This window comes from Pseudomonas sp. JV241A (assembly GCF_900275665.1).
Lineage (GTDB): Bacteria > Pseudomonadota > Gammaproteobacteria > Pseudomonadales > Pseudomonadaceae > Aquipseudomonas > Aquipseudomonas wadenswilerensis.
In genome coordinates this window covers 1-56,030 of record NZ_OPYO01000003.1, presented here as the reverse complement: position 1 = coordinate 56,030, position 56,030 = coordinate 1, and the positions used below count along the sequence as shown (strand labels likewise).

At 62.8% G+C, this 56,030-nt stretch carries 54 protein-coding genes (1 of these 54 running past the window's edge); 17 read left to right on the top strand and 37 right to left on the bottom strand.

Features of this window, described 5'->3' with window-relative positions:
• Positions 1–528 carry the 3' portion of a glutathione S-transferase gene (locus JV241A_RS01425; RefSeq protein ID WP_115084954.1) on the top strand. Its footprint begins 105 nt before the window's first position, so the window shows 528 of its 633 coding nt (coding positions 106–633); its start codon lies beyond the left edge, outside the window; it ends in the stop codon at positions 526–528.
• On the opposite strand, the gene JV241A_RS01420 is transcribed toward JV241A_RS01425, so the two are convergent.
• The 5 genes from JV241A_RS01420 to JV241A_RS01400 all read right to left on the bottom strand — a co-directional run bounded on the left by JV241A_RS01420 (position 521) and on the right by JV241A_RS01400 (position 4,927).
• Positions 521–769 (bottom strand): hypothetical protein, encoded by a 249-nt coding sequence (locus JV241A_RS01420; protein WP_115084953.1) that lies wholly within the window; start codon positions 767–769, stop codon positions 521–523. The genes JV241A_RS01425 and JV241A_RS01420 overlap by 8 nt on opposite strands.
• Complete coding sequence (gene creD / locus JV241A_RS01415; protein ID WP_115084952.1) at positions 766–2,100, bottom strand: cell envelope integrity protein CreD; 1,335 nt, start codon at positions 2,098–2,100, stop codon at positions 766–768. The genes JV241A_RS01420 and creD overlap by 4 nt, the downstream gene beginning before the upstream one ends.
• A 95-nt stretch (positions 2,101–2,195) precedes the next feature.
• Entirely contained in the window at positions 2,196–3,629 is a 1,434-nt protein-coding gene (creC, locus tag JV241A_RS01410) for a two-component system sensor histidine kinase CreC (protein WP_115084951.1), read from the bottom strand.
• On the bottom strand, positions 3,629–4,312 hold the full coding sequence (gene creB, locus JV241A_RS01405; protein ID WP_115084950.1) for a two-component system response regulator CreB: 684 nt from the start codon (positions 4,310–4,312) through the stop codon (positions 3,629–3,631). Before creB ends, creC begins: the two co-directional genes overlap by 1 nt.
• Positions 4,313–4,423: 111 nt before the next feature.
• Entirely contained in the window at positions 4,424–4,927 is a 504-nt protein-coding gene (locus JV241A_RS01400; RefSeq protein WP_134061242.1) for an ATP-dependent zinc protease, read from the bottom strand.
• Positions 4,928–5,107: 180 nt separating this feature from the next.
• Between JV241A_RS01400 and JV241A_RS01395 the strand changes: the two genes are divergently transcribed.
• Entirely contained in the window at positions 5,108–5,995 is an 888-nt protein-coding gene (locus JV241A_RS01395) for an acyltransferase (RefSeq protein WP_134061241.1), read from the top strand.
• Here JV241A_RS01395 and JV241A_RS01390 read toward each other — a convergent pair whose 3' ends face one another.
• The 5 genes from JV241A_RS01390 to JV241A_RS01370 form a co-directional block, all read right to left on the bottom strand.
• Entirely contained in the window at positions 5,996–7,153 is a 1,158-nt protein-coding gene (locus JV241A_RS01390; RefSeq protein ID WP_115084947.1) for a glutathionylspermidine synthase family protein, read from the bottom strand.
• A gap of 9 nt (positions 7,154–7,162) precedes the next feature.
• The gene (locus JV241A_RS01385; protein WP_134061240.1) at positions 7,163–7,927 is read right to left on the bottom strand and encodes a DUF1190 domain-containing protein; all 765 of its coding nucleotides are present in this window, start codon (positions 7,925–7,927) and stop codon (positions 7,163–7,165) included.
• Between the two features lie 16 nt (positions 7,928–7,943).
• Positions 7,944–8,372 (bottom strand): DUF350 domain-containing protein, encoded by a 429-nt coding sequence (locus tag JV241A_RS01380; protein WP_115084945.1) that lies wholly within the window; start codon positions 8,370–8,372, stop codon positions 7,944–7,946.
• A gap of 71 nt (positions 8,373–8,443) precedes the next feature.
• The gene (locus JV241A_RS01375) at positions 8,444–9,010 is read right to left on the bottom strand and encodes a DUF2780 domain-containing protein (RefSeq protein ID WP_134061239.1); all 567 of its coding nucleotides are present in this window, start codon (positions 9,008–9,010) and stop codon (positions 8,444–8,446) included.
• 172 nt (positions 9,011–9,182) lie between these two features.
• On the bottom strand, positions 9,183–9,488 hold the full coding sequence (locus JV241A_RS01370; RefSeq protein WP_010221363.1) for a DUF3077 domain-containing protein: 306 nt from the start codon (positions 9,486–9,488) through the stop codon (positions 9,183–9,185).
• Positions 9,489–9,966: 478 nt separating this feature from the next.
• Between JV241A_RS01370 and JV241A_RS01365 the strand changes: the two genes are divergently transcribed.
• A complete protein-coding gene (locus JV241A_RS01365) occupies positions 9,967–10,422 on the top strand; it encodes a transposase (protein WP_134061238.1) in 456 nt (151 codons plus the stop codon).
• Between the two features lie 65 nt (positions 10,423–10,487).
• Here the strand turns inward: JV241A_RS01365 and fdhA are convergent, their stop codons facing one another.
• The 7 genes from fdhA to glyA all read right to left on the bottom strand — a co-directional run bounded on the left by fdhA (position 10,488) and on the right by glyA (position 19,388).
• Complete coding sequence (gene fdhA / locus JV241A_RS01360) at positions 10,488–11,687, bottom strand: formaldehyde dehydrogenase, glutathione-independent (protein WP_134061237.1); 1,200 nt, start codon at positions 11,685–11,687, stop codon at positions 10,488–10,490.
• A gap of 160 nt (positions 11,688–11,847) precedes the next feature.
• A complete protein-coding gene (gene purU, locus JV241A_RS01355; RefSeq protein ID WP_115084942.1) occupies positions 11,848–12,705 on the bottom strand; it encodes a formyltetrahydrofolate deformylase in 858 nt (285 codons plus the stop codon).
• Positions 12,706–12,716: 11 nt separating this feature from the next.
• Entirely contained in the window at positions 12,717–13,349 is a 633-nt protein-coding gene (gene soxG, locus JV241A_RS01350) for a sarcosine oxidase subunit gamma family protein (protein WP_134061236.1), read from the bottom strand.
• A 156-nt stretch (positions 13,350–13,505) separates the two neighbouring features.
• On the bottom strand, positions 13,506–16,523 hold the full coding sequence (locus JV241A_RS01345) for a sarcosine oxidase subunit alpha (protein WP_115084940.1): 3,018 nt from the start codon (positions 16,521–16,523) through the stop codon (positions 13,506–13,508).
• Positions 16,520–16,849 (bottom strand): sarcosine oxidase subunit delta, encoded by a 330-nt coding sequence (locus JV241A_RS01340; RefSeq protein WP_038998327.1) that lies wholly within the window; start codon positions 16,847–16,849, stop codon positions 16,520–16,522. The genes JV241A_RS01345 and JV241A_RS01340 overlap by 4 nt, the downstream gene beginning before the upstream one ends.
• Positions 16,850–16,863: 14 nt before the next feature.
• Positions 16,864–18,114, bottom strand: a complete 1,251-nt coding sequence (locus tag JV241A_RS01335; RefSeq protein ID WP_038998326.1) for a sarcosine oxidase subunit beta family protein — start codon at positions 18,112–18,114, stop codon at positions 16,864–16,866.
• 20 nt (positions 18,115–18,134) lie between these two features.
• Positions 18,135–19,388 (bottom strand): serine hydroxymethyltransferase, encoded by a 1,254-nt coding sequence (gene glyA, locus JV241A_RS01330; protein ID WP_115084939.1) that lies wholly within the window; start codon positions 19,386–19,388, stop codon positions 18,135–18,137.
• Positions 19,389–19,642: 254 nt separating this feature from the next.
• Here glyA and JV241A_RS01325 point away from each other — a divergent pair, with 254 nt between their 5' ends.
• On the top strand, positions 19,643–20,683 hold the full coding sequence (locus JV241A_RS01325) for a low specificity L-threonine aldolase (RefSeq protein WP_134061235.1): 1,041 nt from the start codon (positions 19,643–19,645) through the stop codon (positions 20,681–20,683).
• A 91-nt stretch (positions 20,684–20,774) separates the two neighbouring features.
• On the opposite strand, the gene JV241A_RS01320 is transcribed toward JV241A_RS01325, so the two are convergent.
• The 3 genes from JV241A_RS01320 to JV241A_RS01310 all read right to left on the bottom strand — a co-directional run bounded on the left by JV241A_RS01320 (position 20,775) and on the right by JV241A_RS01310 (position 23,389).
• Positions 20,775–22,712: a methyl-accepting chemotaxis protein gene (locus JV241A_RS01320; RefSeq protein WP_115084937.1), complete on the bottom strand. Its 1,938-nt coding sequence runs from the start codon at positions 22,710–22,712 to the stop codon at positions 20,775–20,777.
• A 147-nt stretch (positions 22,713–22,859) separates the two neighbouring features.
• Complete coding sequence (locus JV241A_RS01315; RefSeq protein ID WP_038998322.1) at positions 22,860–23,162, bottom strand: cell division protein ZapA; 303 nt, start codon at positions 23,160–23,162, stop codon at positions 22,860–22,862.
• On the bottom strand, positions 23,159–23,389 hold the full coding sequence (locus JV241A_RS01310; protein WP_010221350.1) for a hypothetical protein: 231 nt from the start codon (positions 23,387–23,389) through the stop codon (positions 23,159–23,161). Before JV241A_RS01310 ends, JV241A_RS01315 begins: the two co-directional genes overlap by 4 nt.
• 274 nt (positions 23,390–23,663) lie before the next feature.
• On the opposite strand from JV241A_RS01310, the gene JV241A_RS01305 reads away from it, so the two are divergent.
• Positions 23,664–25,289, top strand: coding sequence for a methyl-accepting chemotaxis protein (locus JV241A_RS01305; RefSeq protein ID WP_115084936.1), 1,626 nt, complete (start codon positions 23,664–23,666; stop codon positions 25,287–25,289).
• Positions 25,290–25,318: 29 nt separating this feature from the next.
• On the opposite strand, the gene gbcB is transcribed toward JV241A_RS01305, so the two are convergent.
• Positions 25,319–26,419 carry a glycine-betaine demethylase subunit GbcB gene (gene gbcB / locus JV241A_RS01300; protein WP_134061234.1) on the bottom strand — a complete coding sequence of 367 codons (1,101 nt, stop codon included), beginning with the start codon at positions 26,417–26,419 and terminating at the stop codon, positions 25,319–25,321.
• 286 nt (positions 26,420–26,705) lie between these two features.
• Here gbcB and gbcA point away from each other — a divergent pair, with 286 nt between their 5' ends.
• Positions 26,706–27,998, top strand: coding sequence for a glycine-betaine demethylase subunit GbcA (gene gbcA, locus JV241A_RS01290; protein WP_115084934.1), 1,293 nt, complete (start codon positions 26,706–26,708; stop codon positions 27,996–27,998).
• 675 nt (positions 27,999–28,673) lie between these two features.
• Here the strand turns inward: gbcA and JV241A_RS01285 are convergent.
• The 6 genes from JV241A_RS01285 to JV241A_RS01260 all read right to left on the bottom strand — a co-directional run bounded on the left by JV241A_RS01285 (position 28,674) and on the right by JV241A_RS01260 (position 36,459).
• Complete coding sequence (locus tag JV241A_RS01285; protein ID WP_115084933.1) at positions 28,674–29,444, bottom strand: electron transfer flavoprotein subunit beta; 771 nt, start codon at positions 29,442–29,444, stop codon at positions 28,674–28,676.
• A 15-nt stretch (positions 29,445–29,459) separates the two neighbouring features.
• Positions 29,460–30,683, bottom strand: a complete 1,224-nt coding sequence (locus tag JV241A_RS01280) for an electron transfer flavoprotein subunit alpha/FixB family protein (protein ID WP_095163124.1) — start codon at positions 30,681–30,683, stop codon at positions 29,460–29,462.
• On the bottom strand, positions 30,683–32,632 hold the full coding sequence (dgcB, locus tag JV241A_RS01275; protein WP_134061233.1) for a dimethylglycine demethylation protein DgcB: 1,950 nt from the start codon (positions 32,630–32,632) through the stop codon (positions 30,683–30,685). Before dgcB ends, JV241A_RS01280 begins: the two co-directional genes overlap by 1 nt.
• A gap of 167 nt (positions 32,633–32,799) precedes the next feature.
• On the bottom strand, positions 32,800–34,860 hold the full coding sequence (gene dgcA / locus JV241A_RS01270) for a dimethylglycine demethylation protein DgcA (RefSeq protein WP_134061232.1): 2,061 nt from the start codon (positions 34,858–34,860) through the stop codon (positions 32,800–32,802).
• A 15-nt stretch (positions 34,861–34,875) separates the two neighbouring features.
• Complete coding sequence (locus JV241A_RS01265) at positions 34,876–35,406, bottom strand: DUF5943 domain-containing protein (RefSeq protein ID WP_134061231.1); 531 nt, start codon at positions 35,404–35,406, stop codon at positions 34,876–34,878.
• A 75-nt stretch (positions 35,407–35,481) separates the two neighbouring features.
• On the bottom strand, positions 35,482–36,459 hold the full coding sequence (locus tag JV241A_RS01260) for a dipeptidase (RefSeq protein ID WP_134061230.1): 978 nt from the start codon (positions 36,457–36,459) through the stop codon (positions 35,482–35,484).
• A 250-nt stretch (positions 36,460–36,709) separates the two neighbouring features.
• Between JV241A_RS01260 and JV241A_RS01255 the strand changes: the two genes are divergently transcribed.
• Positions 36,710–37,921, top strand: a complete 1,212-nt coding sequence (locus tag JV241A_RS01255) for a serine hydrolase domain-containing protein (RefSeq protein ID WP_240047821.1) — start codon at positions 36,710–36,712, stop codon at positions 37,919–37,921.
• A gap of 3 nt (positions 37,922–37,924) precedes the next feature.
• Here the strand turns inward: JV241A_RS01255 and JV241A_RS01250 are convergent, their stop codons facing one another.
• Positions 37,925–39,214: an ATP-binding protein gene (locus JV241A_RS01250; protein ID WP_115084928.1), complete on the bottom strand. Its 1,290-nt coding sequence runs from the start codon at positions 39,212–39,214 to the stop codon at positions 37,925–37,927.
• Positions 39,215–39,922 (bottom strand): winged helix-turn-helix domain-containing protein, encoded by a 708-nt coding sequence (locus JV241A_RS01245; protein WP_115084927.1) that lies wholly within the window; start codon positions 39,920–39,922, stop codon positions 39,215–39,217.
• Between the two features lie 191 nt (positions 39,923–40,113).
• Between JV241A_RS01245 and JV241A_RS01240 the strand changes: the two genes are divergently transcribed.
• The gene (locus JV241A_RS01240; protein ID WP_115084926.1) at positions 40,114–40,515 is read left to right on the top strand and encodes a lysozyme inhibitor LprI family protein; all 402 of its coding nucleotides are present in this window, start codon (positions 40,114–40,116) and stop codon (positions 40,513–40,515) included.
• Between the two features lie 19 nt (positions 40,516–40,534).
• Entirely contained in the window at positions 40,535–40,954 is a 420-nt protein-coding gene (locus JV241A_RS01235) for a DUF3010 family protein (protein ID WP_115084925.1), read from the top strand.
• Here the strand turns inward: JV241A_RS01235 and JV241A_RS01230 are convergent.
• Positions 40,941–41,906, bottom strand: coding sequence for a GlxA family transcriptional regulator (locus JV241A_RS01230; RefSeq protein WP_115084924.1), 966 nt, complete (start codon positions 41,904–41,906; stop codon positions 40,941–40,943). The genes JV241A_RS01235 and JV241A_RS01230 overlap by 14 nt on opposite strands.
• Before the next feature lie 169 nt (positions 41,907–42,075).
• Between JV241A_RS01230 and choX the strand changes: the two genes are divergently transcribed.
• From choX to JV241A_RS01205, 5 genes are all read left to right on the top strand, one after another.
• Entirely contained in the window at positions 42,076–43,020 is a 945-nt protein-coding gene (choX, locus tag JV241A_RS01225; RefSeq protein ID WP_134061229.1) for a choline ABC transporter substrate-binding protein, read from the top strand.
• 102 nt (positions 43,021–43,122) lie between these two features.
• Positions 43,123–44,007, top strand: coding sequence for a 3-keto-5-aminohexanoate cleavage protein (locus tag JV241A_RS01220; RefSeq protein WP_115084922.1), 885 nt, complete (start codon positions 43,123–43,125; stop codon positions 44,005–44,007).
• A gap of 15 nt (positions 44,008–44,022) precedes the next feature.
• Positions 44,023–44,988 (top strand): L-carnitine dehydrogenase, encoded by a 966-nt coding sequence (locus JV241A_RS01215; protein ID WP_134061228.1) that lies wholly within the window; start codon positions 44,023–44,025, stop codon positions 44,986–44,988.
• A 13-nt stretch (positions 44,989–45,001) separates the two neighbouring features.
• Positions 45,002–45,472 (top strand): thioesterase family protein, encoded by a 471-nt coding sequence (locus JV241A_RS01210; protein WP_115084920.1) that lies wholly within the window; start codon positions 45,002–45,004, stop codon positions 45,470–45,472.
• Between the two features lie 343 nt (positions 45,473–45,815).
• Positions 45,816–46,076, top strand: a complete 261-nt coding sequence (locus JV241A_RS01205; RefSeq protein WP_115084919.1) for a hypothetical protein — start codon at positions 45,816–45,818, stop codon at positions 46,074–46,076.
• Positions 46,077–46,163: 87 nt separating this feature from the next.
• On the opposite strand, the gene JV241A_RS01200 is transcribed toward JV241A_RS01205, so the two are convergent.
• Both JV241A_RS01200 and JV241A_RS01195 read right to left on the bottom strand, forming a co-directional pair.
• Positions 46,164–47,267 carry a GlxA family transcriptional regulator gene (locus JV241A_RS01200; RefSeq protein ID WP_028942254.1) on the bottom strand — a complete coding sequence of 368 codons (1,104 nt, stop codon included), beginning with the start codon at positions 47,265–47,267 and terminating at the stop codon, positions 46,164–46,166.
• A 408-nt stretch (positions 47,268–47,675) separates the two neighbouring features.
• A complete protein-coding gene (locus JV241A_RS01195) occupies positions 47,676–49,052 on the bottom strand; it encodes an L-serine ammonia-lyase (protein ID WP_134061227.1) in 1,377 nt (458 codons plus the stop codon).
• Between the two features lie 462 nt (positions 49,053–49,514).
• On the opposite strand from JV241A_RS01195, the gene JV241A_RS01190 reads away from it, so the two are divergent.
• The 3 genes from JV241A_RS01190 to choV all read left to right on the top strand — a co-directional run bounded on the left by JV241A_RS01190 (position 49,515) and on the right by choV (position 52,552).
• On the top strand, positions 49,515–50,462 hold the full coding sequence (locus JV241A_RS01190; RefSeq protein WP_115084917.1) for a choline ABC transporter substrate-binding protein: 948 nt from the start codon (positions 49,515–49,517) through the stop codon (positions 50,460–50,462).
• 66 nt (positions 50,463–50,528) lie between these two features.
• Positions 50,529–51,377 carry a choline ABC transporter permease subunit gene (gene choW, locus JV241A_RS01185; RefSeq protein ID WP_177414816.1) on the top strand — a complete coding sequence of 283 codons (849 nt, stop codon included), beginning with the start codon at positions 50,529–50,531 and terminating at the stop codon, positions 51,375–51,377.
• Positions 51,374–52,552: a choline ABC transporter ATP-binding protein gene (gene choV / locus JV241A_RS01180; RefSeq protein WP_115084915.1), complete on the top strand. Its 1,179-nt coding sequence runs from the start codon at positions 51,374–51,376 to the stop codon at positions 52,550–52,552. Before choW ends, choV begins: the two co-directional genes overlap by 4 nt.
• Positions 52,553–52,604: 52 nt before the next feature.
• Here choV and hisF read toward each other — a convergent pair whose 3' ends face one another.
• From hisF to hisB, 5 genes are read right to left on the bottom strand one after another with little or no spacing between them, the layout of a single operon-like run.
• Positions 52,605–53,375, bottom strand: coding sequence for an imidazole glycerol phosphate synthase subunit HisF (gene hisF, locus JV241A_RS01175; RefSeq protein ID WP_115084914.1), 771 nt, complete (start codon positions 53,373–53,375; stop codon positions 52,605–52,607).
• Positions 53,376–53,385: 10 nt separating this feature from the next.
• Positions 53,386–54,123 (bottom strand): 1-(5-phosphoribosyl)-5-[(5-phosphoribosylamino)methylideneamino]imidazole-4-carboxamide isomerase, encoded by a 738-nt coding sequence (gene hisA / locus JV241A_RS01170; RefSeq protein WP_134061226.1) that lies wholly within the window; start codon positions 54,121–54,123, stop codon positions 53,386–53,388.
• Positions 54,124–54,165: 42 nt separating this feature from the next.
• The gene (locus tag JV241A_RS01165; protein WP_010221322.1) at positions 54,166–54,426 is read right to left on the bottom strand and encodes a DUF2164 domain-containing protein; all 261 of its coding nucleotides are present in this window, start codon (positions 54,424–54,426) and stop codon (positions 54,166–54,168) included.
• Complete coding sequence (hisH, locus tag JV241A_RS01160) at positions 54,426–55,064, bottom strand: imidazole glycerol phosphate synthase subunit HisH (RefSeq protein WP_115084912.1); 639 nt, start codon at positions 55,062–55,064, stop codon at positions 54,426–54,428. The genes JV241A_RS01165 and hisH overlap by 1 nt, the downstream gene beginning before the upstream one ends.
• Complete coding sequence (gene hisB, locus JV241A_RS01155; RefSeq protein WP_028942262.1) at positions 55,064–55,657, bottom strand: imidazoleglycerol-phosphate dehydratase HisB; 594 nt, start codon at positions 55,655–55,657, stop codon at positions 55,064–55,066. Before hisB ends, hisH begins: the two co-directional genes overlap by 1 nt.
• Positions 55,658–56,030 lie beyond the last annotated feature (373 nt).

Genomic DNA, 56,030 nt, shown 5'->3' with positions numbered 1-56,030 from the left:
CACGCCGTCAACCTCACTCCGGTCAACCCGGTAGCCGAGCTCAACCAGGGCAACCCGGCGGGCAAGATCCCGGCCCTGCGCCTGGCCGACGGTAGCGTGCTGCACGACAGCCGGGTGATCTGCGAGTACCTCGACCTGCAGCATGTCGGTAACCCGCTGATCCCCCGTGAAGGCTGGCCGCGCTGGCACCGCCTGACCCTCGCCTCGCTGGCCGATGCGATCATGGATGCCGCGGTGCTGACGCGCTACGAGACTTTCCTGCGGCCCAAGGACAAACAATGGGACGCCTGGATCGAAGCGCAACAGGACAAGATCCGTCGTGGCCTGAGCAACCTTGAGCAGGAACACTTCGCCGAACTGGCCTCGGTGTTCGACATCGCCGCCATCGGCGTGGCCTGTGCCCTGGGTTACCTCGACCTGCGCTTCCCGGACTTCGGCTGGCGTGAGCAACAGCCGCAGCTGGCGGGGTGGTATGCGCAAGTCAGTCAGCGTGAGTCGATGCAGGCGACTGATCCTTCGGCTACCTGACATTGCCAGGGGCTGCTGTGCAGCCCATCGCCGGCAAGGCCGGCTCCCACAGTGCATCGGTGTACCGCTGACTGTGTGGGAGCTGGCTTTGCCAGCGATGCAGGCGCCGCGCATTACCAGACAGCAGAGCAATCTCATCCCCGACAAGGCCGGCGCCGACAATCACTTCTGCTGTCCACAGGCCGGCGATGTGGGTCGCCAGCACTGCACCCAATACCCTCTCCTCGCGCAAGCCACTCATGACAGTTTCACCTGGCCAACCCGATACCAGTCCAGGCGACGGGTCAGGACCATGAACACACCCAGCAGGCCGAACAGCAGCAGCGAGCCCATCAGCAGCGCGTAATCCTCGGCCGTCAGCAGGCCGTAGAGCATGCCGTAGAGCAGCGCCAGGCCCAGGGCAAAGCCCATGCCGCGAAACACGCTGTGCAGCACGTGGCACAGGTAGAAGCCGATCAGCAACACGCAGCCCCCCGCCGACAACGCATAGGCCTTGGCAAAGCCCAGGTGCTCGGACAACGACAGCAACAGCAGGTAGAAGAACGCCAGGGCCACGCCCACCAGGCCGTACTGGATCGGGTGCACGCTGAGGCCCTTGAGCACTTCGAAGAGGAAAAAGCCGGCAAAGGTCAGGGCAATGAACAGCAATGCATATTTGATTGCCCGTTCGCTTTTGAGGTACTGGTCCACCGGGTCGACGAAGCTGACGCCGAAGGCACGCCCATTGAAATCATTGCACTGCTCGTTGACCACGCACTGGGTCAAGGCGTCTTCGAGGTTGGTGGAGAAGAACGAGGTTTGCCAGCGCGCCGAAAAACCACCGGCATCGACCTTGCGGCTGCTTGGCAGGTAGTTACCGTCGAAGCTTGGGTGCGGCCAGTTGGCGGCCATGCTTACCGTAGTGCTGCGGCCCATCGGCAGCACGTGCAGCTGTCCGGTGCCTTGCAGGCTGAGGTCGAACGCGTAATTGAGCACGGCCTCGGCCTTGCCATCGATGCCCGGCAACAGCGCATGGACGCCACCGCTCATCCAGCTCAGCTTGGTACCGGCGGCAAAGTCCAGACGCTGCTCGTTGAGCTGCAGTTGCAGGCCTTTTTCGATGCCGCGGATGTCGCTGATGCCCACCACCAGGAACGCCGGATCGAAGCGGTAGTCGGCAAAGTCCTCGGTAATCCCCCAGTTGGCCGGAATCTTGAATTGGCCACTGATGTGATTGTCGGCGTGGAACAGGCGCGCCTCATAGATACCGCGCGAACGCAGTTCGGTGTCGATGCCTGCCTTGAGGTCGAAGGTTTCCGGCAAGAAGTACAGATGGCCGGCGACCTGGCTGGCTTCCTGGTAGCTCTTGCCGTCTTCGGTCTTCCAGCGCCGCTCGATCTTGCGGTATGGCACCACCAGCATCGGCCCGCTGATCTGCTGGGCAAAGCTGGAGCTCTGGGCAATGTCGCGCACCACCTGGTCGCGTTGCTCCTGGCGGTCCTGGATCAAGCCGCCAATCATCAGCAAGGGAATCAGCAACAGTGCGATCAGGATGGCAATGGCACCCAGTTTGTAGCTCAGATTTCGGTTCATGGACGGGACTCCGGTTTCGATGGGCAGAGTCTGCGCAAGCGAAATGGAGCCCTTGGGGAGTTATGTGGAGCCTGTGTGCAGACTCTGTGAAGTTTTCAGCCCAGGCGCTTGGCCGGCAACCACAAACGCACGCGTACGCCGTCCTCGACGTTGGCGACTTCCAGCGCGCCGCCATGCAACTGCATCACCTCTTCGACGAAATTCAGCCCCAGGCCGGTGCTCTTGCGCCCGCTGAACGGTCGCGGCAGCGAGTAGAAACGTTCGCTGAGACGACCCAGGGCATAGTCAGGAATCGCCTCGCCCTGGTTGAACAGGCTCAAGGCCACGCGGCCGTCCCCGTGCTCCAGCTCGAACACCAGCAAACCGCCCGGCGGGGTGAAGTCCAGGGCATTGTCCAGCAGGTTGGCAATGGCCTGGCGCATCAGGAAGGGGTCGCATAACAGCCGCGCAGCGACGGGTACGCGCTGACGCACCTGCAGTTCGCCGCTTTCGATCCGCGCGCCCTGGGCCAGCAGCAGCTCGTCGACCAGCGCCGCCAGCGGCACCTGCTGCTGTTCTTCCAGCTCCTGCATCTGCTCGACCTGGGCCAGGTTGAGCAGGCGCTCGATCAACTGCTGCATGCGCGCACTTTCGCTTTCGATATTGCCGGCAAAGCGCTGGCGCTGCTCGTCGCTCATCGGCCCTTGGAGCAGTTCGGAGGCACCGCGGATCGCCGCCAACGGGCTTTTCAGCTCGTGGGTCAGGGTGTGCACGTAACGTTCGACGTAGTCCTTGCCTTCGAGCTGGGTACGCATGCGCTCCACCGCTGCCGCCAGTTGCCACAGCTCACCGCCCCGGTAATGCGGCAGCGCCGTGCGCTCACCCTCACTGACCGCCTGGGCATAACGGGTCAGCCTGCGCAGCGAGCGCGCCAGCCACCACGACAGCGCCGCGCCCACCAGCAGGCCAAGGCCGATCAGGCCCAGGCCGAGGTACAGCAGGCGCCGCTCGGAGCGGTCGATATAGGGTTGCAGCGACTTGTTCGGCTTGGCCACGGTGACCACGCCGATAATCCTGCCTTCATCGAGAATCGGTGCCGCCACGTGCATCACCGACGACTCCGGATCCTCCGGGTTGCTGCGGGTCGAGCGTGCACCGTACTGGCCGCGCAAGGTCAGGTAGACGTCGTTCCAGCGCGAATAGTCCTCGCCCACCGCCACACCTGCGGAGTCGAGCAACACCTTGCCCTGGGCATCGGTGACGTAGATGCGGTGGTTGACCTGGTTCTTCGACAAGCCCCAGATATCGGCCTTGGGCTGGCGCTGGCCGTAGGCACGCAGCAGTATCGGCAAGCGGCTCTGGCCAAGGGTGCCGGCCTTGACGTCGTCGTGGAGGATTTCCGCAAGCAGGTTGGCGGTGTCGACCAGGGTTTCTTCGGTGGACTGGCGCACACCCGGGCGAATCTGCTCGCGCACGGTGCTGAGGATGAAATAGCCGGTCAGCCCGACGAACAGGAAATACACCAGGAAAATCCGTATTCCCAGGCGCATCAGCTGTGGCTCGGGCTGTAGCTGTAACCGAGGCCCCGGTGGGTCTGGATCGGCTCGGCGTCGGCGGCCACCGCGCGCAGCTTGGCGCGCAGGCTCTTGATATGGCTGTCGATGCTGCGCTCGTAGCCGACATCGGCGGCAACGCCGACGGCATCCAGCAGCTGCTCGCGGCTGAATACTCGCTCGGGTTGTTCCAGCAGGCTTTGCAGCAGGCGAAATTCGTGGCGGGTCAGGCTCAGGGCCTGGCCGTGGTAGTGGATCTGCATGCGCAGGGTATCGACCTGGAACAGCTCCGGGGCACTGGCAAGCGGTTCGGCGCGCGGCGCCATGCGCTTGAGGATCGCCCGCACCCGTGCCGCGACTTCGCGGGGGCTGAAGGGTTTGACCACATAATCGTCGGCACCGATTTCCAGGCCCACCACCCGGTCGATTTCACCGTCGCGGGCGCTGAGGAACATCACCGGCACCTCACTGAAACGGCGCAGTTGCCGGCAGGTTTCGAAGCCGCTGATATCCGGCAGGCCGATGTCGAGGATGATCAGGTCGGCCGGGCGCTGGCGTTGCTGCTCCAGCGCGGCGCTGCCGAGGGTCACCCACTCGGTGCTGTGGCCGTCGCCTTGCAGGGCGAAAATCAGCGTATCGGCAATGGCCGCTTCGTCTTCGACAATTAAAATGTGGGGCATCTGGAGCGGCAAGCCTCAAGCGACAAGCTTCAAGAAGAAGCGGATCGCGTGAAGTTACACTGAACCGCTTTTTCTTGCAGCTTGTCGCTTAAAGCTTGCAGCTTGAGCTGCTCAGCAGCTCGGCTTGTCAGCCGTAAACCGCCGCGCCGGGTTCACCGCCGCCTTGAACTCGCGCAACGCCTTCGCGCCAATCAGCAATGGATAGTTGAAGCTGCTGCGGTCGGTCAGGTTGACTTCGACGGTACGCTTGACGTCGCCCAGGCACAGCTCCAGGTCAACCACCGGCCGCTTGCTGATCTCGGCGCCCTCGCCATCTTCGTCTTCATCGGCACGGTTCTTGATCTTGCTGATGCGTGCCAGCTTGTGTTCGTAGACCTTGCCATCGGCATCCTTGGTTGCGACACGAAAGCGCACCCAGTCCTCACCATCACGGGTGAAGCGTTCGATGTCCTTGGCCGACAGCGAGGCGGTCAGCGCGCCGGTGTCCATCTTGGCCTTGAAGGTCTGGCCACCGACTTCCGGCAGTTTGATGTATTCGTAGCGGCCGTACAGGGTCGGCTCGGCGGCCATGACCGGCAGGGCCAACAGGGACAGCAGTGCAAGTACCGATTTCACAGGATCCGCTTCCTTGAGATAAGACAGTGTTTAGACTGCGAAGGCAGGATAGGTTCGCGGCAATAGCTTATTCAACACAATGTGAAACATTTGTCCGGCAGGAGCAGACCAGAGCATTTGGCGTACGCCGACAGGGTGCTTATCATTGCCGACCGCTTACTTGAATATAAGAGTTTTCTTATGCGCCGCTTGCTGACGGGCATTCTTGTGACCTTGCTGTTGCTGCTCAACACCCTGGTCCTGATCGGCCCGCTGATGGTCTTTGCCCTGCTCAAACTGGTCCTGCCCGGCCGTTACCGCGACTATGCCTCGTGGGCGGTAATGTGGATCGCCGAAACCTGGGCCGAAATCGACAAACTGATCTTCCGCCTGTGCATCCCGACCATTTGGGACGTGCGCGGCGCCGCCGACCTGCGCCTCGACACCTCGTACCTGGCAGTCAGCAACCACCAGAGTTGGGTCGATATCCCGGCGCTGATCCAGGTACTCAACCGGCGCATTCCATTCTTCAAGTTCTTCCTGAAAAAAGAGCTGATCTGGGTACCGCTGCTGGGCCTGGCCTGGTGGGCGCTGGACTACCCGTTCATGAAGCGCTACAGCAAGGCCTTCCTCGACAAGCACCCAGAACTCAAGGGCCAGGACCTGGAAATCACCAAGGCTGCCTGCGAGCTGTTCAAGCGCCAGCCGGTGACCGTGGTCAACTACCTCGAAGGCACGCGTTTCACCGAAGCCAAGCGCGCCGCCCAGCATTCACCGTTCAAGCATCTGCTCAAGCCCAAGGCCGGTGGCGTGGCCTTCGTACTGGCGGCGCTGGGCGAACAGCTCGACGCCCTGCTCGACGTCACCATCGTCTACCCTGGCGACCGGGCGCCGGGTTTCTGGGACCTGCTCAGCGGTAACCTGGCTAAAGTGATCATCGACATCCAGGTGCATGAACTGGATCCGGCGCTGTGGGATGGTGACTACGAGAACGACCCAGCCTTGCGCCAGACCGTGCAGGACTGGGTCAACCAGCTCTGGCACGCCAAGGACGCCCGCATCGAGGCCCTGCGCGCCGAGCTGCGCTGATCAGCCGATGATCGCGTGGGGCAAAAAGCGGCTGCTGTCCTTGGTGATCAGCGAGTTGTCTTCGCGGATACCAATGCCCGCCGGCAGGTCGCCGACCACCCAACTGCCGATCACCGTGTAACTGTCGCCAAAGCGCGGCAGCGCCTGAAACTGCTGGACAATGCTCGGCCCGCCGCCATACGGGCCGTCCTCGACCACACGCTGGCCACTGCCGGTGTGGATCTCGATATTTGCGCCCTCGCGGGAGAAGAAGGGTTTGCGCACCCAGCCCTTCTCCAGAGTCGCGCCCGACGTTTGCTCGATGAACGCCGGCAGCAGGTTCGGGTGGCCCGGGTGGCGCTCCCACAGCAGCGCCAGCATGCCCTTGTTGGAGAGGATTGCCTTCCACGGCGGCTCGACGAACAAGGTGCCGCTGTTGGCAATCGCCGGGCCGTACGGGTCGTGGAAAATGTCTTCCCAGGGGTAGAGCTTGAACAGGCTCGGGATTGGCGCGCCAACGTCATCGACAAAGCGCCCGCCGCGACTCAAGCCGATATCTTCCATATCCACCAGGCGCGCATCCAGCCCGGCACCCATGGCGATATCGCGCAGGTATTCGACGGTGCCGCGATCTTCGATCGAGTCTTTTACCGAGGCAAAGTAGAACGGCGTGGCAAAGGTATGGGCGCTCATCACCTGAGTGAGTTTGTCTTCCAGGCTGTTGAACTGATCAGCACCGGCCGGCAGCCCGCCGCGCTGCATCTGCTGCTCCAGCCACAGGTACTGGAAGAAGCTGGCCTCGTACAGTGACGTCGGCGTGTCGTAGTTGGCCTCCAGCAGCTTGGCCGGGCCCTTGCCGTCGTAGCACAGGTCCATGCGCCCGTAGAAATGCGGGTGGCCATCGCGCCACGAGCGGCGGATCAGGTCGAAGTACTGCGCGGGAATCGCCAGGCGCTCGAGCAGCGCTTCACTGTCGACCACCTCGGCCACCAGTGCCATGCACAGTTCGTGCAGCTCGCGGGTCGGCTCTTCGAGGTCGTCTTCGATCTGCCGCAGGCTGAACTGGTAGTAGGCCGACTCGTCCCAGTAGGGCTCGTCGCCAAAGGTGTGGAAGTTGAAACCGAAGTGCTCGGCGGTGGCGCGCCAGTCCGGGCGCGGGGCGATGGAAATTCGCTTCATTGCCAGGCCTCAGGACGCAAAGCCGCCACGCCCCGAAGCGCGCGAGACAAAGCCGTTGTGGGTGCCAACCGCGAACGGCCGCGCCGAGCTGATCAGCTTGTTCGGCTGGGCCATGGGGATGACCGTTGGATGGGCGCTGCTCACGTGCGCCGGATCGCTGCTGGCACCCGTGCCCCCGCCACCACTCATGACCGCATGCTGCGCGGCTTCGCTGAACGGTTGCGAAGCCGGGTGCGACGTATCCAGGCCGGTGTAGTAGTTGTGGTGTGCCACCTGCTCGGTCAGGGTGCTGACCTTGAACGCGTTGCGTCCGTCTCGCTCGTGGTAGATCGCCTCGGACGAATAGCGCGGGTCGGTATCGGTGTACTCGTAGTAGCCACGGCCGCCGCCGGAGCCGCCGCTCGACGATGAACTATTGGTGGACGAGCTGCTGTCTTCCTCGTCATCGGCATACACCTGGCGTTCGGTGGTCAGGGCGAAGCCTTCCATCGGCGGGATGTAGTTGTTGGCATAGCGCCGGTAGTCGCACTTGAAATAGGCCGCTTCGCAGCCCTCGGCAGTGACGAAGCGCGGCACGTTGGCGGCATGGTGGTTCTGTGCCGCGACCCAGGCCTGCTGGCACACCTGACGCGGCTTGCCGTCCATGACGCAATAGTCGACGTCCTGATAGCGCTTGGTTTCGCTGATGATCTTGGTTGGCCGGTCGCCGCAGGCGGACAGCACCAGGGGCAGACTGCCCAGGGCGACCAGGCGAATGCGTTTGCTGCGTTTCATTGTCGATCGTCCCTGATCAGGCGGCGGGGGTCATGCAGGCGGCGTTGAGCAGGCCGATGCCGATGGATACGGCGGCCAGCAGTATTGCCGAGGCGGTCTCCTGGCGGGCCATCCGTTCAGCCATGCCTTTGACGCAGCGGTTGACCACCACGAACGCCAGCAACTGCACCACGGCAGCGATCAGCGCCCAGACCAGGAAGTCGAGCAGGGAAATCGAATGGGAAATGGCACTGGCCACCGGAATGGCAAAGCCGATCAAGGCACCGGCCAGGGCAATGGCCGCGGCATTGTTGCCTTCGCGGATCAGGCGCAATTCGTTGTACGGGGTCAGGCGGGTGTAGATGAATGCGTAGAGGGCGAACAGCACGGCGGCGCCGAGCATGTAGACCACAAAACCGAGCACGGCCTCGGCAGGCAAAGACATCTTCAGGGCGTCCATGAACATGGCGAATCACACTTCCTTGTAAAACGGGGCGGGACATATAGCACACCGCCCCGCCCGAGCAAATACCTGCCTTAAACGGAAGGTACGCTGCCACCGGTGCCCCACAGGCTGCCCAGGTTCTGCAACAGCGAACCGCCGACGCCTTGCTGGCCGAGGTACTGCAGGATCAGCGGGGCAAACTGGCCGATCATGCCGGTGTCCATGCCCAGTGCGCTGAAGGCGTTGTTCAGGTCATTGGTGTCTTTGACATTGCCCAGCGCATTGCTCAGGGCCGAGGACTTGTCGCTCTTGCCGAGCAGCGCACCCAAGCCATTCAAGCCGCCCAGGGCTTGCTCGCCAGAAAGCAGGTCGAGGCCCGGTACGGCTTTGCTCAATTGCTCGTAATCGCCGCTGCTGAGCTGGTTCCTGGCCAGGCCCAGCAGTGCGCCGGTGCCGCCAATGGCTTGTTCGGGGGTGACCTTGAGTTCGCTGCCGAGGGTATTGAGCAGGTTCGCCGAAGCGGCTGGTGCCTGCACGGCGGCATCGCCGGTGTTGCCCTTGGCGGCATTGTAGACGTTGGCCGCGTCGTTGAGGCTGAAGCCTGCGAAGACCGGGCTGGCAGCCAGGGTCATCAGGGTGACCAATGCGAAACGTTTCATCGAAATACCTCGTCAGCCGTAAAAGGCAGGGAAACGAGGGTTGGACCCTGGGGACGGGGGATTGTTCCCTTGTACCAGGTGGGAGCGGGCTTGCCCCGCGATGCGATGTGACTGACAGACCTCTATCGCGGGGCAAGCCGGGTCGCCGCACCGCTGCTCCCACACCGTGGTTCTACATTTGGTTCAGCTCCCGGTTCTCCAGGGCATCCAGCAAGGCTTCTACCAAGCCCTTGGCCATCTCCACCGAGTGCAAGGTGGACCAGAGAAAGCCCTTGGCTGACTCATCAACCCCTTCAAAAGCCTTGTACCCCGTGTCATAGGCGCAGCGCAGGTACAACGCGATATGTACCAGCGCGTCATGCGGGGCGATACCGGCGTTTACAGAAAAGAGTTGGGGGTGACCGGCTGCACAGTCGCCGAAAGGTTTTTCGAGGGTTGAGCAGAGAGAGGCAGGGGGATCTGGGACGAGTTTTTTCATGATCGGTATCCAATGCGAGTCAGGCTGGCACCGTTCGTTTCCACACGAAAGGTGGCAGCTGTACGCGGGGTGGAAAACCGAGGCATTGGAAAACCCGGCAGACCCGAAGGTCTCCCGCGCACAGCCGCCATAACGACTGCAACCAATACCGTTCAGGTTTCCACACCCGATCGCTGAACCTACAGCGATCCGGAGAGCCTAGAAGGCCGAGTTTCCAAGGGCAATCAGAACGGCATCGACAGACTGCGTAGGTTATTTCCTAGGACCAAAATTAACCAGCCTGGAAATATCCAGAAGTAACACCGCCACCCACCTAGGTGGGAGCGGGCTTGCCCCGCGATGCGATGTGACTGACAGACCTCTATCGCGGGGCAAGCCCGCTCCCACAAAGGTCCTGGCAACATCAAGATTCAATCGGGCCAACTGTCGCCACCGTCCGGCATCTACCTTGAATATTCACCAACCAAGGAGCCAAGACATGGACAGTCCCGCTTCCCATCGCCTGCGCCGCGGTCGTTTCTCCGAACCCGGCCGTATGTACCTGCTGACCAGCATTACTCGCGACCGAGTGCCAATATTCGACAATTTCCACGCCGCCCGCTGCATCCCCAAGCAGTTTCGCCAGGCACAACTTGAAGGCGCCGCTCGTACCTTGGCCTGGGTGGTGATGCCCGATCATGTGCACTGGCTGATCGAACTGCGGCAGGGCTCATTGGCCTGCCTGATGCGCCGCTTCAAGTCACGCAGCCGCTGTGCGCTGTACAAGCTCGGCGCACTGCAAGGCGGGCTGTGGCAGCCTGGGTACCATGACCATGGGTTGCGTCGGGAAGAGAATGTATGCGCGGTGGCGCGCTATGTGGTGGCCAACCCGCTGCGGGCCGGGCTGGTGAAGAGGCTGGGAGATTATCCGCATTGGGATGCGGTTTGGCTGTGAAACCCTATCGCAGGGCAAGCCCGCTCCCACAGGTACAGTGGGAGCGGGCTTGCCCCGCGATGTTTTTAGGCGGCGCTGAACAGCTTGTGCGGATCGATCACGAATTTCTTCGGCACACCGGCATCGAACTCGCCATAGCCTTCCGGCGCCTGGTCCAGGCTGATCACCTGTACGCCCACCACTTCAGCAATGTTGATGCGGTCCCACATGATCGCCTGCATCAGTTGGCGGTTGTACTTCATTACCGGCGTCTGCCCGGTGTGGAAGCTGTGCGACTTGGCCCAGCCGAGGCCAAAGCGGATGCTCAGGCTGCCGATCTTCGCTGCCGCATCCACCGCGCCCGGGTCTTCGGTAACGTACAGGCCAGGGATACCGATCTTGCCCGCTACGCGCACCACGCCCATCAACGAGTTGAGCACGGTGGCCGGGGCTTCGTGCTTGGCGCCGGCATGGCCGTGGCCACGAGCTTCGAAGCCCACGGCATCGACCGCGCAGTCGACTTCCGGTTCGCCCAGCAGGTTGGCAATCTGTTCGTGCAGCGGAGTGTCCTGGGACAGGTCGGCGATTTCAAAACCCTGGGCCTTGGCGTGGGCCAGGCGCACCGGGTTGACGTCACCGACGATAACCACCGCCGCCCCCAGCAGGCGCGCCGAGGCAGCCGCTGCCAGGCCCACTGGACCGGCACCGGCGATGTACACCGAGCTGCCCGGGCCCACGCCGGCGGTCACCGCACCGTGGTAACCGGTGGGGAGGATGTCCGACAGGCAGGTCAGGTCGCGGATTTTCTCCATGGCCTTGTCGCGGTTCGGCAGTTTCAGCAGGTTGAAGTCGGCGTACGGCACCAGCACGTACTCGGCCTGGCCACCGGTCCAGTCACCCATGTCGACATAACCGTAGGCACCACCGGCGCGGGCCGGGTTGACGGTCAGGCAGACGCCGGTGTGTAGCTCTTTGCACGAGCGGCAGCGGCCACAGGCGACGTTGAAGGGCACCGACACCAGGTCACCGATCTGCAGGTTCTCGACGTCCCTGCCCTTCTCGATGACCTCGCCGGTGATTTCATGGCCCAGGACCAGGCCGACCTGGGCAGTGGTACGGCCACGGACCATGTGCTGGTCGGAGCCACAGATGTTGGTGGAAACCACCCGCAGGATCACCCCGTGCTCGATCTTGCGACCGCGCGGGTCCTGCATTTTCGGGTAGTCAATCTTCTGCACCTCGACCTTGCCGCCGCCGAGATACACCACACCACGATTACCAGACATGCTTTCACCTCGCTAAAGTTTGTTGTTATGTAGCGGTGTAAAGTGCGCTGCCCGGGGGCGGCGCTGTGTTACTGGAATCTGTTTTTGCCTTGAAGGCCTCATCGCGGGGCAAGCCCGCTCCTACCGGTGTGGGAGCGGGCTTGCCCCGCGATGGCGGCCGTCAGAGCACTACCGTCCTGTTGGCGTTGAGGAACACCCGCCGCTCGATGTGATACCCCACCGCCCGCGCCAGGGTCAGGCACTCGATATCGCGCCCCTTGGCAATCAGGTCTTCCGGGTAATGGCTGTGGTCCACCGCCTCGACGCCCTGGGCGATGATCGGCCCTTCGTCGAGGTCGTTGTTGATGTAGTGCGCCGTGGCGCCGACCAGTTTCACCCCCTTGTTGTAGGCCTGGTGATACGGCTTGGCGCCCTTGAAACCGGGCAGCAGCGAGTGATGGATGTTGATCGCCCAGCCGTCGAGCTTGCGGCACAGTTCGGGCGACAGCACCTGCATGTAGCGGGCAAGGATCACCAACTCGGCGCCGGACTCCTCGATCACCTGCAGCACCTTGCGCTCTTGCGCCGGCTTGTCATGCGGGTCGAGGGCAAAGTGGTAATAGGGAATGCGGTGCCAGTGGGCCAGGGGCTCGAGGTCCGGGTGGTTGGAAATCACCGCCACCACCTCCATGCTCAACTGGCCGATGCGCTGGCGATAGAGCAGGTCGTTGAGGCAGTGATCGGCCTTGGACACCATGATCACCACTTTCGGCCGGTGCTTGGGCGCGGTCAGCTCGAACAGCATGCCGAACGCATCGCCCCGCTCGGCCAGCCCTGCGCGAAAGCTGGCCTCGTCGAAGTCATCCGGCTGGCGGAATTCCACGCGAATGAAGAAGCGTCCGGACAGCCGGTCATCGAACGAATGGTGCTCAGTGACGTAGCAGTGCTGTTCGAACAGGTAACGCGTCACCACATCCACCGTACCCAGCAAGCTCGGGCAATCGGCGGTGAGAATCCAGGTGTCCGGGGCACGACTCATGGCATTGCTCCTTAAGCCTGAATGCTCAGGCCGTATTCGGCGGAGGCGTCCTGCAGCCACAGCCACCAGTAGTCGGAGAAGCTGCGGCGGATCAGCAGCTCCCAGGTTTCTTCACCGGTACGGCGGATCACCAGTTGCGACTTGGCGAACACCGTGCCAACCGCCTTGCCCACCGGGAAGTTGTTTGGATGGACATCATAGCTGGTGGATTTCATCAGCACGTCGCGCACATTGGGGCCGCTCAGTTCCAGCAGGGTTTGCCCGCCGCTGACGTTGACGATTTGAATGTGCAGGCCATCGAGGGCATCGCGCAGTTTTTGCTCGACGGCAAATTCCTCGCCGCCGGGAACGATCAGCAGCCACTCGTCCGGGCTCAGCCATTGCAGCGATGTCTCGCCGTTGGCGACCACGGTCAGGGCCACCGGCAGCTCCAGGCCCAGGGCCTTGAACACACCGCCGGCGAAGGCCGGATCCTTGCCATCACCACGAATGGTCAGGTGGCCAAGGAGTTTTTTCTCGCGCAGGGAGACCCCGGCGTTCTTGCGGCCCTTGCCGACCAGGCTGGGCAAGTCGGCGTGGTGCAGTGGTGTTTCAGCCTTGGCATCGTTGCCGGGGCGTTGCTGGTAGACGTTGATCGTGCTCATTACACACCTGCCTTGAATTCGCGTTCGGTAGGGCAAGTAACGTGTGGGAGCCGGCCTTGCCGGCAATGCAAGGCGCAGCCTTGCCAAAATCGGAGCCGCTACGCGCCCCATCGCCGGCAAGGCCGGCTCCCACAGGTCATCTGGCCAACAAGTCGATTAGATGTTCTGCCGCTCGCCCTTCGGATCGAAGAACACCGAAGAACAGATCTCCGCCTCGATCACGCTGCCATCGGCCTGGGGCGAGTAGACCCGCTCGCCGATGCGCTTGAGCCCGCCCTTGACCACGCCCATGGCAAACGAATAACCCAGGGAGTTGCTGGCGTAGCTGGAAGTAACGTGACCGACCATGTCCATCGGGATCGGTTGTTTCGGGTCAAACACCAGTTGCGCGCCTTCGGGCAGCCATTTGTTCGGGTCGACCGGCTTGAGCCCGACCAGTTGCTTGCGGTTCTCGCGCACGCAATCTTCGCGGTTCATCCCGCGCCAGCCGATCCACGAGAACGGTTTGGTACGGCCAACACACCAGCCCATGTTGAGGTCGTCCGGGGTCATCGAGCCGTCAGTGTCCTGGCCGACGATGATGAAGCCCTTCTCGGCCCGCAGTACGTGCATGGTTTCGGTGCCGTACGGGGTCAGGTTGTATTGCTTGCCGGCAGCGACGATTTTCTCCAGCACGCCCATGGCGTAGTTGGCCTGGACGTTGACTTCGTACGACAGCTCGCCAGTGAACGAAATGCGGAACACCCGCGCCGGCACACCGCCGACCAGGCCTTCCTTCCAGGTCATGAACGGGAAGGCGTCCTTGTCCAGGTCGATATCGGTCACTTCACTGAGCAGCTTGCGGCTGTTGGGGCCCGACAGGGTCAGGGTCGCCCAGTGGTCGGTGACCGAGGTGAAGTACACCTTAAGCTCCGGCCATTCGGTCTGCTGGTAGATCTCCAGCCACTGCAACACCCGCGCCGCGCCACCGGTGGTGGTGGTCATGATGAAGTGGTTATCGCCGACGCAGGCAGTGACGCCGTCGTCAAAGACCATGCCGTCTTCCTTGCACATCAGGCCGTAGCGGGCCTTGCCGACGTCAAGCTTGGTCCAGGCGTTGGTGTAGATGCGGTTGAGGAATTCGCGCGCGTCCGGGCCCTGGATGTCGATCTTGCCCAGGGTCGAGGCGTCGAGCAGTCCGACGCTGTCACGCACCGCCTTGCACTCGCGAGCCACGGCGGCATGAATGTCTTCGCCGTTGCGCGGGAAGTACCAGGGGCGCTTCCATTGGCCGACGTCTTCGAACTCGGCGCCGTTCTTCACATGCCAGGCATGCAGGGCGGTGAAGCGTACCGGCTCGAAAAGGTGCCCGCAGTGCCGGCCCGCCACTGCGCCGAAGGTGATCGGCGTGTAGTTGGGGCGGAACATGGTGGTGCCCATTTCCGGGATGGTGATGCCCATGGAGCGGGCGGCAATCGCCAGGCCGTTGATGTTGCCGAGCTTGCCCTGGTCGGTACCAAAGCCCAGGGCGGTGTAGCGTTTGACGTGTTCGACCGACTCGAAGCCTTCGCGGGTGGCCAGTTCGATGGCGGCGGCGGTGACGTCGTTCTGCTGGTCGACGAACTGCTTCGGCGCCCGCGCAGTGTTCTTGTCGTGGGGCACCTGGAACAGCGCCACGGTGGGTTCTTCCTGACGCGCCAGGACTTTCGGGATCACCCCAAGCACGGCCTTGAAGCCGGCTTCGGTGGCGGCACGCACGCCGCCTTCAAAGCCATCGGCGAGGGTGTCGCCGAGGGCGAACACACCGTTGATGCCGCCCACGCACACGCGTTTTTGCGGTGCTTCGCCGGGCACGAAACCAAGAATGTCTTCACGCCAGACCGGTTTGCCGCCCAGGTGCGAAGCCAGGTGCACGACCGGGCTGTAGCCGCCGGAAGTCGCGACCAGGTCGCAATCCAGCCACTCGCCGGGGCTACTGACTTTATGGGCTTTGACGTCGATGGCGGCAACGCGGGCTGCGCTTACATGCTTGCTGCCACGGGTCTCGATCACCGCGCTGGAGGTGAGGATGCGGATGCCTTTGGCTCGCGCTTCTTCCACCAGCGAACCGCGCGGGTTGTGGCGGGCGTCGGCGATGGCGACCACGTTCAGGCCGGCGTCGTGCCAGTCCAGGGCCACGCGGTAGGCGTGGTCGTTGTTGGTCGACAGCACCAGCTTGCGGCCCGGCGCCACGCCGTAACGGCGCACGTAGGTCGATACCGCACCGGCGAGCATGTTGCCCGGCACATCGTTGTTGCCATACACCAGTGGTCGCTCGTGGGCGCCGGTGGCCAGCACCACGCGCTTGGCGCGCACCCGGTGCATGCGCTGACGCACCTGGCCGATCGGCGCGTGATCACCGAGGTGGTCGGTCAGGCGCTCGTGAATGGTGAGGAAGTTGTGGTCGTGGTAGCCGTTGACCGTCGCCCGTGGCAACAGGATGACTTCCGGCAGTTCCTTGAGCTCGGCCACTACTGCCGCAACCCAGTCGGCGGCCGGTTTGCCGTCGAGGGTTTCACGGCTGTCGAGCAGGCTGCCGCCGAACTCTTCCTGCTCATCGGCGAGGATCACCCGCGCGCCGCTGCGACCCGCTGCCAGGGCGGCGGCCAGGCCGGCGGGGCCGGCGCCGACCACCAGCACGTCGCAGTGGTGGCTCATGTAGTCGTAGCTGTCCGGGTCGTTTTCCAGCGGCGCACGGCCAAGGCCCGCGGCTTTGCGGATGTACTTCTCGTAGGTCATCCAGAACGACTGCGGGTACATGAACGTCTTGTAGTAGAAACCCGGCGGCATCAGCTTGCCGCCGACCTTGCCGAGAATGCCCATGACGTCGTTGTTCACATTCGGCCAGCCGTTGGTGCTGGTGGCGACCAGGCCGCTGTACAGCGCCTGCTGGGTGGCGCGCACGTTAGGCACCTGGGTGGCTTCGGTGGCGCCGATCTGCAGGATGGCGTTGGGCTCTTCGGAGCCTGCGGCGATGATCCCGCGGGGGCGCGAGTACTTGAAGCTGCGCCCGACGATGTCGACGCCATTGGCCAGCAGCGCGGCGGCCAGGGTGTCACCGGCAAACCCCTGGTAGGTCTGGCCGTTGAAGGTGAAGCTCAAGACTTTGCTGCGGTCGATGCGACCACCGTTGGACAGGCGATAGACCTGGCTCATACCTTTTCTCCCTGACCACTGACTGCCAACTGCGGGCTGGTGCTTTTGCCGGTGACCTGCGGCTTGGCGCCGATCGGATAGGTTTCCAGAATTTCGTAGGTCAGCGTGTCACGCGTGGCGTTGAAGTACTGACGGCAACCGGCGGCGTGAATCCACAGCTCGTGGTGCAGGCCGCGCGGGTTGTCGCGAAAGAACATGTAATCGCCCCACTCCTCGTCGGAACAGGCGTTGGGGTCCAGCGGCCGGGGAATGTGCGCCTGGCCTGCGGCGTGGAACTCCTCTTCGGAGCGCAGCTCGCCGCAGTGGGGACAGAAGATATGCAACATGGGGATTTCTCCTGTTAGTGGGCGACAGCGGCGGCGCCGTGTTCGTCGATCAGTGCACCGTTGTGGAAACGGTCGATGGAAAAGGGTTTGGCCAGCGGGTGCATTTCGCCCTTGGCCAGGCTGGCGGCGAAGACGTTGCCCGAACCGGGGGTGGCCTTGAAGCCGCCGGTGCCCCAGCCGCAGTTGAAGAACATGTTCTTCACCGGGGTCTTGGAGATGATCGGGCAGGCGTCCGGCGTGGTGTCGACGATGCCGCCCCACTGGCGGTTCATGCGTACCCGCGAGAGGATCGGGAACATTTCGACGATGGCCTGCAGGGTGTGCTCGATCACCGGGTACGAACCGCGCTGGCCGTAGCCGACCCAGCCGTCGATGCCGGCGCCGATGACCAGGTCGCCCTTGTCCGACTGGCTGATGTAGCCGTGCACGGCGTTGGACATGATCACGCTGTCGATGATCGGCTTGAGCGGCTCGGACACCAGCGCCTGCAGCGGATGCGATTCGATCGGCAGGCGGAAACCGGCAAGCTTGGCCATATGCCCGGAGTTACCGGCAGTGACCACGCCGACGCGCTTGGCACCGATGAAGCCCTTGTTGGTCTCGACACCGATGACCACGCCGTTTTCCTTGCGAAAGCCGATCACTTCGGTCTGCTGGATCAGGTCGACGCCCAGGGCGTCGGCGGCACGGGCAAAGCCCCAGGCCACGGCGTCGTGACGGGCGACGCCGCCACGCCGTTGCACGGTGGCGCCGATGATCGGGTAGCGGGTGTTCTTCGAGCAGTCCAGGTACGGAATCTCTTCGGCCACCTGTTGGGCATTGAGCAGCTCGCCGTCGACACCATTGAGGCGGTTGGCGCTGACCCGGCGCTCGGAATCACGCATGTCCTGCAGGGTGTGGCAGAGGTTGTAGACGCCGCGCTGGGAGAACATCACGTTGTAGTTGATGTCTTGCGACAGCCCTTCCCAGAGCTTCATCGCGTGCTCATACAAGTGCGCCGACTCGTCCCACAGGTAGTTGGAGCGGACGATGGTGGTGTTGCGCGCGGTGTTGCCGCCGCCCAGCCAGCCCTTCTCGACCACCGCCACGTTGGTGATGCCATGCTCCTTGGCCAGGTAGTAGGCGGTGGCCAGGCCGTGCCCGCCACCGCCGACGATGACCACGTCGTAGACTTTTTTCGGGGTTGGCGTGCGCCACATGCGCTGCCAGTTTTCGTGGTGGCTGAGTGAGTGCTTGAAGAGGCCGAAGCCTGAGTAACGTTGCATAGTCTTTACTCCTGGACCACTCAGCGATAAACCGGAAAATCTGCACAAAGTGCCGACACGTTCTTCGCAACATCGGCCTCGACATCGGCATCGCCGAGGTTATCGAGGATGTCGCAGATCCAGCCGGCCAGCTCCACGCACTGGCTGACCTTGAAGCCGCGGCTGGTGACCGCCGGGGTGCCGATACGCAGGCCGGAGGTGACGAACGGCGACTGCGGGTCGTTGGGTACGGCGTTCTTGTTGACGGTAATGTGGGCGCGGCCCAGGGCGGCGTCGGCATCTTTGCCGGTCAGGCCCTGGCGGATCAGGCTGACCAGGAACAGGTGGTTATCGGTACCACCGGAGACCACGTCATAGCCGCGCTTGATGAACACCTCGGCCATGGCCTGGGCGTTGTCGATCACCTGCTGCTGATAGGTCTTGAAGCCAGGCTCCAGCGCTTCCTTGAAGCACACCGCCTTGGCGGCGATCACATGCATCAACGGGCCGCCCTGGGCGCCGGGGAACACTGCGGCGTTGAGCTTTTTCTCGATCTCTTCGTTGCTGCGCGCCAGGATCAGGCCGCCACGCGGACCGCGCAGGGTCTTGTGGGTGGTAGTGGTGACCACGTCGGCGTACGGCAACGGGTTCGGGTACAGCCCGGCGGCGACCAGGCCGGCGACGTGGGCCATGTCGACGAACAGGTAGGCACCGACCTTGTCGGCGATCTGACGGAAGCGTGGGAAATCGAGGGTTTTCGAGTAGGCCGAGAACCCGGCGACGATCATCTTCGGTTTGCTCTCCACCGCCAGGCGCTCGACTTCGTCGTAATCGATCAGGCCCGTCTTGGTGTCGATGCCGTACTGCACGGCGTTGTACAGCTTGCCCGAGGACGACACCTTGGCGCCGTGGGTCAGGTGCCCGCCGTGGGCCAGGCTCATGCCCAGAATGGTGTCGCCGGCCTGCAACAGGGCCAGGTACACGGCGCTGTTGGCCGAGGAGCCGGAGTGTGGCTGGACGTTGGCGTAATCGGCGCCGAACAGCTGCTTGGCGCGGTCGATGGCCAGTTGCTCGACTTTATCCACATGCTCGCAACCGCCGTAGTAGCGCTTGCCGGGGTAGCCCTCGGCGTATTTGTTGGTCAGGCCGCTGCCCTGGGCCTGCATGACACGCTTGCTGGTGTAGTTTTCCGAGGCGATCAGCTCGATGTGATCTTCCTGGCGTTGCTCTTCGGCATTGATCGCCGCCAGCAGTGCATCGTCGTAACCCTGAATCTGGTCTTGCTTGCTGAACATCGCAGTTTCTCCCGGCAGCGGCATCGGTTCTTGTCGGGCAATTGCCCTTTTCAGCGATGGTATGACCGACGCAGACAGCCCAGATGCCTACGGACGCCACACAAAGGTGCGTTTACGACATGGGGGCCGATGTCGCCTGCATCGCTGGCAAGCCAGCTCCCACACGGTCACTGTGGGAGCTGGCTTGCCAGCGATAGGCGGCCACCCGGAACTTGGTTTAGAGTGCTCACCTGCGTCGTTCACAGGACAGTGTCATGCCAGATAAAAGCCAGCAATTCGCCAGCGACAACTATTCAGGTATCTGCCCGGAAGCCTGGGCCGCCATGGAAAAAGCCAACCAGGGCCATGAGCGCGCCTACGGCGACGACCAATGGACGGCACGCGCCTCGGAGTATTTCCGCAAACTGTTTGAAACCGACTGCGAAGTGTTCTTCGCCTTCAACGGCACCGCGGCCAACTCGCTGGCGCTGTCGTCCCTGTGCCAGAGCTATCACAGCGTGATCTGCTCGGAGACCGCCCACGTCGAAACAGACGAATGCGGCGCCCCCGAGTTCTTCTCCAACGGCTCCAAGTTGCTCACCGCGCGCAGCGAAGCCGGTAAGCTGACCCCCGAGTCGATCCGCGAAGTGGCGCTCAAGCGCCAGGACATCCACTATCCCAAGCCGCGCGTGGTGACCATCACCCAGGCCACCGAGGTCGGCAGCGTCTACCGTCCGGAAGAGCTCAAGGCCATCAGCGCCACCTGCAAGGAGCTGGGCCTGAACCTGCACATGGACGGCGCGCGCTTCAGCAACGCCTGCGCGTACCTTGGCTGCAGCCCGGCCGAGCTGACCTGGAAAGCCGGGGTCGATGTGCTGTGCTTTGGCGGCACCAAGAACGGCATGGCGGTGGGCGAGGCGATCCTGTTCTTCAACCGCCAGCTGGCCGAAGACTTCGACTACCGTTGCAAGCAGGCCGGGCAACTGGCGTCGAAGATGCGCTTCCTGTCGGCGCCCTGGGTCGGCCTGCTGGAAGACGGCGCCTGGCTGCGCCATGGCGTGCATGCCAACCGCTGCGCGCAGTTGCTCTGCGAACTGGTGCGCGATGTGCCAGGAGTTGAGCTGATGTTCCCGGTGGAGGCCAACGGGGTGTTCCTGCAGATGTCGGAACCAGCGCTGGAAGCCTTGCGCAACAAGGGCTGGCGTTTCTACACCTTTATCGGTAGCGGTGGCGCGCGGTTCATGTGCTCGTGGGACACCGAAGAAGCGCGGGTGCGTGAGCTGGCGGCGGATATCCGGGCGGTGATGGGGGCTTGAGGGCCTTATCGCGGGGCAAGCCCGCTCCCACAGGTACGGCATGCACCTTACTTGTGGGAGCTGGCTTGCCAGCGATGAACTCACCCCCGATTTAAAGTCTGAACCCACCCATCTGCCGCGCCAGATCATCGGCCAAGCCGCGTAACGCCTGACACTCCTGCCGACAGCCCTGCACATCCACTGCCGTTTCCCGCGCCAGGTCGGAAATCCCCTGCACGGTGCGATTGATCTCCTCCGTCACCGCCGACTGCTGTTCGGTCGCCGTCGCCACCTGATGGTTCATGTCACTGATGTGTTCGACCTGATCGGTGATCGTGCCCAGCGAAGCGCCGGTCTGCTGGCTCGACTCCACGCCCGTGCCGGTTGCCGCCTGGCCGGCCTGCATCGATGCGACCGCACTGCCCGCGCCATGCTTAAGGCGCAGGATCATCTGCTGCACTTGATCGGTGGACACCTGGGTGCGCCGCGCCAGGGTCCGTACTTCATCGGCGACCACGGCAAAGCCACGGCCCATCTCACCCGCCCGCGCCGCCTCGATGGCGGCATTGAGCGCCAGCAGGTTGGTCTGCTCGGAGATGCTGCGGATCACCGCCAGCACTTCGTCGATCGACGCCACTTCCGTGGCCAGCTCACCCACTGCACTCGCCGCCTGGCCAATCTCGCTGGACATGCCCTCGATATGGGCAATCGAGCGGCGTACCACTTCGCGGGCCTGCAGCGCTTCGGTGCGCGCGGTTTCCGACGCCACGGCAGCGTTACCGGCGTTCTGCGCAATGTCCTGCACGGTCAGGCCCATCTCATGCACGGCAGTGGCGACCATTTCGGTCATTTCCTGCTGGCGGTCGGAACGTTCGGCGGTGTTCTCTACCACTTGCGTCACTTGCGCTACCGACGCGCGCAAGCGTTCGCTGGTATTCAGCACTTCGCCAATCAGGTCACGCTGGCTGTCGAGAAAGCGGTTGAAGCCACGGGCCAGGTCGCCCAGCTCGTCTGCGCGGTTTTCGTCCAGGCGCTGGGTCAGGTCGCCGCCGCCATTGCCGATGGCCATCAAGGCCCCCGTCACACGCCGGATGGGGCGGACGATGCCGCGGGCCAGCAGCACCACCAGCAACAGCGATACCAGCGCGACCGCTGCACCAATCAGGCTGGTCAGCCAGACGGTCTCACGTACCTGGGCATAGATCTGTGCTTCTGGCACCTCGGCGACCAGGGTCCAGTTGAGGTCACGCAGCGGTAGGCTGAGGGCCAGGTAGCCCTCGCCATCGCGCTCGAAGCGGCTGCTGTGCAGGCCCTGTTCACGGCTCAGGACCACCTTGGCAGCCTCGCCACCGATCTGCTCGGCGAGCTGCTGCTTACCGCTGAACGCCGACTGCGGATGCACCTGGATCAAACCGTCGCCGCGCACCAGCATCACCCGCCCACGTTCGCCGAAGCTGAAGTTGTGGATCAATTCGGAGAGTTCGGTCATACGCAGGCCAAGCCCGGCGATACCCACCAGTTGCCCGGCTTTCTCCACCCGATAGTCGATGAACAGTGCCAGTTCGCCGGTGCTGCCGTCGGTGTCGATGTTCAGCAGGCGCGGGTTGCCACTGTCGATAAAGCCGAAAAACCACTTGTCCGCCGGGTTGCTGCGGCTGAGGGTGCGGTCCAGGCCTTTCTCGTTGTAATAGTGGTTGCTCGCTGTAGCGGCAAACAACGCGGTAAAGGCATGGTTCTGTTTGCGCAGGGCTTCGAGGTACTCGATAAATTGCGGCGCCTGGGTGCTGTCTTCCCCCGCCGCCAGCCAATCGCGCAGCAACGTGTTGTTGGCAATGTCGGCCGCCGCCGTCAACGGTCGGCCAAGCATGCGCTCGATGTCGTTACGAATCGCCTCAATGCTCGCCGGCAAGGCGGTGTCGACCAGGTAACGCTCGGTCAGGCGATTGACCGCCACGCTATAGATGCCGACCACGATCAGAATGCTCAGCAACAGCGCTGCGCCCATGCTTGCGATCAATTGCCACTGGATACTGCGCCGCCAGAACTGCATGTATTTCCCCTGGGTAAATAAGCCCTGTAGTGCAAGAGACAGGCCAATTGTATACAACAGGAAATACAATCTGATCCACAGCAAAGCCGGCCCACCCTCCCGAAGGTGGTGAGCTGGCAAAAGGATGTAGCGGGGGCTTGGACGCGATCAGCTGTTGCTGATGGTCCGGGCAATCACATCGACCGTGGCGTTGACTTGCTCTTGGTAACGGTCGAGGGCCTGCTGGTGCTGCTGTTGCAGTTCGATCTGCTGCGAGCACAGGTTGAGGGCTGCCAGTACCAGCAGCTTGTCACCGATCAGGGTCGGGTACTTACGCTTGGTATCGGCCAGCGAGGCGTTGAGCATCTGCACCGCTTGCGCCAGCGCTTGCTCCTGGCCTTCGGGGGCCTTGATCGAATAATCGCTGCCGAGGATCGACACGACATTGATCGGCTGCGCTGAGGTTTTCATGCGTTCACGGTACCAACGCTGGCACGCTCAACCAGGGCCTGGATGCGCGCGGCGGTGGCGCCCTGTTTTTCTTCCTGCTCCAGCAGGCTCAGTTGCAAGCTGTCGTTTTCATCTTTGGCCTGGGCCAGTTCGGCACTGATCTGCGCGTTGCGCTCGGTCAGTTCCTGATTCTTCTGCACCAGGTCGCTGACCAGTTGCTCCAGTTGACTAAGGGAAGTTTCCAACATGATTGCCTTCTCGGGGTGTTTCAGGGGGCGCACACGATAAAGAAAAGTCCGCGTGCTCGCCAGGGATATCGGGTTTAGACGCTTCGGCCTGGTGCAGATTGACCCACCGATAGCCCTGCGGTTCCCCGTTTTGTCTACCACCGGTCAGGAAAAAAGTTAGCTGCCTCACAATTTCATCTTCGCCCGCTCAAGTCTTTTCCCGGCCGACCGATAGGCATGGCAGTCCTGAATCTGCCGCACGGATAACGTGCCCTTTCCCCTCCTGGATACCACCATGTCCCTACGCAACATGAATATCGCCCCGCGCGCGCTTCTGGGCTTTGCTCTGATCGGTGCGCTGATGCTGGCCCTGGGTCTGTTTGCCCTGAACCAGATGAGCAAGATTCGCCAGGCCGGCGAAACCATCGAAACCTCGACGGTGCCGAGCATCACCAACCTCGACCAGTTGACCCAGCTGACCCTGCGCCTGCGCACCTTGTCGTACCGCCTGCTGCTCAACCGCGAAGCCGGCACCCTGCAGGCCACCCTCAAGCTGATCGACCAGCGCAACCAGCAGATCGACGAAGCGCGCCGGGTGTACGAGCCGCTGATCTCCGGCAACCAGGAGCGCTCTGCCTACAACCAGTACGTGCAGCTGCTGGGCCAGTACCGCCAGCTGGAAAACCGCATGCGCCTGGCGTCGCAGAACAATGACCTGGAGACCCTGCGCAACCTGATCAACCGCGACATGCTCGACAGCTCCGAGCAGATCAACAGCGTCATGGATCAATTGATCAGCATCAACACCGAGCAAACCAGCGAGATCAACCGCACCGCCGCCGACCAGTACTCCAACGCTGTTGCCCTGGTGATCGGCTTGCTGCTGGCTGCCACTGCCCTGACCCTGATCTGCGCCCTGCTGCTGACCCGCAGCATCGTCAAGCCGATCGACGAAGCCCTGCAGGCGGCCGAACGCATCGCCGAGGGCGACCTGACCCGCAGCATCCAGGCCGAAGGCCAGGACGAAGCTGCGCGCCTGCTCAAGGCCATGGCCAAGATGCAGAACAAGCTGCGCGATACCCTGCAGCAGATTTCCGGCTCCGCCACCCAGCTGGCGTCGGCGGCTGAAGAGCTGAACAGCGTCACCGACGAAAGCGCCCGTGGCCTGCAGCAGCAGAACAACGAAATCGAACAGGCCGCCACCGCCGTCACCGAGATGACCAGCGCCGTGGAAGAAGTGGCACGCAATGCCGTGAGCACCTCGGAAGCCTCCAAGGAAGCCACCCGCTCGGCCGGTGACGGCCGTGACCTAGTGATGGAAACCGTCAGCGCCATCGAGCGCATGAGCACCGACGTGCAAGGCACCGCCGAACTGATCGGCAATCTGGCGGAAGAGTCGCGCGATATCGGCAAGGTGCTCGACGTGATTCGCGGCCTGGCCGACCAGACCAACCTGCTGGCCCTGAACGCCGCCATCGAAGCGGCCCGTGCCGGTGAAGCCGGCCGTGGCTTTGCCGTGGTGGCCGACGAAGTGCGTGCCCTGGCCCACCGTACCCAGCAGTCGACCAGCGAAATCGAACGGATGATCGGCAGCATCCAGGGCGGCACCGAGCAGGCGGTCAACTCCATGCGCAACAGCACCGAACGCGCCGAGTCGACCCTGAACATCGCCCGTGGCGCCGGCCTGGCGCTGGAAACCATCACCGGTGCGGTCGCCGAAATCAACGAGCGCAACCTGGTGATCGCCAGCGCGGCCGAAGAGCAGGCCCAGGTCGCCCGCGAAGTGGACCGCAACCTGGTCAACATCAACGACCTGTCGGTGCAGTCGGCCACCGGCGCCCACCAGACCAGCGCGGCCAGCGCCGAACTGTCGCGCCTGGCGGTGGACCTGAGCGGGCTGGTGGCACGTTTCAGCGTGTAACGCAAACGCATCGCGGGTCAAGTCGCTACTCAGTACTCGATCCGCACATCCCCTTTCGGTACGCTGCAGCACGAAAGGATATAGCCTTCGGCGACGTCTTCATCGGTGATGCCGCCGTTGTGCTCCATCTCCACTTCCCCGCCCAGCTTGAGCACCTTGCAGGTGCCGCAGATGCCCATGCCACAAGCCTTGGGGATCATCAGCCCGAGCTTGGCCGCCGCCGCGTGCACAGTCTCGCCCGGGGCCACGCGGATACTCTTGCCGGTAGCGGTGAATTCCACCTGGTGCAGGTCGCCGGCGTCCACCTCGGCGGCTTCGGCGGCCTGTTCGGCGTGTTCCACAGCATCGGCCTTGACCTCGGCCGGGGTCGCGCCGAACGACTCCTCATGGTAGCGGCTCATGTCGTAGCCGCTGCTTTCCAGCAGGCGCTTGACCGCGTTCATGTACGGCGTCGGGCCGCAGCAGAAGATCTCCCGCTCCATGTAGTCGGGGGCGATCAACTCCATCAGCTTCTGGTTCAGGTAGCCGCGGTAGCCCGCCCAGGGCTCGCCCAGGCCATGCTTCTCGCAAATGATGTGCAGGCTGAAGTTGTCGATCCGCGAGGCCATGTGCTCCAACTCGCGGTGATAGATGATGTCTTTCGGTGAGCGCGCACTGTGGACGAAGACCATGTCGACATTGCCGTTGGTGTCGTAGAACCAGCGGGCCATGGACATCACCGGGGTGATACCGACGCCGCCACTCAGGTACAGCACCTTGGGGCTGGGGAAATCCATGGCGTTGAACAGCCCCACCGGGCCGTGCACCGCCAGCTCCTGGCCTTCGTGCAGGGTGTCGTGCAGCCAGTTGGAGACCTTGCCGCCGGGCACGCGCTTGATGGTCACCGAGAAGCTGTAGGGCACCGACGGAGAGCTGGAGATGGTGTAGGAGCGCATGATCGGCTCGCCGTCGATCTCCAGCTCCAGGGTGACGAACTGCCCGGGCTTGAAGAAGAACATGATCGGCTGGTCGGCCATGAAGCAGAAGGTGCGCACATCCCAGGTTTCCTGGATCACCTTGACGCAACGGACGATGTGGCGGCCGTTGGCCCAAGTCTGGGTGCTGACCGGATTGAGGAAGCTGTTGGACATGCTCGTCTCCACGGCCGACTGCGGCCTGATGGCTGCGATTCTGCTTAAGCCGCGCAGGCAACACTTACCCATCCGCGACATTGGCGTGCTTATCGCGACCAGCCCCCGGCTACAGGGGCTGGCGCGTCGGAAACGGATCTGATCATGTCGCCCATGGATATGGTTCAAGCGCTCTTCGAACGCACACTCCATCGCAAATGATCCTGCTGTATTTGTGCCTTGCGTCGCCATAACAACGATTAGCCACTTTCACCGGCCACAAGCACTGGCCATGAGGACCTACACGATGGACGTCACCGCAACTTTGAGTCTGGGCGATCCACTGGAACCTGCACGCAAGGCCACCGCCGAGATGCTGCAGAGCCGCGAGCGGACCTTCTCGCTGCCACAGCCGTTCTACTGCGACGAGCGCCTGTTCCAGATCGACATGGAAGAAATTTTCCAGAAGGAATGGCTGATCGCCGGGATGACCTGCGAAATCCCGACCAAGGGCAACTTCATCACCCTGCAGATCGGCAAGAACCCGATCCTGGTGGTGCGCGGTGCCGAAGGCCAGGTGCATGCCTTCCACAACGTCTGCCGCCATCGCGGTTCCCGCCTGTGCACCAGCGACAAGGGCAAGGTCGCCAAGCTGGTCTGCCATTACCACCAGTGGACCTACGAGCTGGACGGGCGCCTGCTGTTCGCCGGTACCGAGATGGGCGCCGACTTCGACATGAAGCAGTACGGGCTCAAGCCTGTGAACGTGAAGACCGCCGGTGGCTACATCTTCATCAGCCTGGCCGAGAACCCGCCAGCCATCGATGACTTCCTCGCCACCCTGACCCACTACATGGAACCCTACGACATGGAGAACACCAAGGTGGCGGTGCAAACCACCTTGATGGAAAAGGCAAACTGGAAGCTGGTGCTGGAAAACAACCGCGAGTGCTACCACTGCAGCGGTTCGCACCCTGAATTGCTGAAAACCCTCCTGGAGTGGGACGACGTCACCGACCCGCGCGCCGACCAGGCGTTCAAGGACCACGTCGCCGCCTCGGCCGCCGCCTGGGACGCCGAGAAGATCCCCTACGCCCACGCCAGTTTCGGCCTGCGCAACCGCATCGTACGCATGCCGCTGCTCAAGGGCACGGTGTCGATGACCCTGGACGGCAAGCAGGGCTGCCAGAAGCTCATGGGCCGGATCAAGAACCCGGACCTGGGCTCGATGCGCATCCTGCACCTGCCGCACTCCTGGAACCACTGCATGGGCGATCACATCATCGTCTTCACCGTGTGGCCAATCAGTGCGCAAGAGACCATGGTCACGACCAAGTGGCTGGTGCACAAGGATGCGGTTGAAGGTGTCGACTACGACCCGGCGCGCATGCGCCAGGTGTGGGATGCCACCAACGACCAGGACCGGCGCCTGGCGGAAGAGAACCAGCGCGGGATCAACTCGACAGCGTACCAGCCGGGGCCTTATTCGAAGACCTACGAGTTTGGGGTGGTGAATTTTGTCGATTGGTACAGCGAGCGGATGCTGAGCAACCTGGGGGCGGCACCGGCGCCTTACCTCAAGGGTGTGGCTGCGCAGTAAAGCGGGGTCGCTTTGCGGCCCATCGCCGGCAAGGCCGGCTCCCACAGGTGGTGTGTATACCTGCAAACCCTGTGGGAGCTGGCCTTGCCAGCGATGGGGCCGTACCAGCCTGTACAAAATTTGACCACCTACCGCAATCCCCCGGCCCCACTGGGCCCGTCAACACAGCAAACACTTTACCCACAGGACAGCCCACAGCTAATGTGGGCAAGTCGTTGTTTTTCCCGCTAAATTTTATTGGTCAATATTTGATCAATTCTCTGCGCGCCTTTAAATACAAGGCTCACAGCGGAAGGCGAACACCTTATCCACAGAGACGCCAACAGACTTTGTGTGCAAAAGTCCAAGCCCCGAAAAACCCTTGTGGATAACGCTTCGAGAAGCCGAAACACTGGGCCTGTACAAGTAAAAATGACACAATTGAGTGTTTTTTGATCAACCGTGCGCAGCCCTTGCCCCACGGGCCTCTCAGCCATGGGCGAACATATTATCCACAGACCCGCCAACAGCGATTGTGGGCAAACTCATCGCCGGCCAGGGAAGAAAACCTCGAAAAATCCGCAACTTAGCCTGATCATTTTTTGACCATAACGCCGAAGGGCACGCAATGCGTGCCCTCCAGCCATGCACAAACACTTTATCCACAGATCGGCCAACAGACTTTGTGAGCAACTGTCAGCGCAGCACACCCTCTTCCACCAGCAGCTTGAGGATGGCTTGTGCACCGTCCTGAGGGCTGACGTCCTTGAGTACTTGCCCACCGCCGCCACTGGCCTTGGCGGTGGCGGCTTTCATGCGGTCGGCGCCGCTCTTGGCCTTGATCACTTTGAGGCGCTTGGGCCGTGGCTTGGCCGGTTGCAGTTCGGCACTTGTGAATAACTCGTCTTCGATGATTGCCACCTGGCGCGCGGCCAACACCCCACGCCGCGCCGGGCCAAACGCGCTCTGGCGCGGCTTGGGCGCGGCGTTATCCACAGTGGCGAGCAACGGCAGGCGCACCTTCAAGCGGCGCCGCTGGCCCCGTGGCAGGGCCTGCAGGACCTGGGCCACGCCGTTGTGGATAGACTCCACTTCGGCAAGGCCCACCACCAACGGCCAGCCCAGGCGCTCGGCCAGCAGGAACGGCAGCATCCCCGAACCTTCGCCGGTTTCCGCCTGGCTGCCGGTCAGCACCAGCTGGGCACCGGCGTCGCGCAGATAGTCGCCCAGTACGCCCAGGGCATCGGCGCCTTGCGGCTGTTCCAGCACGTCAATGTGTTCCAGGCCCATGCCCAGGTAGGCGCGCAAGGCCGGCTCCTGCGGGTCGCCGGCATGCAGCACCTGCAAGTTATCCCCAGCCAGCTGCAGGCCCAGTTCCACCGCCCGGGCGTCCTGTTCGGCGCGGCGGCTGCGGCCGGAGCTGGGGTGGGCACCGATTGAAACCAGACTGATGACCTTGGTGTGCATAGTTATCCCCTGCCCTTAGGCCGCATCGCGCTTGGCGTCGTTGCGGTAGTTTTCCACAGCCTCGATCAGCGCCTGGAGAATCGCCGCGCTGTCGCCGATCACCGACAGGTCGGCACGCTTGATCATGTCGCAGCCCGGGTCCATGTTGATCGCCACCACCTTGTCGCAGGCCCCGATGCCCTGCAGGTGCTGGATCGCCCCGGAAATACCCACAGCCACATAAACCCGCGCGGTCACCCAGGTACCGGTAGCACCGACCTGGCGATTGCGCGGCATGAAGCCGTCGTCCACGGCCACCCGCGAAGCGCCTTCGGTAGCGCCCAGCGCAACGGTGGCGCGGTGGAACAGGTCCCAGTCCTTGACGCCGTTGCCGCCCGAGACGATGAACTCGGCCTCGGCCATGGCAATGGCGGCCGGGTCGACGGCCACAGGGCCGAGGTCTTCAATTCGCGACAAGCTGCGCACAGCGCTTGTGGATAACTGCACCGGCAAGGCTTCGTGGCGAGTTTCGCTGACCGGTTCCGCGCATTCGGCAGCCGCCAGGATCAACCGTGGCAGGCCGCGGATCAGGTCCTGCTGGCCAGCGCCGGCGCGGCCGCTGCATTGCCCGTCCTTGACCTGCCAGACGCGCGTAGCCGGGCGTTCGCCAATGGCCGCGGCAAAGCGCCGGCCCAGCTCGCCGCCACCGGTACGACTGTCCGGCAGCAGCCAATGGCGTGGGCTGTACTGGTTATCCACAGCGCGCAGACCCTGCACCAGTTGCTCCGGCGCATAACCTGCGAACTCGTCGCCTTCGATCACCAGCAGGCGATCGACGCCGGCTGTGGAAAAGTTGCTTTCCTTGTGTTCGCCAAACACCATCGCCAGCACCGCACCGTCACTGCCGGCCAGGCTGCGGGCCAGGCCCAGCAGGTCGCGGTCGTGGCTGCCCAGGCGGCCGCCGACCATGTCCGGGACCACGGCGATGTAGAACGCCGGCTGCGCCACCTGGTGCAGCGGCAATTGCACCGCCGCTGCTGCCGTGCGCTTGCTGCTGCCGCCCTGCTGAGCGCCGCTGCGATCGATGCGCTTGATGCCGTTGGGGCCGATGAAGCCGACCCCATGGGGGTTCTTGCGGATGATGCCGTTGGGCCCCATCCAGCTGTGCTGTTGGCCCTGCTGCATGGCCGCGTGCAGCGGGTGCAGGCGGTTGCGGGCGATCCACTCGGCGCGCGGATCACGGCGAATAATGTCGCTCATCAGTGCACCTCCGCGGGTTCACGCTTTGCCGGGGCGGGTTTGCTCGCCTGGGCCTGTTCTTCGAGAATGGCGTCGGCGACCAGCTCCGCCAGGTCCTTGATCAACGGACGCGGCTCGACCACGCCTTCGAGCATCGCCGTGCACTGTGGACAACCCACGGCCACCAGCTCGGCAGCGGTTTCGCGGATGTCGTCCATGCGCATGTCGGGGATCCGTTGCTTGCCAGGAATATCGGTAATCGGCGCACCGCCGCCACCGCCGCAGCAGCGCGAGCGAAAGCCCGAACGCTGCATCTCCTTGACCTCGATACCGAGGGCGCGCAGCACTTCACGCGGCGCCTCGTACTCGCCGTTGTAACGACCCAGGTAGCACGGGTCGTGATAGGTCACGCTGCCGCCCTTGTGCTGGCCGAGGTTGAGCGCGCCAGCGGCGATCAGTTCGGCGATATAGGTGCTGTGGTGCTGCACCAGGTAGTTGCCGCCGAAGGCACCGTACTCGTTCTTGAGCACATGGAAGCTGTGCGGGTCGCAGGTGACGATGCGCTTGAAGTTGTACTTGGCCATGGTCTGGATGTTGCGCCTGGCCAGTTGCTGGAAGGTCGCTTCATCGCCCAGGCGCCGGGCCACGTCACCGCTGTCGCGCTCTTCCAGGCCGAGCACGGCAAAGTCCACTTGCGCGGCTTTCAGCACTTTGACAAACGCCCGCAGGGTGCGCTGGTTACGCATGTCAAACGCACCGTCGCCGACCCAGAACAGCACCTCGGCGGTCTTGATGTCGCCGAGCAGGTTGAGGTTGAGGTCCGCCGCCCAGTTCATCCGCCCGCCCGGAGCAAAACCGCCGGGGTTGTCGGTGGCGATCAGGTTGTCCAGCACCTCGGCGCCCTTGTTCGGCGTCGCGCCTTTTTCCAGGGTCAGGTGACGGCGCATGTCGACGATGGCATCGACGTGCTCGATCATCATCGGGCACTCCTCGACGCAGGCGCGGCAGGTGGTGCACGACCACAGGGTCTCGGCGTCGACCAGGCCGTTGACGATGGGCTGGTGCGGGTTGCCGCCATGCTCGCCGATCGGTTTGCCAGGGTACGGGCTGCCAGCGAACTTGGCATCGGTGCCGCCGGCCAGGCCGACGACCATGTCCTGGATAAGTTTTTTCGGGTTCAACGGCTGACCGGCAGCAAAGGCCGGGCACACCGCTTCACATTTGCCGCACTGCACGCAGGCATCGAAACCGAGCAGCTGGTTCCAGGTGAAGTCCTTGGGCTTTTCCACGCCGAGCAGGGCTTGTGGATCTTCCAGATCGATGGGCTTGAGCCCGGTCGAACGGCCACCGCCAAAGCGCTCGGCGCGCCGGTGCCAGGCCAGGTGTAGGGCACCGGCGAAGGCGTGCTTCATCGGCCCGCCCCAGGTCATGCCGAAGAACAGCTCGGACACGCCCCACAGCACGCCAATACCCAGCAGCGCCACCAGCAGCCAGCCGCCGAAGCCCTCAGGGAGAATCCCGGCCACCGGCAAGGTGGCGATGAAGAAGCTCACGGCAAACACCAGCAGGCTTTTCGGCAGGCGCATCCACGGGCCCTTCGACAACCGTGAAGGCGGGTTGAGGCGACGTTTGTAGACGAACAGCGCACCGGCAAACATCAGTACGGTGGCGAACAGCAAGGCATAGCCAAGAATCTTGTTATGCAGGCCAAAGCCATGCACCAGGATCGCCAGCACCGCTGCCAGGACGAAGCCGCCAGCCGTGGCCACGTGGGTGTTGGCCATGTACTTGTCGCGGGCGACCACGTGGTGCAGGTCGACCATATAGCGCCGTGGCATGGCCAGCAGGCCGCCCAGCAGATCGACCTTCGACGGCCGACCCTGGCGCCACATCCGCACGCGCCGCAGCGCGCCAAGGACGGCAAGGCCCAGGGCGGCGAACAGGAGGATGGGGATAAGGGTGTTCAACATGGGAAGCTCCCAAAAGACACTTCAGTGCCTTGCCAGGGGATCACTGTGGGAGCTGGCCTTGCCAGCGATGCAGACACCGCGCAACAACAGACACGGCGTCGATCCCATCGCCGGCAACGCCGGCTCCCACAGGGGTAGTAACACACCAGCATTCAGTTGCCGGTCGATCAGAAATCCTTGCACAGGCGCAAGGCGTCGTAGATGGCCGCGTGTGTATTGCGCTGCGCCACGCAGTCACCGATGCGGTACAGCAGGTAGCCTTCGCCCGGTTGGCTGAGGATCGGCTGCGGCTTGATCGCGAACAGGGCTTCGATATCGATCTGGCCCTTGTTCCGCGAACCTTCCTTGAGCCCGTAGTACAGCGCCTCGTCCGGCCGCACGCCGTTCTCGATCACCACCTGGTCGACCACCCGCTCCTCTTTGGCGCCGGTGTATTCGTTCTCCAGCACCGCCACCAGCTTGTCGCCCTCGCGGTAGACCTTTTCCAGCATCAGGTCGCCGGTCATGATCACTTCCTTGGGGTACATGCTGCGGTAGTAGGTCGGGAACGACGTGCCACCGATGGCCACGCCCGGCTTGATGTCGTCGGTGACGATCTCCACCTGGCTGCCTTTGTCGGCGATGTAGTCGGCCACCGACATGCCGGTGAATTCGCAGATGGTGTCGTACACCAGCACGTTCTTGCCCGGCGCCACCTTGCCGTCGAGCACGTCCCAGCTGCTGACCACCAGCCCTTCGGCGGCGCCCCAGTGTTCGTTCTGCTCGATGTAGGGATGGCCGCCCACCGCCAGCACGATAATGTCCGCACGCAGGTCCTGGATGGTCTCGATATCGGCCGCAGTGCCCAGCCGCAGGTCGACCTTCAGGCGCGCCAGCTCCAGCTGATACCAGCGGGTGATACCGGCGATCTGGTCGCGTTGCGGCGCCTTGGCAGCGATGCTGATCTGCCCGCCGATGGCGTCTTTCTTCTCGAACAGGGTGACGTCATGGCCGCGTTCGGCCGCCACGCGAGCGGCTTCCATCCCCGCAGGCCCGGCGCCGACCACCACCACCTTGCGCTTGGGCCCGGTGCTTTTCTCGATGATGTGCGGCACGCCCATGTATTCACGGGAGGTTGCCGCGTTCTGGATGCACAGCACATCCAGGCCCTGGTACTGGCGGTCGATGCAGTAGTTGGCACCGACGCACTGCTTGATCTGGTCGATCTGGCCCATCTTGATCTTGGCGATCAGGTGCGGGTCGGCGATGTGCGCGCGGGTCATGCCGACCATGTCGACATAGCCGCCTTCGAGGATGCGCGTGGCCTGGTTGGGGTCCTTGATGTTCTGCGCGTGCAGCACCGGAACCTTGACCACTTCCTTGATGCCGGCCGCCAGGTGCAGGAACGGCTCGGGCGGGAAGCTCATGTTGGGGATAACGTTGGCCAGGGTGTTGTGGGTGTCGCAGCCCGAACCGATCACGCCGAAGAAATCCAGCATGCCGGTGGCGTCGTAGTACTTGGCGATTTCCTTCATGTCCTCGTGGCTGAGGCCATCGGGGTGGAATTCGTCACCGCAGATACGCATGCCCACGCAAAAATCCGGGCCCACTTCGGCACGCACGGCCTTGAGCACTTCCAGGCCGAATTTCATCCGGCCTTCAAAGGTACCGCCCCATTCGTCGGTACGCTTGTTGACCCGCGGGCTCCAGAACTGGTCGATCATGTGCTGGTGCACCGCCGACAGCTCGACGCCGTCCAGGCCGCCTTCCTTGGCCCGACGCGCGGCTTGCGCGTAGTTGCCGATTACCCGCCAGATCTCTTCCGGCTCGATGGTCTTGCAGGTGGCACGGTGCACCGGCTCGCGCACCCCAGACGGCGACATCAGGGTTGGCCAGTTGAAGCCGTCCCAGCGCGAGCGGCGGCCCATGTGGGTAATCTGGATCATGATCTTGGCGCCATGCTTGTGCATGGCATCAGCCAGGTTCTGAAAGTGCGGGATGATGCGGTCGGTCGAGAGGTTCACCGAGGCCCACCATTCCTGCGGGCTGTCGATCGCCACCACCGAGGAGCCACCGCAAATGGCCAGGCCGATGCCGCCCTTGGCTTTCTCTTCGTAGTACTTCACGTAGCGCTCGGTGGTCATGCCGCCGTCGGTGGCGTAGACCTCGGCGTGCGCGGTGCTCAGTACCCGGTTGCGGATGGTCAGTTTACCGATCTGGATCGGCTGGAACATTGCTTCGAAAGCCATGGCGGGATCCTCGACTTACAACGGCTTGACGATGAACAGGCCGTCGTCGTGGCCTTCTTCCGAACCGCCGTAGACCTGCTCGGCGACCGTGCGAATGGTGCTGCCGCGGGCCGCCAGGATCTGGTCCATGGCCCCGGCGAACCAGCCGGTAAACATGTAATCGACCTTGCGCCCGACCTTGCCGTACACATAGACGAACGCCGAATGCTCGAGCTTGACGCTGGCGGTGCCCTTGTCGAGGTCGATGTCCTGGATCTTGAACAGGCCCCAGCCGCGCTGGGACAGGCGCTTCATGTAGTGCTCGAACACCGCCACGCCTTCCAGGCCATGGCATTCGGCTTCTTTCTCGCACCAGTGCCAGGCGGACTTGTAGCCGGCCTTGTAGAGGATCTCGGCATAGGCGTCGGCGCCCAGCACTTCCTCGATCCCCATGTGGTTGTTGACGAAGAAATGCCGTGGCACGTACAGCATCGGCAGGGCATCGCTGGTCCAGACACCGGTTTCGCTGTCGACTTCGATAGGCAATTGCGGGGCGATCTTGGCCATGGAAACTCAACTCCAGAAATTTTGGTTGGCTGCCCCTGCGCCTGTGGCAGGGGTCGGAAGACGGTTACTGGCGGCTTATTCGCCCCAGACATCCTTGAGCACGTTGATCCAGTTCTCGCCCATGATCTTGCGCACCACGCGCTCAGAATGGCCGCGCTTGAGCAGGGTCTCGGTGAGGTTGGGGAACTCGCCCACGGTGCGGATGCCCAGCGGGTTGATGATCTTGCCGAAGTTGGTCAGACGCCGGGCGTAGCCCTTGTCGTGGGTCAGGTATTCGAAGAAATCCTGGCCGTGGCCCTGGGTGAAGTCGGTACCGATACCGATAGAGTCTTCACCAACGATGTTCATGGTGTATTCGATGGCTTCGGCGTAGTCATCGATGGTCGAATCGATGCCCTTGGCCAGGAACGGCGCGAACATGGTCACGCCGACGAAACCGCCGTGGTCGGCAATGAACTTGAGCTCTTCATCGGACTTGTTGCGCGGGTGTTCCTTGAGCCCGGAAGGCAGGCAGTGGGAGTAGCACACCGGCTTTTTCGATTCGAGGATGACTTCTTCGGAGGTCTTGGAACCGACATGGGACAGGTCGCACATGACCCCGACGCGGTTCATCTCGGCGACGATCTCGCGGCCAAAGCCCGACAGCCCGCCGTCACGCTCGTAGCAACCGGTGCCGACCAGGTTCTGGGTGTTGTAGCACATCTGCACGATGCCTACGCCCAGCTGCTTGAACACCTCGACATAGCCGATCTGGTCTTCGAAAGCATGGGCGTTCTGGAAGCCGAAGAGGATGCCGGTCTTGCCCACTTCCTTGGCCTTGCGAATGTCGGCAGTGGTGCGTACCGGCATCACCAGGTCGCTGTTCTCGCGGATCAGCTTCTGGCTGGCGGCAATGTTGTTGACCGTGGCCTGGAAGCCTTCCCAGACCGACACCGTACAGTTGGCCGCAGTCAGGCCGCCCTTGCGCATGTCCTCGAACAGCTCGCGGTTCCATTTGGCAATGATCAGCCCGTCGATAACGATGCTGTCTGCGTGTAATTCGGCTGGGCTCATCAGGCTGTCCCCTTTATTGGTAAAACCTGCGCCGAATCGTCTGCCGGCGCTTTGGGGCCAGCATATGCCTAGGGGCAATGTCGCCCAGATGCAAAAACGACAGGGGAATTGCCGAAAGCGTCAAAGAGCGACAAAGGGCTGCTTTGACCGCCTGCGCCACAGTCTTTAACAGTTTTCCGACAATCCGCTCAAAGATTGCCGACCGCCTCTGCCCTAGCATGAACTGCCCCCCATTGCGCCCAGGTGCCCCATGCTTCGCCTTGCCTTTCTGTTCAGCCTGCTGCTCGTCAACTCCGGCTGCAGCGAACGGGCACCCGCAAGCCTGCCGCCGATCCGCCAGGGTGACTATCAAGCGGTGATCGAACAGTTGCGCCAGAGCATCCCCGAGCAGATGCGCAAGAACCATGTGCCGGGCCTGTCCCTGGCGCTGATCGACGGCCAGACGCTGGTCTGGGCCGAAGGTTTCGGCCTGGCTGACGAGGCGCTGCAAATACCCGTGACCCCCGCCACGGCGTTCCGCGCCGGCTCGCTGTCTACGCTGTTCACCGCCAGCGCCACTTTGCAACTGGTCGAACAACAGCGCCTGAACCTGGATGCCCCGCTGTCGCAGACCCTGCCGGAGTTTCGCGTGCGTTCGCGCTTTCATGCCGATGCCCGCAGTGCTGACCGGGCTATCACCCTGCGCCGTTTGCTCAGCCACCAGGCTGGGCTACCCAGCGAATTTTTGCCGAACCTGCACAGCGCTGATCCATTGACGCACCTGCCGCAAAAAGCCGGCGAGCTGTGGCTTAACCATCCCCCCGGCATGCAGATGGCCTATTCCAACCTGGGCTTCACCCTGCTCGGCGCCGCCATCGAGCGCAGCAGCGGGCAACCCTTCGAAACCCGCCTGCAGCAGCACTTGTTGAAACCCCTGGGCATGGCGCACTCAAGTTTTATCGGCACCAGCAGCCTGCAGCCCTACCGCGCCCGCGGCTACCTGCAGGGCCAGCGCAGTAAGGACCCGGAAATTCGCGACCTGCCGGCTAGCGGCTTGTGGACCACGCCTCGGGATGTCGGCCAGTTCGTGCAAATGCTGTTCGCCCAGGGGGGCTTCGACGGTCGGCAAGTGCTCAATCGCCAGTCGATCGAACAGATGTTCCGCCAGCACAATCGCGCTAATGGGCCGGACGTCGATTGCCCGATTGGCCTGGCCTGGTACCTGGGCCCTTGCGGTGATCCACGTATAGGGCCGCAACTGCAGCAATGGCAACACAGCGGCTCGACCGGAGATTTTGCTGCGCAACTGAGCGTGCTGCCCGAGCCGAAACTGGCAGTGGTGGTGATGGCCAATGCCGATACCGCCGAAGCGCTGGTCAGCGACCTGGCCACCCAGGCCCTGCGCCTGATGCTGCAGGCCCACGGTAGCCAGCTGGCTTGCCCGCGCGACTGTCAGCCGAGCTTGCCGCCGCTGCGGCTCTGAACCTCAGGCTTCGTTGTGCGGCCAGCTCAACACGAACAGGGCGCCGCCACCGGCGCAGTCACGTACTTGAGCGTGGCCCTCGTGCCACTGCGACACTCGCCGGACCAGCGCCAGGCCAAGACCGTAGCCACCGGTGCGGCGATCGCGGCTGGTGTCCAGGCGGGTAAACGGCTCGAAGATCTTCTCCCGGGCGACCAAGGGCACGCCCGGGCCGTCGTCTTCGACAAACACCTGATACAGGTCGCCTTCGCGTACCAGGCTCACCCGCACTTCACGCTCGGCGTAGCGGATGGCATTACGCAGCAGGTTGATCACCGCCCGCGCCATGAACCGCGGCTCGATGCGAATGTTTTCAACCGTACAGACACTCAGCGTCAGCGCTACACCAGCGGCTTCCGCTTCCAGGGCGACGCTGCCAAGCACGCTGTCGATCCAGTCGGCGGCCTGGATGGTTTCGCGTTTGATCTGCGCCGCACCATGCTCAAGGCTGGCGTAGGTCAACAGCTCGGAGACCATCTCCTCCAGGTCGCCCAGGTCGGCATGCATATCGTCGATCAGCGGGCCACAGGCGCTCTGGTCGGCCAGGCGGCGCAACTGTTCCAGTTCGAAGGTCAGCCGCGCAATCGGCGTACGCAGCTCATGGGAAACGGCATTGGTCAGCTCGCGCTGGTTGGCGATCAGGCCTTCGATACGCCCGGCCATCTGGTTGAAATGCTCGGCCAGCTCACGAATGTTCGAGCGCCGCGACAAATGGATGCGCGAACGCAAGTCATTGTCACCAAAACGCTGGGCCGCCAGGCGCAAGCGCTCAAGGTCGCGCCAGTGCGGCCAGACCCAGCAGAACACGGCAATGCCGAGCAAGCTGGCGAACATGGCGTAGGCACTGACGGTAAAGGCTGTGGTCATGCGTAAATCGGGCGGCAAACTGACGCTCAACAACTGGCTGCCATCATCGATGGGAATGATGAAGCGGCTGACATCATCGGAAATCAGCATCTGCCCGTCGGCCAGTAACGCCTGATCTTGCCGGCCCAGTTGCAACTGGCTGGCCTCGACCAACTTGAGAGTCATCCCGTAGTGAGGCTGCAGCTCATTCAGGCGCTGCGGACGTTGTGCGGCAGGCAATGGCCGCAGTTGCTCCACCAGACTGTAGGCCGGCCCGCGCATCGACTCGCGATAGTAAACATCGTCGCTGGTTTTCAGGTACCAGTCGAAAAACGTGTTGATCGACGGCACTGCCAGGGCGAAGGCTATGACCAGGGTGATGAACAAGCCGAGAAACAACCGCAGCATCTACAGCTCCCAGGCAAAAGGATTGAACAGGTAACCCTTGCCCCACACCGTCTTGATGCACACCGGCTCGCGGGGGTTGTCGCGCAATTTGCCGCGCAGCTTGCTGACATAGACATCGACGCTACGGTTGAAGCCGTCAAAGGCAATGCCGCGCAGGCGATTGAGGATGTCATCGCGCGACAGGGTCTGCCCGGCGGCACTTGCCAGCAGCCAGAGCAGTTCGAACTCCATGGTGCTCAACTCGATCGGTTCGTCACCCAGATGCGCTTCGCGACTGGCCCGGTCGATGCTCAAGTTCCCGAAGCGCAAGCTGTCGCGCCCAAGCGGCTCGCTGCCCTGGCGGCGCTGCAGGGCGCGCAGGCGCGCCAGTAGCACCGGTGGCTTGATAGGCTTGATCACATAGTCATCGGCACCGGACTCAAGGCCAAGGATATGGTCCAGGTCGTCCTCGCGGGCAGTCAGGATCACGATCGGGGTGGCCGCCTGGCTGCGAATCGCCCGGCACACCTGCAGGCCGCTCAGGCCCGGAAGCATCAGGTCGAGCACCACCAGCGCGGGCTTGAAATGCACAAAGGCCTCCAGTGCCTGGTCTCCACGATGCACGCAGTGCACCTCGAAGCCGTGTTCGGCCAGAAAGTGCGCAACCAGGCCAGCCAGTTTCAGGTCATCCTCGACCAGCAGTACCTTGATCAGTCCGGGGCTTTCCATGGCGTTTCCACAGGGTAGTCTGGATAAATGACAAAACGCCGAGTTTATGTGCGCCTTTATGAAACGTCTGTGAATAAGTGTTCACTCAGCCTGCACGCTTTTTCACAGGTGCAACGGCTACCCTGTTCTTTGCTGCGGCGCTGAGCGAGAATCGGCGCCCATGTTCGCGAAGCTTCCGGAGGATGTCGCAGATGAGAACGATGGTAGGGCTGGCCCTGGTATTGCTGGCATTCGGCGCCTATGCCGAGGACGACGAAAGCACCCCGTGCGACAACGTCGAAACCGACCAGCAAAGCTATGAATGCGCTCAATACAGCCGCACCACCGCTGAACGCGAACTCAATGCCGCTTTCGATGACCTGCTGCAACGCATCGGCGAGCAGTACGAGGGCCAGGACGCCAAGGTTGCCGACCTGAGCAAGCGCCTGCGTGACGCCGAAGCCATCTGGAAGCAACTGCGCGATGCCGATTGCAAGGTCGAGACCTTTGACGTCAAGCCCGGCAGCAAAGCCTTCGAAACCGCGCAGAACACCTGCCTGGCCCAGCGCAGCGACGATCGCTCGGAGTACCTGCAATCGCTCGGCCTGCAATAACCCCTGTCCTGAGGTATGAATGAAAGTCTGCGGAATCGAAATCAAGGGCAGCGAAGCCCTGCTCGCGGTCGCCACCCTCGAAGCTGGCGCCCCGGCGCACCTGGCCCTGGGTACCAAGAAGATCGCCCTGGAAGACGATGACCTGGCGGACAACGTCAAGGCCTTCGCCCGCCAGGCGCGGCAATTCTTCAGTGACAACGCCATTACCCACCTGGCGATCAAGAAGCGCAGCAAGAAAGGCGAATTCGCCGGCGGCCCGACCACCTTCAAGATCGAAGGCATCCTGCAGTTGCTCGACGGCTGCGAAGTACAGCTGCTGTCGCCGCAAACCGTCAGCGCCCAGGCCAAGAAGCACGCCATCGAGCTGCCCGCCGGGCTCAACAAGTACCAGCACGAAGCCTACAAGTGCGCCTGCGCGGTGCTGCTCAAGGCACGCTGAGTGCGGGTTTGGCGGTAACCTGGACGCGATCATCGCGCGGGCAGCTGTTAAAGCGCGCGCGGTAGCAGCGGGTGAAGTAGGACGATGACTCGAACCCGCAGGCGATGCTCACCTCCAGTACGCTGAGGTCGGTCTGGCGCAGCAGTTGCCGGGCCTTGTCCAGGCGCAGGCGCAGGTAGAAACCACTGGGGGTGTCGTGCAGGTACAGGCGAAACAACCGCTCCAGTTGGCGCCGGGTGATCTGCACCGACTCGGCCAGCACCAGGGTATTGAGCGGTTGCTCGGTGTTGCGCTCCATCTCGCCGATCACCTGCACCAGTTTCTTGTTACTGATCCCATAGCGTGAGGCGATCTGCATGCGCTGGTGATCCTGGCGCGGGCGGATACGGCCGAGCACGAACTGCTCCGACACCTGGATCGCCAGCTCCGGGCCGTGGGCCTGGGCGATCAGGTCGAGCATCAGGTCGATCGACGCGGTACCACCCGCCGAAGTGATACGTCGGCGATCTACTTCGAACAGCTCCTGGGTTGCCTGCAACTGCGGGTAACTTTCCTTGAAGGCTTCCAGCGCTTCCCAGTGCAGGGTCACCCGGTGGCCGTCGAGCAGCCCAGCCTCGGCCAGCACCACGGTGCCGGTGTCGATGCCACCCAACACCACGCCCTCGTGATCGAGCTTGCGCAACCAGTGCTGCAGGACCGGGCCGAAGCTGCGCAGTGGCTCGAAACCGGCCACCACCAGCAGGGTCGCGCCTTTGCCCAGCGGCTGCAGCGCGGCGTCGGCATTCACCGACATGCCGTTGCTGGCCGGCACCGCACCGCCATCCATACTCAGCACCTGCCAGCGGTACAACTCGCCGCGAAAGCGGTTGGCCACCCGCAACGGCTCTACCGCGGAAATGAAGCCAATGGCGGAGAAACCGGGCAACAGCAAGAAATAGAAATCCTGGGGCATAGCGACAACTCGACGGCCACGGATGCAGGGTTAATAGCGCGCTGGTCGCCACTGTGCAAGTGCCGGTCGCCACAGTGCGATTTTTGCCCAGGGTACCCGCGTAGTTTGATCACACGGCACGCAGAGGCCGCCCCCTATAACAATTAGAACTGCCGTTGGAGGAGCCACCATGAACAGAATGATCAGCCGTAGCCTGCTGATGCTCGTCGGTACCGCAATCCTCAGCACCAACGTAATCGCCGCAGAACCGGCGGCCTGCAAGAACGTACGCCTTGGCGTGGTGAACTGGACCGATGTGATGGCCACCAGCGCCATGACCCAGGTCCTGCTCGATGGCCTGGGCTACAAGACCAAGCAGACCAGTGCCTCGCAACAGATCATTTTCGCCGGTATCCGCGACCAGCGCCTGGACATGTTCCTCGGCTACTGGAACCCGATCATGACCCAGACCATCACCCCGTTCATCGACGCCAAACAGGTCAAGGTCCTCGACCAGCCGAGCCTCGACGACGCCCGCGCGACCCTCGCCGTGCCCCAGTACCTGGCCGACAAGGGCCTGAAAACCTTTGCTGACATCGCCAAGTTCGAGAAGGAGCTTGGCGGCAAGATCTACGGCATCGAGCCAGGCTCCGGCGCCAACACCCAGATCAAGGCGATGATCAGCAAGAACCAGTTCGGCCTGGGCAAGTTCCAGTTGGTCGAATCCAGCGAGGCCGGCATGCTCGCTGCCGTCGACCGCGCTGTGCGGCGCAAGGAGGCGGTGGTGTTCTTCGGTTGGGCGCCGCACCCGATGAACGTCAACATCGACATGGCCTACCTCGGCGGCAGCGAGGGCGCCCTGGGCCCGGACGAAGGCCGCGCCTCGGTGTGGACCGTTACCGCCCCGGATTACGCCGAGCGCTGCCCGAACGTCAACCAGCTGCTGAGCAACCTGACCTTCAGCGCCGAAGACGAGAGCCGCATGATGCAACCGCTGCTTGACCACAAGGACGCGCTGGAGTCCGCCCGCCAGTGGCTCAAGGATCATCCACAAGACCAGAAACGCTGGCTTGAAGGGGTGACCACGTTTGACGGCAGGCCGGCCGCCGAAAACCTGCAACTGACCGCTAACTGACAACCCCCATCGCGGGGCAAGCCCGCTCCCACAGAGGAAATGGTCATCTGTGGGAGCGGGCTTACCCCGCGACGGCCCCAACTCGCCCGAAGGAAACCGCACATGAACCACGACGTCATCATCACCTGCGCCCTGACCGGCGCCGGCGACACCGCCAGCAAGAGCCACCTGGTCCCGGTGACCCCAAAACAGATCGCCGAAGCCGCGGTAGAGGCCGCCAAAGCCGGCGCAACAGTCGTCCACTGTCACGTCCGTGATCCACAAACCGGCCGCTTCAGCCGCGACGTCGCCTTGTACCGGGAAGTGATGGAGCGCATCCGCGAAGCGGACGTCGACATCATCGTCAACCTCACCGCCGGCATGGGCGGCGACCTGGAGATCGGCCCGGGCGAGACCCCACTGGAATTTGGTACCGGCACCGACCTGATCGGCCCGCTGGAGCGCCTGGCCCACGTCGAGGCGCTGCTGCCGGAAATCTGCACCCTGGACTGCGGCACCCTCAACTTCGGTGACGGCAACAGCATCTACGTCTCGACCCCGGCGCAACTACGCGCTGGCGCCAAGCGCATCACTGAACTCGGGGTCAAAGCCGAGCTGGAAATCTTCGACACCGGTCACCTGTGGTTTGCCAAACAGATGATCAAGGAAGGCCTGCTCGACGACCCATTGTTCCAGCTGTGCCTGGGCATTCCCTGGGGCGCCCCGGCCGATACCACCACCATGAAAGCCATGGTCGACAACCTGCCAGCGGGCGTGACCTGGGCCGGCTTCGGCATCGGCCGCATGCAGATGCCGATGGCCGCACAAGCGGTGCTGCTGGGCGGCAACGTGCGGGTCGGCCTGGAAGACAACCTGTACCTGGACAAGGGCGTGCTGGCCAGCAATGGCCAGTTGGTCGAGCGCGCCAGCGAGATTCTAAGCCGCCTCGGCGCACGGGTACTCACCCCTGCCGAAGGCCGCGCCAAAATGAACCTGACCCGTCGCTGATTGCTGGAGAAACCGATGAGCTTTATCACCGAGATCAAGACCTTTGCAGCCCTGGGCAGCGGCGTAATCGGCAGCGGCTGGGTGGCCCGCGCCCTGGCCCATGGCCTGGACGTGGTAGCCTGGGACCCGGCTCCCGGCGCCGAAGCGGCCTTGCGCAAGCGTATCGCCAACGCCTGGCCAGCCTTGGAGAAACAGGGCCTGGCGCCCGGCGCATCACAGGAGCGCCTGCGCTTTGTGGCAACTATCGAGGAATGCGTGCGCGATGCCGATTTCATCCAGGAGAGCGCACCCGAGCGCCTGGACCTCAAGCTTGACCTGCACAGCAAGATCAGCGCTGCGGCCAAGCCCAACGCGCTGATCGGTTCCAGCACTTCGGGGCTGTTGCCCAGCGAATTCTACGAGTCCTCGACCCATCCCGAGCGCTGCGTGGTCGGCCACCCGTTCAACCCGGTGTACCTGCTGCCGCTGGTGGAAATCGTCGGCAGCAACAAGACCGCGCCCGAGGCAATCGAAGCGGCAAAAACCGTCTACACCAGCCTCGGCATGCGCCCCTTGCACGTGCGCAAGGAAGTGCCCGGCTTTATCGCCGACCGCCTGCTCGAAGCGCTCTGGCGCGAGGCTCTGCACCTGGTCAACGACGGCGTGGCAACCACCGGTGAAATCGACGACGCCATTCGTTTCGGTGCGGGTTTGCGCTGGTCGTTCATGGGCACCTTCCTTACCTATACCCTGGCCGGTGGCGATGCCGGCATGCGCCACTTCATGGCCCAGTTCGGCCCGGCGCTGCAACTGCCCTGGACTTACCTGCCAGCACCGCAACTGACCGACGGGCTGATCGACGCCGTGGTCGAGGGCACCAGGGAACAACTGGGCGAACGCAGCATCAGCTCGCTGGAGCGCTATCGTGATGATTGCCTGCTGGCCGTGCTGGATGCGGTAAAAACCACCAAGGCCAAGCACGGCATGGCCTTCAGCGACTGACCGGAGTGCAGCGATGCCCGCATTGATCACCTACCAGACCCCGGTCCAGGCGGACTGGGTCGACTACAACGGGCATCTGCGCGATGCCTTCTACCTGCTGATCTTCAGCTACGCCACCGACGCCTTCATGGATCGCATCGGCCTGGACAGCGACAACCGCAGCGCCAGCGGCAACTCGCTGTTCACCCTGGAGTGCCACCTCAACTACCTGCACGAAGTGAAGCTCGGTACCCAGGTGTGGGTGCAGACCCAGATCATCGGCTTCGACCGCAAGCGCCTGCACCTGTATCACAGCCTGCATCGCGAAGGCTTTGACGAGGCGTTGGCGGCCAGTGAGCAGATGCTGTTGCATGTGGACCTGGCGGGGCCAAGGTCGGCGCCGTTTGCGCCCGGGGTGATGGAGCGGTTGCAGGGGATCGTGGATGAGCAGGTTGATCTGCCGGCGGCCGAGTTTGTTGGCCGGGTGATCGGGTTGCCAACGTAATCGCCCTATCGCTGGCAAGCCAGCTCCCACAGAAGCGGCGGTGATCCCTGTGGGAGCTGGCTTGCCAGCGATGAATCCAGCACCGATCCAAAGGCAAAAAATAACCCCGGCAAGCCGTGAAGCAACCGGGGCCAAGAGCGAGCATGAACATGCTTCAAGCGGAGGGTGACCAAACCTTCCTTTTCTGTGCATGGCCCCAGTGTGCAGCCTCCCCTCCCCGTCGATTTGCCCGAAAACGACCTGTGCTTAGGTAAAGCGGCCATTGCGACAATCTGCCCTTGCCGCAGTGCCTCGGCGCCCACAGAATCGAAGAAGATCACACCTGCAAACAAGGACAACAGCCATGATGCATGCGGATTTGATTGATCAGGACGACCTGCTGGGCCAGCTGCGCGCGCTGGGTTTCGAGATGCCGACAGATGCCAGTGCCGAGCAGGCCTGCGACTGTGCAGTGCGCGGTTTGAATGAGCCCCGGGCCAAAGCGTTAAAGGGCATGGTCGAGCAGATGTACAGAGGCAATGCGACCATTCTGCCCGCCGTGCGCCAGGCCATCGAAAAGCAGCTGTTGCCGGCGTTGGCGCAGTTCAACAGCAATCGCGGCTGACCCCATCGCTGGCAAGCCAGCTCCCACAGGATCGGCATGCACCGGACCTGTGGGAGCTGGCTTGCCAGCGATTGATTCAGCTCGGAATCAGAGCCTCACACTGGCAAACGTCGACTCGTTACGCGCCTGGCTCAATGCCGACATCGGCCCGGCCAGCGGCGACAGCACCAGCGCCTGCGGGATCGGCATCATCGCCACCTGCTGCGCAGTGTTGGAGCCCACACGCTCGTCACGCGGCGGAATACCGAAGTACTCGCGGTAGCACTTGGAGAAATGCGGCGTAGAGACAAAGCCGCACACCGAAGCCACTTCGATGATCGACATCGGCGTCTGCTTGAGCAATTGCCGGGCGCGAATCAGGCGCAGCTTCAGGTAGTAGCGCGATGGCGAGCAGTGCAGGTACTTCTGGAACAGGCGCTCGAGCTGGCGTCGCGACACCGCCACATAAACCGCAAGTTCGTCCAGATCGATCGGCTCTTCCAGGTTGGCCTCCATCAGCGCGACGATTTCCTGCAGCTTCGGCTGGTTGGTGCCAAGCATGTGCTTGAGCGGCACGCGCTGGTGATCCTGTTCGTTGCGGATGCGCTCGTAGACGAACATCTCGGAGATCGCCGCCGACAGCTCGCGGCCATGATCACGGCTGATCAGGTGCAGCATCATGTCCAGCGGCGCAGTACCGCCAGAGCTGGTGAAGCGGTTACGGTCGAGGGTGAACAAACGGGTACTCATGCTCACCCGCGGGAAGGCTTCCTGCATCGCCGCCAGGCATTCCCAGTGCACGCTGCAATCGAAGCCATCGAGCAGACCGGCACAGGCCAGGGCCCAGCTGCCGGTGCACACCGCACCCAGGCGACGGGACTGACGCGCCTGGCTTTGCAGCCAGGTGACGTGCTCGCGGGTCACGGTGCGCTGGATGCCAATGCCGCCGCAGACAATCACGGTGTCCATGGCCGGTGCCTTGTGCATTGCTGCATCGGGGGTGATCTGCAAGCCGTCGCTGGCCCACACCTGGCCGCCGTCCACGCTCAAGGTGCTCCAGCGGTACAGCTCGCGGCCGGACAGCTGGTTGGCCATGCGCAGCGGCTCAACAGCGGAAGCCAGGGAAATCAGCGTGAAATTGTCCAGCAGCAGAAAGCCGATGGATTGGGGCGTGCGGTTCTGGGTTGGGGTCCCGGAGTTGTACGACGTCATCGCGGTATCTCCTCACACAATGCAGGTTGTGCCTCAGGCAGGCACGGGCTTTTTTGTCACGGCCCCGATTCGGATGCAGGGGCTTTGCCAATCACAACGCAATTGCCATGCCTGAAATTGAATGGCCATTCAATAAAACCCAAAAACGACGTCGCGCAGCGTCTATACAGCCCTTGTTCCCAGGCACGCTTATAAACGCAAACGACCGACCTAGTGCCGGTCTGTAGGACGCGTGAGCAATTCGGTAGCACTTGTGTGAAGGATGCCCAGAAACGACATGGGCAACTGTCACCCAAGGCGTCAGGCGCCGGGGTAACAGCGGGTTACTTGAGGTGAGATGGGCCAGCGCGCCAAAAGGCAGCGCGCAGGCCAAGGGCGAACGAAAACGGCGCAGGCCACCTCAACGTTTCAACATTCAATGGCGCTGACCGCCAGGCCACCGCGCGAAGTTTCCTTGTACTTGTCGTGCATGTCGGCGCCGGTATCGCGCATGGTGCGGATCACCCGGTCGAGGGAGATGAAATGCTCGCCATCACCGCGCAGGGCCATCTGCGCCGCATTGATCGCCTTGACCGCGGCAATCGCATTGCGCTCGATGCACGGCACCTGCACCAGCCCGCCGACCGGGTCGCAGGTCAGCCCGAGGTTGTGCTCAAGACCAATCTCGGCGGCGTTTTCCAGTTGCCCAGGGGTGGCCCCGAGCACTTCGGCAAGACCGGCCGCAGCCATGGCACAGGCCGAACCGACTTCACCCTGGCAACCGACTTCGGCACCGGAGATCGAAGCGTTCTTCTTGCACAGGATGCCCACCGCTGCAGCACCGAGGAAGAAGTCGACGACATTGGCCTCGCTGACTTCGTCGCTAAAACGCATGTAATAGTGCAGCACCGCCGGAATGATCCCCGCCGCGCCATTGGTCGGCGCGGTGACCATGCGCCCGCCGGCGGCGTTCTCTTCGTTGACCGCCAGGGCATAGAGGTTGACCCACTCCATGGCGCTCAGGGTCGAGCCGATCACGTTGGGCTTGTTCAGCTCCTGCAGGCTGCGGTGCAACTTGGCCGCGCGGCGTTTCACATTGAGCCCGCCAGGCAGGACGCCTTCGTACTTGAGGCCGTTTTCGACACAGGCCTGCATGGCATGCCACAGCTTCAAAAGCCCGGCGCGAATCTCTGCCTCGCTGCGCCAGACCTTTTCGTTTTCCAGCATCAATTGCGACACCCGCAGGTCGTTTTGCTTGCACAACTCAAGCAGTTCCACGGCACTGTTGAAATCGTAGGGCAACACGGTGTTGTCGGCGTCCAGCACGCCGCTGGCGGCCTGGGCTGCATCGACGACAAAGCCGCCGCCCACCGAGTAATAGGTATCGCGGTGCAGCTCGCCAGCGGCGCCTTCGGCGGTCAGTGTCATGGCGTTGGGGTGATACGGCAGGTTCTCGTCGAGCAGCAGCATGTCGCGGGCCCAGACGAAGCCGACCTCGAACCGGCCGTCGAGCAGCAAGGTGTCTGTTTCGCGCAGGGCGTTGATGCGTGGGCCAATCTGCGAGGGGTCGATGGCGTCCGGCCATTCACCCATCAGGCCCATGATCACCGCGTTGTCGCTGCCATGGCCAATACCGGTGGCCGACAGCGAGCCGTACAGGCGTACTTCGATGCGCCGCACCTGCGCAAGCTCGCCGCGCTCGCGCAAGCCCTGGACGAACAGTGCTGCGGCGCGCATGGGCCCGACGGTATGGGAACTGGATGGGCCAACGCCGATCTTGAACAGGTCGAACACACTGATGGCCATGCCACCTACCTCCTGAATGTACAGCCTGAATGTGCAGCCCCGCAGCCCAAGCCAAGGGCGCCGCAACTGCTACGCTGATTAGGCGGCAATCCGCCGATTCCGCGCATCATCAGGCTTTTGCCAGGACCTCTGACGTCTGCAACCGACGCGTTCTTGCCCAGCAACGCCGCCAGCTGTCAGCCGCGCTTGTGCGCCGTTTTTTTGCGGTGCAGAGGTGCCGAAACTGCGTTTACAGGGTGGGATAAAGCTGTAAACGACCTCATCGACACTGGATGCGACCCTGTCTGTACTGGATACGACGCACCCTGTAGGCGTTTGATTTTCGCTGTTAGATGATCGGTATCGACTCGATTGCACGGCAGCCGTCCCGCTATCGCCCGATAGTCAGGCCCGACCGAATGCAAACCATAAAGCACGGCGGTCCCGTGGGACATCCGAGAAAAAAACCCAGGAGTCCATCGAATGAAAGGTTCACCCTCGCTATTGCTGGCCGCAGTGCTGAGTCTGCCGGTGCTGGCCCAGGCCGCCGAGCCCGAGCAGTGCCAGACCGTCAACTTCTCCGATGTCGGCTGGACCGACATCACCGTGACCACCGCGGTCACCAGCGTCGTGCTCCAGTCGCTGGGCTACAAGACCAAGACCACGATGATTTCGGTACCGGTGACCTACAAGTCGCTGGCCGATGGCAAGAACATGGACGTGTTCCTCGGCAACTGGATGCCGACCATGGAAAACGACATCAAGCAGTACCGTGATGCCGGCACCGTGGAAACCGTACGGGCCAACCTGGAGAACGCCAAGTACACCCTGGCCGTGCCCCAGGCGCTGTATGACAAGGGCCTGAAGAACTTCGCCGACATTGCCAAGTTCAAGAAGGAACTGGACGGCAAGATCTACGGCATCGAGCCGGGTAACGACGGCAACCGCACCATCCAGAGCATGATCGACAAGAACGCCTTCGGCCTCAAGGACGCCGGCTTCAAGGTGGTCGAATCCAGCGAGGCCGGCATGCTCTCGCAAGTGGAGCGTGCCCAGCGCCGCGACACCGCCGTGGTATTCCTGGGCTGGGAACCGCACCCGATGAACACCCGCTTCAAGATGAAGTACCTGGACGGCGGCGATGACTTCTTCGGCCCCGAATATGGCAAGGCCACCGTCCTCACCAACACCCGCAAGGGCTATGTGCAGGAATGCAGCAACGTCGGCCAGTTGCTGAAGAACCTGTCCTTTACCCTCGACATGGAAAGCACCCTGATGGGCAACGTCCTGGACGACAAGATGAAACCCGACGCTGCAGCCAAGGCCTGGCTGAAGAAGAACCCGCAGGTGCTCGACACCTGGCTGGCCGGGGTTACCACCGTTGACGGCAAGCCTGGCCTGGAGGCAGCCAAAGCCAAACTCACGCAGTAAGCACTGCCTGCGGCGGGCTGGTCCCGCCGCAGGCTGTCTTCAAACTTTTGCAGGTGGACGCTCGCTATCATGCTGATCGATGAAAAACTCCCTCTGGGCCAGTACATCGCAGGCTTCGTTGAATGGTTGACGCAACACGGCGCCAACTACTTCGATGCCTTCGCGGCAGCACTGGAATATATGATTCATGGCGTGACCGGGGCACTGACCTGGTTCAATCCCTTCGTCCTGATCGGCCTGGTTGCAGTGATCGCGCACCTGATCCAGCGCAAATGGGCGCTGACCGCATTCTGCGTACTGTCATTCCTGCTGATCCTCAACCTCGGCTACTGGCAGGAGACCATGGAGACCCTGGCCCAGGTGCTGTTTGCCACCCTGGTCTGCGTGGCCATCGGCGTGCCGCTGGGCATCCTCGCCGCACACAAACCGATGTTCTACACCGCCATGCGCCCGGTCCTCGACCTGATGCAGACGGTACCTACCTTCGTTTACCTGATCCCGACCCTGACCCTGTTCGGTCTGGGGGTGGTCCCCGGACTGATCTCGACGGTGGTGTTCGCCATCGCTGCGCCAATCCGCCTGACCTACCTGGGTATCTGTGATGTACCCCAGGAACTGCTCGACGCCGGCAAGGCCTTCGGTTGCTCACGCCGCCAGCTGCTGTCGCGCATCGAACTGCCCCACGCCATGCCGAGCATCGCCGCCGGCGTCACCCAATGCATCATGCTGTCGCTGTCGATGGTGGTGATTGCCGCGCTGGTGGGTGCCGATGGCCTGGGCAAACCCGTGGTCAACGCATTGAACACTGCCGATATCGCTCTGGGCTTCGAAGCGGGTCTGGCGATCGTGTTGCTGGCGATCATGCTCGACCGTATCTGCAAACAACCCGACGCGCCGGTAAGGAGTGAAGCATGAGCATTATTCGCTTCGAAGACGTAGACGTTATCTTCTCCAGCCGACCGCGCGAGGCCCTGAGCCTGCTCGATCAGGGCCTTTCACGCGAACAGATCCTGAAGCAGACCGGCCTGGTGGTCGGGGTCGAAAAAGCCAACCTGGACATCAACAAGGGCGAGATCTGCGTATTGATGGGCCTGTCCGGTTCAGGCAAATCCAGCCTGCTGCGTTGCATCAACGGCCTCAACACCGTCAGCCGCGGCAAGCTGTTCGTCGAGCATGAAGGCTCGCATATCGACATCGCCCACTGCACCCCGGTGGAACTGAAGATGATGCGCACCAAGCGCATCGCCATGGTGTTCCAGAAGTTCGCCCTGATGCCCTGGTTGACGGTGCGCGAGAACATCAGCTTCGGCCTGGAAATGCAGGGCCGCCCAGAGAAGGAACGGCGCAAGCTGGTCGACGAGAAACTCGAGCTGGTGGGCCTGACCCAGTGGCGCAACAAGAAGCCTGACGAGTTATCAGGCGGCATGCAGCAGCGGGTCGGCCTGGCCCGGGCGCTGGCCATGGATGCCGACATCCTGCTGATGGACGAACCCTTCTCGGCCCTCGACCCGCTGATCCGGCAAGGCCTGCAGGACGAGCTGCTGGAACTGCAACGCAAGCTGAACAAGACCATCGTCTTCGTCAGCCACGACCTGGACGAGGCACTGAAGCTCGGCAGCCGCATTGCGATCATGAAAGACGGCAAGATCATCCAGTACAGCAAGCCGGAAGAGATCGTCCTCAACCCGGCCGACGATTACGTGCGCACCTTCGTCGCCCACACTAACCCGCTCAACGTGCTCTGTGGCCGCAGCCTGATGCGAACCCTGGACAAGTGCAAGCGCATCAATGGTTCGGTGTGCCTGGACCCGGGCGGTGATTCCTGGCTCGACCTGGCCGAAGGCAACACCATCAAGGGTGCGCGCCAGGGTGCCAACGGCATGGACCTGCAGAACTGGGCACCGGGTCAAGCCGTGGAAGGCCTGGGCCGCAAACCGACCCTGGTCGATGCCAAAATCGGCATGCGCGAAGCCCTGCAGATCCGTTACCAGACCGGCAACAAGCTGGTGCTTCAGGAAGGCAATACCGTGGTGGGGATTCTCGGTGACAGCGAGCTGTACCACGCGCTGCTGGGCAAGAACCTGGGTTGAACGCTATCGCGGGGCACTTGTGGGAGCCGGCAACGCCGGCTCCCACAAAGCCTCAGCGAACGACGATACCCTGCCTGGCCATGAACGCCTTGGCCTCAGGCACCGTGTACTCACCGAAGTGGAAGATACTCGCCGCCAGCACTGCGCTGGCATGACCTTCGATAATTCCGTCGGCCAGGTGCTGCAGGTTGCCCACACCTCCGGAAGCAATCACCGGAATACCCAAGGCATCGCTGATGGCCCGGGTTACACCCAGGTCAAAGCCATTCTTCATGCCGTCCTGGTCCATGCTGGTCAGCAGGATCTCGCCGGCCCCCAGGCCTTCCATCTTCTTCGCCCACTCCACTGCGTCCAGGCCGGTAGGCTTGCGTCCGCCGTGGGTGAAGATCTCCCAGCGCGGGGTTTCGCCCGGGCCTGAGACCTTCTTGGCATCAATGGCTACCACGATGCACTGCGAACCGAAGTGCGCGGCAGCTTCGCCAACGAACTCCGGGTTGAACACCGCGGCGGTGTTGATCGAGACCTTGTCGGCACCGGCATTGAGCAGGTTGCGGATGTCCTGCACGCTACGCACGCCGCCGCCTACGGTCAGCGGGATAAACACCTGGCTGGCCATGCGCTCGACGGTATGCAGGGTGGTGTCACGGCCATCGACGCTGGCGGTGATGTCGAGGAAAGTAATCTCGTCAGCACCCTGTTCATCGTAGCGCCGGGCGATTTCCACCGGGTCGCCGGCATCGCGGATGTTCTCGAACTTGACGCCCTTGACCACCCGGCCGTTGTCGACGTCGAGGCAAGGGATGATGCGCTTGGCCAGTGCCATGTGGGAATCCTCAGCCTTTGTAGCTGTCGCAGAAGGCTTGCGCCTCGGCGACATCCAGGGTGCCTTCGTAGATGGCGCGGCCGGTGATCGCACCGATAATGCCCGGCGCCTTGGCGTCGAGCAGGGCCTTGATATCACCGAGGTTGTGGATACCGCCGGAGGCGATTACCGGGATCTTGGTGGCAGCGGCCAGAGCTGCGGTGAACGGCACGTTGCAGCCCTGCATCATGCCGTCTTTGGCGATGTCGGTGTAGACGATGGCCGAGACGCCGTCGGCTTCGAAACGCTTGGCCAGGTCGATGACCTGCACCGAGCTGACTTCAGCCCAGCCGTCGGTGGCGACGAAGCCGTCTTTGGCATCCAGGCCCACGATCACTTTGCCCGGGAAGGCGCGGCAGGCTTCGGCAACGAACTCTGGCTCCTTGACCGCCTTGGTACCGATGATCACGTAGCTGACGCCGGCCTTGACGTAGTGCTCGATGGTTTCCAGCGAACGGATGCCGCCACCGATCTGGATCGGCAGGGTCGGGTAGCGCTTGGCAATCGCGGTGACCACTTCACCGTTGACCGGCTGGCCTTCGAAGGCGCCGTTGAGGTCAACCAGATGCAGCCGGCGGCAGCCCCCTTCAACCCATTTGGCGGCCATGCTGACCGGGTCGTCGGAGAATACCGTGGAGTCTTCCATGCGGCCCTGGCGCAGGCGTACGCAAGCACCGTCCTTGAGATCGATAGCGGGGATAATCAGCATCTGCAAAACCTGTCTATTCGGTAAACAGTGATGCTCGAAAAGTCAGTTCTTCTCGAGCGCCCACAGGTCGCTTTCAATGCTTTCGAACCGTTCCTTGAGGTGGTTCTGCACATCGAAAATCGCCCTGTTGTAGTAGTGCGGGGCAATCTCTTTGGTGAACAGCTCCAGGACCTCGGCCACCTCGAACGACCCCAGTTGCAGCTCGAAACGGTCTTCGAGAAAGCGCTTGAGGGTATCGAGCGCTTCGCGTTCCTGTTCCGGCGCCAGTGTGAGGATCGGCGGCTTGGCCCTGGACTTGCCCATTACCAGCGCCCGTCCCAGGCGGCGAAGTTCTGCAGCAGCTGCAGGCCATGGGTATGGCTCTTCTCCGGGTGGAACTGCACGGCAAAGCGCGAGCCTTCGGCCAGCGCTGCGGCAAAGTCGACGCCGTAGTGACCGCTACCCACCACCTGGCCCGGCTTGCCGGCGGTGATGTAGTAGCTGTGCACGAAGTAGAAGCGCGCACGCTCGGGGATGTTGTGCCACAGCGGGTGGTCGATGCTCTGGACGACTTCGTTCCAGCCCATGTGCGGCACCTTCAGGTGCTCGCCGTCTTCGTGCAGGTCTTTGCCGAAGAAGCGCACATTGCCCGGGAACAGGCCGATGCAGTCGACGCCGTCGTTCTCTTCGCTGTGATCGAGCAAGGCTTGCATGCCAACGCAGATGCCAAGGAACGGACGGTCCTGGCTGACTTCACGCACCAGGCTGTCGAAGCCCAGGCGGCGGATTTCAGCCATGCAATCGCGGATCGCGCCGACGCCCGGGAACACCACGCGATCCGCTTCGCGAATCACGTCGGCGTCGCTGGTGATCAGGACCTTGCCGGCGCCTACGTGCTCAAGGGCCTTGGCCACCGAGTGCAGGTTACCCATGCCATAGTCGATAACGGCAACCGTCTGCATTACAGGCAACCCTTGGTCGATGGCATCTGCCCGGCCATGCGCTCATCCAGCTCGATGGCCATGCGCAGCGCGCGGCCGAAGGCCTTGAACACGGTCTCGATCTGGTGGTGGGTGTTGTGCCCACGCAGGTTGTCGATGTGCAGGGTGACGTTGGCGTGGTTGACGAAGCCCTGGAAGAACTCCTGGAACAGGTCGACATCGAAGCCACCGACCGACGCGCGGGTATACGGTACGTGCATCTGCAGGCCCGGGCGGCCGGAGAAGTCGATGACCACCCGCGACAGCGCTTCGTCCAGCGGCACGTAGGCATGGCCGTAGCGGCGGATGCCCTTCTTGTCGCCGATGGCCTGGTTGAAGGCCTGGCCCAGGGTGATACCGACGTCTTCGACGGTATGGTGATCGTCGATATGCAGGTCGCCCTTGCACTCGATATCGAGGTCGATCAGCCCATGTCGGGCGATCTGGTCGAGCATATGTTCAAGGAAAGGCACACCGATATCGAATCGGGCCTTGCCGCTGCCATCCAGGTTGATCGAGGCCTTGATCTGGGTCTCCAGAGTATTGCGCTCGACGGAAGCCTTACGTTCGACCATCACCAGCTCCGCAAAATCATTGGGCGAAAAAGGTGATCATTATAGGCCCAGAAGCGCCCGGCTTGAAACGCAGATGACGCGTGGCAGGGAATTTAGTCGGGCCGCTGTGCGGCCCATCGCTGGCAAAGCCAGCTTGTGTCTTGAGGTAGGAATAGAATCAGAAGTGAGAGCGGTGAATGGCAAGCTGTACGCCGGTAGTGCTTAAAGCACGTGTGGGAGCAAAGCTGCCATTCACCTCTCCACTCTGGCCCGAGCCCGAACAGTTGATTGAGCGCCTCTCGAATCACAAGCGTGGGCCAAGCCAGAGCGCTCTCACAACTGAGTGTAAGAGGGTTCAGCCATGTTGTCTTCTGTTGGAATCGACACTGCCAAA

Excerpts from the sequence above, each read along its gene's own strand:
- JV241A_RS01195 (WP_134061227.1), bottom strand. The coding sequence starts at position 49,052 with ATGGCCATCAGTGTGTTCGACCTGTTCAAGATCGGCGTTGGCCCATCC.
- creB (WP_115084950.1), bottom strand. The coding sequence starts at position 4,312 with ATGCCCCACATTTTAATTGTCGAAGACGAAGCGGCCATTGCCGATACG.
- JV241A_RS01205 (WP_115084919.1), top strand. The coding sequence starts at position 45,816 with ATGATGCATGCGGATTTGATTGATCAGGACGACCTGCTGGGCCAGCTG.
- JV241A_RS01305 (WP_115084936.1), top strand. The coding sequence starts at position 23,664 with ATGTCCCTACGCAACATGAATATCGCCCCGCGCGCGCTTCTGGGCTTT.
- JV241A_RS01375 (WP_134061239.1), bottom strand. The coding sequence starts at position 9,010 with ATGAAACGTTTCGCATTGGTCACCCTGATGACCCTGGCTGCCAGCCCG.
- JV241A_RS01420 (WP_115084953.1), bottom strand. The coding sequence starts at position 769 with ATGAGTGGCTTGCGCGAGGAGAGGGTATTGGGTGCAGTGCTGGCGACC.
- JV241A_RS01325 (WP_134061235.1), top strand. The coding sequence starts at position 19,643 with ATGCCAGATAAAAGCCAGCAATTCGCCAGCGACAACTATTCAGGTATC.
- JV241A_RS01260 (WP_134061230.1), bottom strand. The coding sequence starts at position 36,459 with ATGAGCCCAGCCGAATTACACGCAGACAGCATCGTTATCGACGGGCTG.
- purU (WP_115084942.1), bottom strand. The coding sequence starts at position 12,705 with ATGAGTCGTGCCCCGGACACCTGGATTCTCACCGCCGATTGCCCGAGC.
- JV241A_RS01320 (WP_115084937.1), bottom strand. The coding sequence starts at position 22,712 with ATGCAGTTCTGGCGGCGCAGTATCCAGTGGCAATTGATCGCAAGCATG.
- JV241A_RS01200 (WP_028942254.1), bottom strand. The coding sequence starts at position 47,267 with ATGACGTCGTACAACTCCGGGACCCCAACCCAGAACCGCACGCCCCAA.
- JV241A_RS01285 (WP_115084933.1), bottom strand. The coding sequence starts at position 29,444 with ATGCACACCAAGGTCATCAGTCTGGTTTCAATCGGTGCCCACCCCAGC.
- dgcA (WP_134061232.1), bottom strand. The coding sequence starts at position 34,860 with ATGGCTTTCGAAGCAATGTTCCAGCCGATCCAGATCGGTAAACTGACC.
- choV (WP_115084915.1), top strand. The coding sequence starts at position 51,374 with ATGAGCATTATTCGCTTCGAAGACGTAGACGTTATCTTCTCCAGCCGA.
- JV241A_RS01310 (WP_010221350.1), bottom strand. The coding sequence starts at position 23,389 with ATGTTGGAAACTTCCCTTAGTCAACTGGAGCAACTGGTCAGCGACCTG.
- hisB (WP_028942262.1), bottom strand. The coding sequence starts at position 55,657 with ATGGTCGAACGTAAGGCTTCCGTCGAGCGCAATACTCTGGAGACCCAG.
- JV241A_RS01335 (WP_038998326.1), bottom strand. The coding sequence starts at position 18,114 with ATGCAACGTTACTCAGGCTTCGGCCTCTTCAAGCACTCACTCAGCCAC.
- JV241A_RS01380 (WP_115084945.1), bottom strand. The coding sequence starts at position 8,372 with ATGTTCATGGACGCCCTGAAGATGTCTTTGCCTGCCGAGGCCGTGCTC.
- JV241A_RS01240 (WP_115084926.1), top strand. The coding sequence starts at position 40,114 with ATGAGAACGATGGTAGGGCTGGCCCTGGTATTGCTGGCATTCGGCGCC.
- gbcA (WP_115084934.1), top strand. The coding sequence starts at position 26,706 with ATGGACGTCACCGCAACTTTGAGTCTGGGCGATCCACTGGAACCTGCA.
- JV241A_RS01385 (WP_134061240.1), bottom strand. The coding sequence starts at position 7,927 with ATGAAACGCAGCAAACGCATTCGCCTGGTCGCCCTGGGCAGTCTGCCC.
- creC (WP_115084951.1), bottom strand. The coding sequence starts at position 3,629 with ATGCGCCTGGGAATACGGATTTTCCTGGTGTATTTCCTGTTCGTCGGG.
- hisF (WP_115084914.1), bottom strand. The coding sequence starts at position 53,375 with ATGGCACTGGCCAAGCGCATCATCCCTTGCCTCGACGTCGACAACGGC.
- JV241A_RS01265 (WP_134061231.1), bottom strand. The coding sequence starts at position 35,406 with ATGGCCAAGATCGCCCCGCAATTGCCTATCGAAGTCGACAGCGAAACC.
- JV241A_RS01345 (WP_115084940.1), bottom strand. The coding sequence starts at position 16,523 with ATGAGCCAGGTCTATCGCCTGTCCAACGGTGGTCGCATCGACCGCAGC.
- hisA (WP_134061226.1), bottom strand. The coding sequence starts at position 54,123 with ATGCTGATTATCCCCGCTATCGATCTCAAGGACGGTGCTTGCGTACGC.
- JV241A_RS01250 (WP_115084928.1), bottom strand. The coding sequence starts at position 39,214 with ATGCTGCGGTTGTTTCTCGGCTTGTTCATCACCCTGGTCATAGCCTTC.
- JV241A_RS01190 (WP_115084917.1), top strand. The coding sequence starts at position 49,515 with ATGAAAGGTTCACCCTCGCTATTGCTGGCCGCAGTGCTGAGTCTGCCG.
- JV241A_RS01210 (WP_115084920.1), top strand. The coding sequence starts at position 45,002 with ATGCCCGCATTGATCACCTACCAGACCCCGGTCCAGGCGGACTGGGTC.
- choX (WP_134061229.1), top strand. The coding sequence starts at position 42,076 with ATGAACAGAATGATCAGCCGTAGCCTGCTGATGCTCGTCGGTACCGCA.
- fdhA (WP_134061237.1), bottom strand. The coding sequence starts at position 11,687 with ATGTCTGGTAATCGTGGTGTGGTGTATCTCGGCGGCGGCAAGGTCGAG.
- JV241A_RS01280 (WP_095163124.1), bottom strand. The coding sequence starts at position 30,683 with ATGAGCGACATTATTCGCCGTGATCCGCGCGCCGAGTGGATCGCCCGC.
- JV241A_RS01220 (WP_115084922.1), top strand. The coding sequence starts at position 43,123 with ATGAACCACGACGTCATCATCACCTGCGCCCTGACCGGCGCCGGCGAC.
- hisH (WP_115084912.1), bottom strand. The coding sequence starts at position 55,064 with ATGCAGACGGTTGCCGTTATCGACTATGGCATGGGTAACCTGCACTCG.
- JV241A_RS01315 (WP_038998322.1), bottom strand. The coding sequence starts at position 23,162 with ATGAAAACCTCAGCGCAGCCGATCAATGTCGTGTCGATCCTCGGCAGC.
- creD (WP_115084952.1), bottom strand. The coding sequence starts at position 2,100 with ATGAACCGAAATCTGAGCTACAAACTGGGTGCCATTGCCATCCTGATC.
- JV241A_RS01395 (WP_134061241.1), top strand. The coding sequence starts at position 5,108 with ATGCGCCGCTTGCTGACGGGCATTCTTGTGACCTTGCTGTTGCTGCTC.
- soxG (WP_134061236.1), bottom strand. The coding sequence starts at position 13,349 with ATGAGCACGATCAACGTCTACCAGCAACGCCCCGGCAACGATGCCAAG.
- JV241A_RS01245 (WP_115084927.1), bottom strand. The coding sequence starts at position 39,922 with ATGGAAAGCCCCGGACTGATCAAGGTACTGCTGGTCGAGGATGACCTG.
- JV241A_RS01255 (WP_240047821.1), top strand. The coding sequence starts at position 36,710 with ATGCTTCGCCTTGCCTTTCTGTTCAGCCTGCTGCTCGTCAACTCCGGC.
- JV241A_RS01215 (WP_134061228.1), top strand. The coding sequence starts at position 44,023 with ATGAGCTTTATCACCGAGATCAAGACCTTTGCAGCCCTGGGCAGCGGC.
- JV241A_RS01365 (WP_134061238.1), top strand. The coding sequence starts at position 9,967 with ATGGACAGTCCCGCTTCCCATCGCCTGCGCCGCGGTCGTTTCTCCGAA.
- JV241A_RS01165 (WP_010221322.1), bottom strand. The coding sequence starts at position 54,426 with ATGGGCAAGTCCAGGGCCAAGCCGCCGATCCTCACACTGGCGCCGGAA.
- JV241A_RS01390 (WP_115084947.1), bottom strand. The coding sequence starts at position 7,153 with ATGAAGCGAATTTCCATCGCCCCGCGCCCGGACTGGCGCGCCACCGCC.
- JV241A_RS01370 (WP_010221363.1), bottom strand. The coding sequence starts at position 9,488 with ATGAAAAAACTCGTCCCAGATCCCCCTGCCTCTCTCTGCTCAACCCTC.
- JV241A_RS01340 (WP_038998327.1), bottom strand. The coding sequence starts at position 16,849 with ATGTTGCATATCTTCTGTCCCCACTGCGGCGAGCTGCGCTCCGAAGAG.
- gbcB (WP_134061234.1), bottom strand. The coding sequence starts at position 26,419 with ATGTCCAACAGCTTCCTCAATCCGGTCAGCACCCAGACTTGGGCCAAC.
- dgcB (WP_134061233.1), bottom strand. The coding sequence starts at position 32,632 with ATGTTGAACACCCTTATCCCCATCCTCCTGTTCGCCGCCCTGGGCCTT.
- JV241A_RS01230 (WP_115084924.1), bottom strand. The coding sequence starts at position 41,906 with ATGCCCCAGGATTTCTATTTCTTGCTGTTGCCCGGTTTCTCCGCCATT.
- glyA (WP_115084939.1), bottom strand. The coding sequence starts at position 19,388 with ATGTTCAGCAAGCAAGACCAGATTCAGGGTTACGACGATGCACTGCTG.
- JV241A_RS01235 (WP_115084925.1), top strand. The coding sequence starts at position 40,535 with ATGAAAGTCTGCGGAATCGAAATCAAGGGCAGCGAAGCCCTGCTCGCG.